At 29.0% G+C, this 57,671-nt stretch carries 55 protein-coding genes and 1 tRNA gene (1 of these 56 running past the window's edge); 31 read left to right on the top strand and 25 right to left on the bottom strand.

All coding sequences use genetic code 11. From position 1 onward, the window contains the following. The coding region (locus tag ACKTTQ_RS11780) for an HlyD family secretion protein (RefSeq protein WP_408049308.1) at nt 1-829 on the top strand (829 nt) is incomplete at its 5' end. 82 nt (nt 830-911) lie between these two features. Then, on the top strand, nt 912-1,091 hold the full coding sequence (locus ACKTTQ_RS11785) for a hypothetical protein (protein ID WP_093869077.1): 180 nt from the start codon (nt 912-914) through the stop codon (nt 1,089-1,091). A 74-nt stretch (nt 1,092-1,165) separates the two neighbouring features. On the opposite strand, the gene ACKTTQ_RS11790 is transcribed toward ACKTTQ_RS11785, so the two are convergent. Next, nucleotides 1,166-2,593 carry an LGFP repeat-containing protein gene (locus tag ACKTTQ_RS11790; RefSeq protein WP_299136189.1) on the bottom strand — a complete coding sequence of 476 codons (1,428 nt, stop codon included), beginning with the start codon at nt 2,591-2,593 and terminating at the stop codon, nt 1,166-1,168. Nucleotides 2,594-2,893: 300 nt separating this feature from the next. On the opposite strand from ACKTTQ_RS11790, the gene ACKTTQ_RS11795 reads away from it, so the two are divergent. The 3 genes from ACKTTQ_RS11795 to ACKTTQ_RS11805 all read left to right on the top strand — a co-directional run bounded on the left by ACKTTQ_RS11795 (nt 2,894) and on the right by ACKTTQ_RS11805 (nt 9,058). Further along, nucleotides 2,894-3,604, top strand: a complete 711-nt coding sequence (locus ACKTTQ_RS11795) for an LOG family protein (RefSeq protein ID WP_093869078.1) — start codon at nt 2,894-2,896, stop codon at nt 3,602-3,604. A gap of 59 nt (nt 3,605-3,663) precedes the next feature. Continuing rightward, nucleotides 3,664-6,486 (top strand): gluzincin family metallopeptidase, encoded by a 2,823-nt coding sequence (locus tag ACKTTQ_RS11800; RefSeq protein WP_408049309.1) that lies wholly within the window; start codon nt 3,664-3,666, stop codon nt 6,484-6,486. A gap of 118 nt (nt 6,487-6,604) precedes the next feature. After that, the gene (locus tag ACKTTQ_RS11805; RefSeq protein WP_408049310.1) at nt 6,605-9,058 is read left to right on the top strand and encodes an alpha-ketoacid dehydrogenase subunit alpha/beta; all 2,454 of its coding nucleotides are present in this window, start codon (nt 6,605-6,607) and stop codon (nt 9,056-9,058) included. A 75-nt stretch (nt 9,059-9,133) separates the two neighbouring features. Here ACKTTQ_RS11805 and ACKTTQ_RS11810 read toward each other — a convergent pair whose 3' ends face one another. Together ACKTTQ_RS11810 and ACKTTQ_RS11815 are read right to left on the bottom strand one after the other, a co-directional pair. After that, complete coding sequence (locus ACKTTQ_RS11810; RefSeq protein WP_408049311.1) at nt 9,134-9,871, bottom strand: SH3 domain-containing protein; 738 nt, start codon at nt 9,869-9,871, stop codon at nt 9,134-9,136. Between the two features lie 58 nt (nt 9,872-9,929). Then, nucleotides 9,930-11,213: a DUF2851 family protein gene (locus ACKTTQ_RS11815; protein WP_408049312.1), complete on the bottom strand. Its 1,284-nt coding sequence runs from the start codon at nt 11,211-11,213 to the stop codon at nt 9,930-9,932. Between the two features lie 267 nt (nt 11,214-11,480). Here ACKTTQ_RS11815 and ACKTTQ_RS11820 point away from each other — a divergent pair, with 267 nt between their 5' ends. Continuing rightward, nucleotides 11,481-12,110, top strand: a complete 630-nt coding sequence (locus tag ACKTTQ_RS11820; protein WP_408049313.1) for an NAD(P)H-dependent oxidoreductase — start codon at nt 11,481-11,483, stop codon at nt 12,108-12,110. 63 nt (nt 12,111-12,173) lie between these two features. Here ACKTTQ_RS11820 and ACKTTQ_RS11825 read toward each other — a convergent pair whose 3' ends face one another. Together ACKTTQ_RS11825 and ACKTTQ_RS11830 are read right to left on the bottom strand one after the other, a co-directional pair. Next, nucleotides 12,174-13,445: a sensor histidine kinase gene (locus ACKTTQ_RS11825; protein WP_113787765.1), complete on the bottom strand. Its 1,272-nt coding sequence runs from the start codon at nt 13,443-13,445 to the stop codon at nt 12,174-12,176. After that, complete coding sequence (locus tag ACKTTQ_RS11830; protein WP_093869084.1) at nt 13,442-14,119, bottom strand: response regulator transcription factor; 678 nt, start codon at nt 14,117-14,119, stop codon at nt 13,442-13,444. The genes ACKTTQ_RS11825 and ACKTTQ_RS11830 overlap by 4 nt, the downstream gene beginning before the upstream one ends. Nucleotides 14,120-14,286: 167 nt before the next feature. Here ACKTTQ_RS11830 and ACKTTQ_RS11835 point away from each other — a divergent pair, with 167 nt between their 5' ends. The 5 genes from ACKTTQ_RS11835 to ACKTTQ_RS11855 all read left to right on the top strand — a co-directional run bounded on the left by ACKTTQ_RS11835 (nt 14,287) and on the right by ACKTTQ_RS11855 (nt 17,925). Continuing rightward, on the top strand, nt 14,287-14,652 hold the full coding sequence (locus ACKTTQ_RS11835) for a hypothetical protein (RefSeq protein ID WP_093869085.1): 366 nt from the start codon (nt 14,287-14,289) through the stop codon (nt 14,650-14,652). A gap of 187 nt (nt 14,653-14,839) precedes the next feature. Beyond that, nucleotides 14,840-15,529 (top strand): hypothetical protein, encoded by a 690-nt coding sequence (locus ACKTTQ_RS11840; RefSeq protein WP_408049314.1) that lies wholly within the window; start codon nt 14,840-14,842, stop codon nt 15,527-15,529. A gap of 20 nt (nt 15,530-15,549) precedes the next feature. Continuing rightward, a complete protein-coding gene (locus ACKTTQ_RS11845; RefSeq protein WP_093869087.1) occupies nt 15,550-16,176 on the top strand; it encodes an outer membrane beta-barrel protein in 627 nt (208 codons plus the stop codon). Between the two features lie 158 nt (nt 16,177-16,334). Next, nucleotides 16,335-17,777, top strand: a complete 1,443-nt coding sequence (locus tag ACKTTQ_RS11850) for a sodium:solute symporter (protein ID WP_299136203.1) — start codon at nt 16,335-16,337, stop codon at nt 17,775-17,777. Then, nucleotides 17,770-17,925, top strand: a complete 156-nt coding sequence (locus tag ACKTTQ_RS11855; protein ID WP_176974339.1) for a hypothetical protein — start codon at nt 17,770-17,772, stop codon at nt 17,923-17,925. Before ACKTTQ_RS11850 ends, ACKTTQ_RS11855 begins: the two co-directional genes overlap by 8 nt. A gap of 31 nt (nt 17,926-17,956) precedes the next feature. On the opposite strand, the gene ACKTTQ_RS11860 is transcribed toward ACKTTQ_RS11855, so the two are convergent. Beyond that, entirely contained in the window at nt 17,957-18,589 is a 633-nt protein-coding gene (locus ACKTTQ_RS11860; RefSeq protein ID WP_233487190.1) for a hypothetical protein, read from the bottom strand. 130 nt (nt 18,590-18,719) lie between these two features. On the opposite strand from ACKTTQ_RS11860, the gene ACKTTQ_RS11865 reads away from it, so the two are divergent. Together ACKTTQ_RS11865 and ACKTTQ_RS11870 are read left to right on the top strand one after the other, a co-directional pair. Further along, nucleotides 18,720-20,030: a hypothetical protein gene (locus ACKTTQ_RS11865; RefSeq protein WP_299136205.1), complete on the top strand. Its 1,311-nt coding sequence runs from the start codon at nt 18,720-18,722 to the stop codon at nt 20,028-20,030. A gap of 109 nt (nt 20,031-20,139) precedes the next feature. Then, complete coding sequence (locus ACKTTQ_RS11870) at nt 20,140-21,477, top strand: hypothetical protein (protein ID WP_408049315.1); 1,338 nt, start codon at nt 20,140-20,142, stop codon at nt 21,475-21,477. A gap of 52 nt (nt 21,478-21,529) precedes the next feature. On the opposite strand, the gene ACKTTQ_RS11875 is transcribed toward ACKTTQ_RS11870, so the two are convergent. From ACKTTQ_RS11875 to ACKTTQ_RS11915, 9 genes are all read right to left on the bottom strand, one after another. Next, complete coding sequence (locus ACKTTQ_RS11875) at nt 21,530-21,787, bottom strand: DUF6952 family protein (protein ID WP_093869091.1); 258 nt, start codon at nt 21,785-21,787, stop codon at nt 21,530-21,532. Nucleotides 21,788-21,810: 23 nt separating this feature from the next. Then, complete coding sequence (locus tag ACKTTQ_RS11880; protein WP_093869092.1) at nt 21,811-22,119, bottom strand: thioredoxin family protein; 309 nt, start codon at nt 22,117-22,119, stop codon at nt 21,811-21,813. A gap of 119 nt (nt 22,120-22,238) precedes the next feature. Then, nucleotides 22,239-22,880, bottom strand: a complete 642-nt coding sequence (locus tag ACKTTQ_RS11885) for a peroxiredoxin (RefSeq protein ID WP_093869093.1) — start codon at nt 22,878-22,880, stop codon at nt 22,239-22,241. Between the two features lie 145 nt (nt 22,881-23,025). After that, nucleotides 23,026-24,189, bottom strand: coding sequence for a sigma-54-dependent transcriptional regulator (locus ACKTTQ_RS11890; RefSeq protein ID WP_093869094.1), 1,164 nt, complete (start codon nt 24,187-24,189; stop codon nt 23,026-23,028). Beyond that, on the bottom strand, nt 24,167-24,796 hold the full coding sequence (locus ACKTTQ_RS11895; RefSeq protein ID WP_143032750.1) for a hypothetical protein: 630 nt from the start codon (nt 24,794-24,796) through the stop codon (nt 24,167-24,169). Before ACKTTQ_RS11895 ends, ACKTTQ_RS11890 begins: the two co-directional genes overlap by 23 nt. 6 nt (nt 24,797-24,802) lie before the next feature. Further along, entirely contained in the window at nt 24,803-25,627 is an 825-nt protein-coding gene (locus tag ACKTTQ_RS11900) for a mechanosensitive ion channel family protein (protein WP_233487189.1), read from the bottom strand. A gap of 93 nt (nt 25,628-25,720) precedes the next feature. Next, on the bottom strand, nt 25,721-27,046 hold the full coding sequence (locus ACKTTQ_RS11905; protein WP_113787758.1) for an ABC transporter permease: 1,326 nt from the start codon (nt 27,044-27,046) through the stop codon (nt 25,721-25,723). Nucleotides 27,047-27,049: 3 nt separating this feature from the next. Then, nucleotides 27,050-27,979 (bottom strand): ABC transporter ATP-binding protein, encoded by a 930-nt coding sequence (locus ACKTTQ_RS11910; RefSeq protein ID WP_113787757.1) that lies wholly within the window; start codon nt 27,977-27,979, stop codon nt 27,050-27,052. 180 nt (nt 27,980-28,159) lie between these two features. Further along, a complete protein-coding gene (locus tag ACKTTQ_RS11915) occupies nt 28,160-30,793 on the bottom strand; it encodes a leucine-rich repeat domain-containing protein (protein ID WP_408049316.1) in 2,634 nt (877 codons plus the stop codon). A 191-nt stretch (nt 30,794-30,984) separates the two neighbouring features. On the opposite strand from ACKTTQ_RS11915, the gene ACKTTQ_RS11920 reads away from it, so the two are divergent. The 5 genes from ACKTTQ_RS11920 to ACKTTQ_RS11940 all read left to right on the top strand — a co-directional run bounded on the left by ACKTTQ_RS11920 (nt 30,985) and on the right by ACKTTQ_RS11940 (nt 37,904). Further along, nucleotides 30,985-31,446 carry a MarR family winged helix-turn-helix transcriptional regulator gene (locus ACKTTQ_RS11920; protein WP_408049317.1) on the top strand — a complete coding sequence of 154 codons (462 nt, stop codon included), beginning with the start codon at nt 30,985-30,987 and terminating at the stop codon, nt 31,444-31,446. Between the two features lie 12 nt (nt 31,447-31,458). After that, nucleotides 31,459-33,864, top strand: a complete 2,406-nt coding sequence (locus ACKTTQ_RS11925; RefSeq protein WP_408049318.1) for a 3-hydroxyacyl-CoA dehydrogenase/enoyl-CoA hydratase family protein — start codon at nt 31,459-31,461, stop codon at nt 33,862-33,864. A gap of 5 nt (nt 33,865-33,869) precedes the next feature. After that, the gene (locus ACKTTQ_RS11930; RefSeq protein WP_093869102.1) at nt 33,870-35,060 is read left to right on the top strand and encodes an acetyl-CoA C-acyltransferase; all 1,191 of its coding nucleotides are present in this window, start codon (nt 33,870-33,872) and stop codon (nt 35,058-35,060) included. A gap of 14 nt (nt 35,061-35,074) precedes the next feature. Then, nucleotides 35,075-36,871, top strand: a complete 1,797-nt coding sequence (locus ACKTTQ_RS11935) for an acyl-CoA dehydrogenase family protein (RefSeq protein ID WP_113787754.1) — start codon at nt 35,075-35,077, stop codon at nt 36,869-36,871. A gap of 187 nt (nt 36,872-37,058) precedes the next feature. Next, entirely contained in the window at nt 37,059-37,904 is an 846-nt protein-coding gene (locus ACKTTQ_RS11940) for a rhomboid family intramembrane serine protease (RefSeq protein WP_408049319.1), read from the top strand. Between the two features lie 5 nt (nt 37,905-37,909). Here ACKTTQ_RS11940 and ACKTTQ_RS11945 read toward each other — a convergent pair whose 3' ends face one another. Next, nucleotides 37,910-38,362, bottom strand: coding sequence for an Lrp/AsnC family transcriptional regulator (locus ACKTTQ_RS11945; RefSeq protein WP_408049320.1), 453 nt, complete (start codon nt 38,360-38,362; stop codon nt 37,910-37,912). A 167-nt stretch (nt 38,363-38,529) separates the two neighbouring features. Between ACKTTQ_RS11945 and ACKTTQ_RS11950 the strand changes: the two genes are divergently transcribed. Both ACKTTQ_RS11950 and ACKTTQ_RS11955 read left to right on the top strand, forming a co-directional pair. Next, nucleotides 38,530-39,672 carry a histidine decarboxylase gene (locus ACKTTQ_RS11950; protein WP_408049321.1) on the top strand — a complete coding sequence of 381 codons (1,143 nt, stop codon included), beginning with the start codon at nt 38,530-38,532 and terminating at the stop codon, nt 39,670-39,672. Between the two features lie 93 nt (nt 39,673-39,765). Beyond that, entirely contained in the window at nt 39,766-40,212 is a 447-nt protein-coding gene (locus ACKTTQ_RS11955; RefSeq protein WP_093869107.1) for a KTSC domain-containing protein, read from the top strand. A gap of 82 nt (nt 40,213-40,294) precedes the next feature. Here ACKTTQ_RS11955 and ACKTTQ_RS11960 read toward each other — a convergent pair whose 3' ends face one another. The 5 genes from ACKTTQ_RS11960 to trxB form a co-directional block, all read right to left on the bottom strand. Beyond that, complete coding sequence (locus ACKTTQ_RS11960) at nt 40,295-41,119, bottom strand: DUF4097 family beta strand repeat-containing protein (RefSeq protein ID WP_408049322.1); 825 nt, start codon at nt 41,117-41,119, stop codon at nt 40,295-40,297. 4 nt (nt 41,120-41,123) lie between these two features. Next, nucleotides 41,124-42,038: a DUF4097 family beta strand repeat-containing protein gene (locus ACKTTQ_RS11965; RefSeq protein WP_408049323.1), complete on the bottom strand. Its 915-nt coding sequence runs from the start codon at nt 42,036-42,038 to the stop codon at nt 41,124-41,126. Between the two features lie 93 nt (nt 42,039-42,131). Then, the gene (locus ACKTTQ_RS11970; protein ID WP_093869110.1) at nt 42,132-42,923 is read right to left on the bottom strand and encodes a HEAT repeat domain-containing protein; all 792 of its coding nucleotides are present in this window, start codon (nt 42,921-42,923) and stop codon (nt 42,132-42,134) included. A gap of 1 nt (nt 42,924) precedes the next feature. After that, entirely contained in the window at nt 42,925-43,476 is a 552-nt protein-coding gene (locus tag ACKTTQ_RS11975) for an RNA polymerase sigma factor (protein WP_093869111.1), read from the bottom strand. 189 nt (nt 43,477-43,665) lie between these two features. Then, nucleotides 43,666-44,604: a thioredoxin-disulfide reductase gene (gene trxB, locus ACKTTQ_RS11980; RefSeq protein ID WP_093869112.1), complete on the bottom strand. Its 939-nt coding sequence runs from the start codon at nt 44,602-44,604 to the stop codon at nt 43,666-43,668. 166 nt (nt 44,605-44,770) lie between these two features. Between trxB and ACKTTQ_RS11985 the strand changes: the two genes are divergently transcribed. From ACKTTQ_RS11985 to ACKTTQ_RS12000, 4 genes are all read left to right on the top strand, one after another. After that, nucleotides 44,771-44,845: transfer RNA gene (locus ACKTTQ_RS11985), tRNA-Pro, on the top strand. Nucleotides 44,846-44,950: 105 nt separating this feature from the next. After that, complete coding sequence (locus ACKTTQ_RS11990) at nt 44,951-45,562, top strand: DUF4230 domain-containing protein (protein ID WP_093869113.1); 612 nt, start codon at nt 44,951-44,953, stop codon at nt 45,560-45,562. A gap of 239 nt (nt 45,563-45,801) precedes the next feature. Further along, nucleotides 45,802-46,167 (top strand): MmcQ/YjbR family DNA-binding protein, encoded by a 366-nt coding sequence (locus ACKTTQ_RS11995; RefSeq protein WP_093869115.1) that lies wholly within the window; start codon nt 45,802-45,804, stop codon nt 46,165-46,167. A gap of 4 nt (nt 46,168-46,171) precedes the next feature. Beyond that, nucleotides 46,172-46,720 carry a 5-formyltetrahydrofolate cyclo-ligase gene (locus ACKTTQ_RS12000; RefSeq protein WP_408049324.1) on the top strand — a complete coding sequence of 183 codons (549 nt, stop codon included), beginning with the start codon at nt 46,172-46,174 and terminating at the stop codon, nt 46,718-46,720. A gap of 53 nt (nt 46,721-46,773) precedes the next feature. On the opposite strand, the gene rho is transcribed toward ACKTTQ_RS12000, so the two are convergent. After that, nucleotides 46,774-48,516: a transcription termination factor Rho gene (gene rho, locus ACKTTQ_RS12005; RefSeq protein ID WP_408049325.1), complete on the bottom strand. Its 1,743-nt coding sequence runs from the start codon at nt 48,514-48,516 to the stop codon at nt 46,774-46,776. Between the two features lie 209 nt (nt 48,517-48,725). Here rho and ACKTTQ_RS12010 point away from each other — a divergent pair, with 209 nt between their 5' ends. The 4 genes from ACKTTQ_RS12010 (at nt 48,726) to ACKTTQ_RS12025 (ending at nt 52,936) form a co-directional block, all read left to right on the top strand. Continuing rightward, nucleotides 48,726-49,163 (top strand): DUF4293 domain-containing protein, encoded by a 438-nt coding sequence (locus ACKTTQ_RS12010; protein WP_408049326.1) that lies wholly within the window; start codon nt 48,726-48,728, stop codon nt 49,161-49,163. Nucleotides 49,164-49,530: 367 nt separating this feature from the next. Further along, entirely contained in the window at nt 49,531-50,184 is a 654-nt protein-coding gene (locus tag ACKTTQ_RS12015) for a response regulator (protein ID WP_093869119.1), read from the top strand. Between the two features lie 285 nt (nt 50,185-50,469). After that, complete coding sequence (locus tag ACKTTQ_RS12020; protein ID WP_408049327.1) at nt 50,470-51,147, top strand: hypothetical protein; 678 nt, start codon at nt 50,470-50,472, stop codon at nt 51,145-51,147. After that, nucleotides 51,140-52,936 carry an ATP-binding protein gene (locus ACKTTQ_RS12025; RefSeq protein WP_408049328.1) on the top strand — a complete coding sequence of 599 codons (1,797 nt, stop codon included), beginning with the start codon at nt 51,140-51,142 and terminating at the stop codon, nt 52,934-52,936. Before ACKTTQ_RS12020 ends, ACKTTQ_RS12025 begins: the two co-directional genes overlap by 8 nt. On the opposite strand, the gene ACKTTQ_RS12030 is transcribed toward ACKTTQ_RS12025, so the two are convergent. Beyond that, complete coding sequence (locus ACKTTQ_RS12030) at nt 52,926-53,420, bottom strand: metallophosphoesterase family protein (RefSeq protein ID WP_408049329.1); 495 nt, start codon at nt 53,418-53,420, stop codon at nt 52,926-52,928. The genes ACKTTQ_RS12025 and ACKTTQ_RS12030 overlap by 11 nt on opposite strands. Nucleotides 53,421-53,692: 272 nt before the next feature. Here ACKTTQ_RS12030 and truA point away from each other — a divergent pair, with 272 nt between their 5' ends. From truA to ACKTTQ_RS12045, 3 genes are all read left to right on the top strand, one after another. Then, nucleotides 53,693-54,433 carry a tRNA pseudouridine(38-40) synthase TruA gene (truA, locus tag ACKTTQ_RS12035; protein WP_408049330.1) on the top strand — a complete coding sequence of 247 codons (741 nt, stop codon included), beginning with the start codon at nt 53,693-53,695 and terminating at the stop codon, nt 54,431-54,433. Nucleotides 54,434-54,483: 50 nt separating this feature from the next. Beyond that, nucleotides 54,484-56,199: an ABC transporter ATP-binding protein gene (locus tag ACKTTQ_RS12040; protein WP_408049379.1), complete on the top strand. Its 1,716-nt coding sequence runs from the start codon at nt 54,484-54,486 to the stop codon at nt 56,197-56,199. Nucleotides 56,200-56,265: 66 nt separating this feature from the next. Then, nucleotides 56,266-56,712, top strand: coding sequence for a hypothetical protein (locus ACKTTQ_RS12045; protein ID WP_093869125.1), 447 nt, complete (start codon nt 56,266-56,268; stop codon nt 56,710-56,712). A 56-nt stretch (nt 56,713-56,768) separates the two neighbouring features. Here ACKTTQ_RS12045 and cdaA read toward each other — a convergent pair whose 3' ends face one another. Together cdaA and ACKTTQ_RS12055 are read right to left on the bottom strand one after the other, a co-directional pair. Then, nucleotides 56,769-57,551 (bottom strand): diadenylate cyclase CdaA, encoded by a 783-nt coding sequence (gene cdaA, locus ACKTTQ_RS12050; protein WP_199488233.1) that lies wholly within the window; start codon nt 57,549-57,551, stop codon nt 56,769-56,771. A 49-nt stretch (nt 57,552-57,600) separates the two neighbouring features. Continuing rightward, nucleotides 57,601-57,671 carry the final stretch of a metallophosphoesterase gene (locus tag ACKTTQ_RS12055; protein WP_408049331.1) on the bottom strand. The gene runs 772 nt beyond the window's last position, so 71 of the gene's 843 nt are visible here — the last part of the coding sequence; the start codon falls outside the window, past its right edge; it ends in the stop codon at nt 57,601-57,603.

Genomic DNA, 57,671 nt, shown 5'->3' on the forward strand with positions numbered 1-57,671 from the left:
AAATAAAGAATTAACACCATACAAATCAGAATCTTTTGCTAACAGGATGACTGTTATTGAAGCTAAACAACGATTACAAATTTTACGTTCCCAAAGAGAGTTTAGCAGAAAAGAACTAGAAATAAAACAAAAAGATTTAGAACGAAGTATAAAAATGTTTAGCGAAGGTGTTATTTCAGCTAAAGAAAAAGAGCAAAAAGAAATAGAAATATTACAATCGAAAAGGTCTTATGAAAATTCAGAAAGTTCAATTTCTCAATTAAGAGAGTTTATTAATAATTCAAAGAAAAACTTAGTAGGAACTACTATTAAAAAAACACAAAACGACACTCGTTTAAAGAAAAAGGCTATTCAGTCGTTTTTATATTTACAAAAAGCAATAAAAGATTGGCTTAAGCAATACGCTTTAACTAGCTCAATAAATGGAAAAGTTTCATTTTTAACATTCTGGAGTGAAAATCAAACTGTAAAAACAGGCGATTTAATATTTACAATAATTCCCGAAAAAAGTGATTCTTTTATAGGTAAAATAAAAGCACCTGCAGCAAATTCAGGGAAAATAAAAAAAGGCCAAAAAGTACAAATACAACTATTGAATTATCCTTCAGATGAATTTGGAGAACTTAATGGAAAGGTGAAATCAATATCTCCAATAGCAGATGCGGAAGGAAATTATTTAATAGATGTAATGTTGCCTCAAGATTTAAAAACTACTTATGATAAAAACATAGAGTTTAGGCAAGAGATGAAAGGTACAGCTAACATAATAACTGAAGATTTACGTTTGATAGAACGATTTTTCTATCAACTTAAAAATATTATTAAATAAAAGAAATTCTCTCGCGAAGAATAGACAAAACCTTGGGTGTCTTAAAATGATCAAGGATTACTAAATTCTAAATTTTTTAATCATGAAAAAACAAATTTTAAACTTAGGTAAAACGTTAAATCGAATTGAACAAAAACAAATTAATGGAGGAAGGTTTATTTGTTGTTATAACAATCCAATTTGTCCTCCAACAAATGAAACTTCATGTATAGTAATAGCAGGAAGATGTCATTATATAGCTGGAGAAGGTGTTTCTTGTTAAGAAAAGCTTTAATTAAAAAAGAGTTGGTTTGAAGCCAACTCTTTTATATATTAATTATTTAATAAACAAATCTATTACATTTTATCAAGCTTTTTTTGCGCAACTAAGGCTGCAAAACTTCCTAATACATCACCTTTAAAATATAATTTTATCCCACCATTTTTCATCACTTTAAAACTTAAAAAACCTGTGTTTTTAGGTACATCTCCTAATTCAAAAGGTTTATTAAACCCCTCTAAAACTGCTTTTTTTAATCCTTTTAATAATTTATCATGCCCTACTCCCGATGTATGGATATGCCAATGATCTAATCTTGCTTTTAAAGTACATGCTACTTTTCCATCTGGATTTTTATCACTCTCAAAAGCAATTCTTAACGTTATTGTATATGAAGGATTAGGAATAAAAAAAATACCACTCTCATAATTACCGCTAATTTTGAAAGTAACCTTTCTATTTTTACTACGTGTAAAATCATACCCAGTATCACTAACGGTTGAAATACGTACAGATTCAACATTTAAATCTTTCTGATCCTTTGCTTTTTCTTTAAATATTTTCTCAAACATTTTTCTAACTTTTGCACCGCTTAAAGATGCTGTATGAGGCTTTATTGATTTATTTTTTGCCCAATAAATAACTCCATTTTGAAAATCGCTAAACCATTCTGCTTTACTTGGATCAATTCTAATTTCATCAGAAGTAGGATAACCAAAAGTACCTCTCTCCCAGCCTGTCTTAGCCCAAGTATGACGAATTCCTCCTCTAACTAATTTTGGACCAGTTGTAGGATGCCAATATATACTTCCATTACCAGTAAAATGATTAAACTTCCCCCTTCCATCTGGAGTTGTAGTTTCATCGGTTGCTGGTATAACTAAATCATTATTTGGACCTCCAACAGAATTATACTTTTGCCTAATTGCTCCATGTATTTCATGAGGTCCTGTTTGTGGAGAGCAATAAATGTCACACTTTTGAAAAGTTACTCTCTTTCCTCCTCTTACTGATGTAGGGCTATTAATATTTGACGTAGCACTTCCTGTAAAACCACTCCCCAATGTTTGTGCTTTTGCCTTAATACTATTTTTACAATCAGTTTCATCTATCACTACATTTGACACCTGTAATGTAATATCAGCATAATCTCCTCCTTCATCAGTATTTCTAACTCTAAATGATATTGTTTTATTTTCATTTATACCTACAAGTGTATTTTTTGAAGCCTTACCATCTAAATCTCTACTATTAGTTGAAGCTCCCTCGTAAAGTTTTGCTGATTCTTTAATTGATAATGTACCATTTGTATTTTGTTGGAAGTTAATAGTTAGTTCTATCCGAACTTCTCCTCCACATTTCCCCATGAAAAACAATTGATTCGTTTTTTTTGAACTATCTAAAAGAAATATCCCTGAATTTCTAACAGTTCTTCGTTCATTAGATCCGAAAGTTTCATGATCTACTATATTCATTACTGATGAATAACTTATTTTGTTTTGCATTTTTAAATTATTTTAAGTTAATTTTTTGTTTTACAAAGCAAGCATCAAAATCGCCTTAAAAAAAACATAAAACACTGTTTTAAAACATGTTAAATACTATTTTTTATACATTCAATAACCTCAAAAAGCAATAGGTAAAACTCTAAATTAAGTCACCATAAATAACGATTACTATTGTTCTTTGATTTTAGAAGTAAATTTTTACTATAAATTATTTTATCATTATCAATGTATAACAACAAAAAACACTAAATTAGCAGGCTTTCTTCGAAAGAAATTAAATTTAAAAATTACATGAGTATGAGTCCAAATGACGATAGAAAAATTAGAGAAAAATTACAACAGAAAACTTGGAATGAAGTAAAAACAAATGACTCTTGGGCCATTTTTAAGATAATGGCAGAATTTGTTGAAGGATATGAAAAGCTTAGTAAAATAGGACCATGTGTATCTATTTTTGGTTCTGCACGTACAAAGCCTGATCATCCATATTATAAATTAGCTGAAGAAGTTGCTTTTAAATTAACACAAAGCGGATTTGGTGTTATTACTGGTGGTGGACCTGGTATTATGGAAGCTGGTAATAAAGGTGCAAATAGAGGAAAAGGTACCTCTGTTGGACTTAATATAGAGTTACCTTTTGAACAACATGATAATCCTTGGATTGATCAAGGAAAAAGTTTAGATTTCGACTACTTTTTTGTTAGAAAAGTTATGTTTGTAAAGTATTCTCAAGGTTTTGTTGTTATGCCTGGTGGTTTTGGTACTTTAGATGAACTTTTTGAAGCTATCACTCTTATTCAAACTAAAAAAATAGGTCGTTTCCCTATTGTTTTAGTTGGTAAAAAATTCTGGAGCGGATTAATTGACTGGGTTAAAAACACTCTTATTGAGGAGGGAAATATTAGTCCTGAAGATTTAAATTTATTTAGAATTGTAGATACAGCAGATGAGGCCGTTGAGCATTTTAATAAATTCTATGCTAAATATGAATTAAAGCCTAACTTCTAAAAAAATAAACTATATTTAAAACTCGTTACCTATGTAACGAGTTTTTATTTTTTGGTATTTTGAAAAACACTTCTTTTTATTATTTTCTTTTATTCATTTTAAACTGCGCTATAGGTATAGCGCAAACAAATTCAATAAAATCAGTAATACGTTTAAATGATAGTGTTAATACATTAGATATTCAGCAAAAAATAATTTTTTACAATAAATCGGACACTCCTCTAAAAAAAATATTTCTACACAATTGGGCTAATAGCTTTAAAAACAATAACACTCCTCTAGGAAAACGCTTCATTGAAGATTATCAAAAAGATTTTTATTTCTCCAAAAAAAAAGAAAAGGGCTATTCTAAAATTAAAAATCTAACTCTTAATTACCTAAAAGTTCCATTTAAAGAGCTTGAAAACCATTCAGATATCATTGAAGTATCTTTAAAAAAACCTTTAAAACCAAAAGATAGCGTCAGAATTTCTATTATGTACACTATCAAAGTTCCGAGTGCTAAATTTACTGGTTATGGAAAAACTAAAATGGGTTATCATTTACGCTTTTGGCAAATAGTTCCAGCCATATACAATGAAAAGTGGCACATTATGAGTAATTTGAATATTGATGATTTATACCAAGATGTTGCTAATTATGTTATTAAAATAGAAATACCCAAGAAATACACTTTAGAAAGTAACCTATATCAATCTGAAATTAAAAAAGAAAATACTACTAGTTACCACCTAGTTGGTAATAAAAAGAAAGATATTATTCTGCATATCAATCAGGGAAAAAAATTCAAATCTTTTAAAACAAAAACTCAAGAAATTAAAACAGATGCTTATACTAAGAATATATCATTAAAAACTACTACTAGTATTATTACAAAACAAATTCAATTTATAGAAAGTTATATAGGTAAGCACCCACATACAGAAATTTTTGTTGATGCTAATACTATTAATAAAAACTCTTTACATGAAATATATGGACTACCTAGTTGGCTTAAACCATTTCCTAAAAACTTTAGGTGGGAAATTAACTTTTTTAAAGCCTTAAGTTCTAAATATATTAATGATATTTTACTTCATAATCAACGTAATGACTATTGGTTTTCTGATGGGTTACAAACATTTTTAATGATGGAGTATTTAAAAAAGCATCATCCTAAAACAACGATTCTAGGTAAATATTCAAATTACTGGCCTTTAAAATTTTATAATATAAGTAAACTTAAACAAGGTGATAAATTTGCTTTTGTATATCAATTTAGCGCTAGAAGGTTTTATGATCAATCATTATCAACACCAGCTGACTCTTTATCGAACTTTAACAGAAAAATAGTTAGTAAATACAAAATAGGCTTAGGCTTTAAATATTTACAAGATTTTATTGGCGATAGTATTTTTCAAAAATCTATTAAACAATATTTATTCAAAAATCACTTAAAAACATCTCCAAGTACTTCTTTCAAATCTATTTTAAAAAATAACACCAAGAAAGACTTAAATTGGTTTTATACTGATTATTTAAAAACAACAAAAAAAATAGATTATAAAATTACTTCTGTAAAAGAAAACCAACAAAAAGACTCTTTACTTGTAACAATAAAAAATAAGCGTAATTTCTCGGCTCCAGTAGCTTTATATGGTATTAATAACAAGAAAATTAAATTTAAAAAATGGGTTACTAATATCGATTCGATAAAGACTATTAAAATAAAAAAAGGAAATTTTAATAAACTAGCCTTAAACTATGAGAATATTTATCCTGAATATAATTCTCTTAACAACTTTAGAACAACAGATAATAAATTGTTGAGTAAACCTTTTCAATTAAGATTTTTAAAAGATGTTGAAGACCCCTACTACAATCAAATTTTTTATAAACCTGATTTTAAATATAATTTATATGACGGAGTCATTTTAGGAATTAAAATAAACAACCAACCAATTATTCCTCATAATTTTAACTTTTCAATAACTCCAAACTATAGTACGAAAAGCAAAAACTTTACGGGAGCTTTTTCTATAGGATATGATCATTTTATGCAAAATTCATCTATCTATAAAATCAGATACGGTATTAGTGGTAGTAATTTTCATTATGCTCCTGAATTAGGTTATAACTCACTAGCCCCTTTTGTAAGTATTTCTTTTAGAAGAAAAACACTAAGAGATGTGGGGTCAAAATTTTTGACTACTCGATTATTTTATATTAATAAAGAAGTAGAACCTGGAGCTGAAATCACCGAAAGGGATAGGTACAAAGTTCTTAACTTTAGATATATCTACAACAAACCTAATATTATTAAAAGACTTCAATATGCAGTTAATTTTGAATTGGGTAATAACTTTACAAAGTTATCTACTGATGTGAGGTATCGTAAGTTTTTTGCTTCAGACAAAAGTTATGATTTTCGTTTTTTTGGCGGAATGTTTATTACCAATAATTCTATTGGTGATTATTTTAGTTTTGGATTAAACAGAAGCTCTGATTACTTATTTGAACATAATTTATTTGGAAGATCAGAAAGTTCTGGCCTTTTTAGTCAGCAATTTGTTATTTCTGATGCTGGCTTTAAATCAAAATACAATACTCCAAAAACAGCTAATCAGTTTATACTAGCTGCGAATTCTAGCGTTAGTATTTGGAAATGGACTCAGATTTATAATGATATTGCCATGTTAAAAAACAGAAACCAATCACCTGAGTTTTTCTATGAAAATGGAATTAAAATTAATTTTATCCCTAATATCTTTGAATTTTACTTCCCTATATATACAAATCAAGGTTGGGAAATAAATAAATCTGCATATCCTTCAAAAATAAGATTTGTAATTACAACTAATATTGATAGGATTTATAATTTTATACGAAGAGGTTTATTATAGAATATTCAAAAATACTTCAAATTTCATCTTTTTATTGAGAAATATTCAATAAAAAGATTGATTTTTAAAATTCAATTAAAAAAACTATCTTTGTAACCGTTCCTAAATTTGATGACTTATGATGCAAAGTACCGAAATAGCTAATACTCAAAAACTTTCTTTTAATGATTTTAAAAAAGAAGTACTAAACGATTACAAAATTGCTCGTATTAGTAGAGAGTGTAGTTTACTTGGTCGTAGAGAAGTATTGACAGGAAAAGCAAAATTCGGAATTTTTGGTGATGGTAAAGAAGTTCCACAATTAGCAATGGCTAAAGCCTTTAAAAATGGAGATTTCCGTTCTGGGTATTACCGTGATCAAACTTTTATGATGGCTATTGGAGAATTAACTGCTCAACAATTTTTTGCAGGTTTGTATGCTCATGCTGATATTAATCAAGATCCTATGTCTGCTGGACGTCAAATGGGAGGTCATTTTGCAACACATTCATTAAACGAAAATGGTGAATGGAAAAACTTAACTGCTCAAAAAAACTCGTCTTCAGATATTTCTCCTACTGCTGGTCAAATGCCACGTTTATTAGGATTAGCTCAAGCTTCTAAAATTTACAGAAATGTTAAAGGCTTAGAAAATCACACCTCATTTTCAAATGAAGGGAATGAAGTAGCTTGGGGTACTATTGGTAACGCTAGTACTAGTGAAGGTTTGTTTTTTGAAACTATTAATGCTGCTGGAGTATTACAAGTTCCTATGGTTATGAATGTTTGGGATGATGAATATGGAATTTCTGTTCATGCAAAGCATCAAACGACTAAAGAAAGTATTTCAGAAATATTAAAAGGTTTTCAACGAGATACTAAAAATAAAGGATATGAAATTTTTGTTGTTAACGGTTGGGATTATGTACAATTAATCGATGTTTACAACAAAGCCTCTAAAATAGCTAGAGAAGAGCATGTACCTGTATTAATTCATGTAAAAGAATTAACACAACCTCAAGGTCATTCAACTTCTGGTTCACATGAAAGATATAAATCTAAAGAACGTTTACAATGGGAACAAGATTTTGATTGTGTTACTCAAATGCGTAAATGGATTTTAGAGTTTGAATTACAAGATGAGGATGGCAAAATCTTAAAGTTTGTTGATTCAGAAGAAGATTTAATAAACATAGAAAAAGAATCAAAAAAATCAGTTAGTAAAGCTAAAAGAGATGCTTGGGCTGCTTTTACTGGTGAAATAAAAGCTGAAACAAAAACTGCTATCAGCTTACTTACTAGAATTTCTGAGAAAAGTAGTAATGGTACATTTATTTCTAAATTAAAAAATGATTTAGAAACAATTAATGAACCTATTCGAAAAGATATTTTAGTAGCTACTCGTAAAACATTACGATATTTAAAAGATGAAAACTTTTCTGAAAAAATAGAACTTCAAAATTTTATTAAAAAATATTTACAAGAAGCTTATTCAAAATATTCTTCTCATTTAATGAGTGAAACTGAAATGGCTACCGGTAATATTCTTGAAATAGCTCCTGAATATACTAGCGAAGAAAAACTAGTAGATGCTAGAGTTATTATGCGTGATAACTTTGATGCAATCTTAAAAAAGCACCCTGAAGTATTAATTTTTGGTGAAGATGCTGGTTACATTGGAGATGTAAATCAAGGATTAGAAGGCTTACAAGAAAAATTTGGTGAATTCCGTGTTTCTGATACTGGAATTAGAGAAGCTACTATTTTAGGGCAAGGTATTGGAATGGCTATGCGTGGTTTAAGACCAATTGCTGAAATTCAATATTTAGATTACCTATTATATGCTTTACAAATAATGAGTGACGATTTAGCTACGCTACGTTACCGTACTTTTGGTAAACAAAAAGCTCCTTTAATTATCCGTACTAGAGGACATCGTTTAGAAGGTATTTGGCATGCTGGTTCTCCAATGGGAGGAATAATAAATAATGTAAGAGGTATTCATGTTTTAGTTCCAAGAAACATGACTAAAGCTGCAGGTTTTTATAATACCTTATTAGAAGGTGATGATCCTGCTTTAGTAATAGAGTGCTTAAACGGTTATCGTTTAAAAGAAGAATTACCTACCAATTTAGGAGATTTTAAAACCCCAATTGGTGTTGTTGAAACAATTAAACAAGGAACAGATATTACTATTATATCTTACGGATCTACTATTCGTATTGTGGAAGAAGCTGTTAAGGATTTAGCTCAAGTAGGAATAAGTGTTGAAATTATTGATGCTCAAAGTTTATTACCTTTTGATTTAAATCATGACACTGTTAAATCAATAGCAAAAACAAACAGGTTATTAGTAGTTGATGAAGATGTTCCTGGAGGAGCTTCAGCTTATTTATTACAAGAAATTGTAGAAACTCAAAATGGATATAAACATTTAGATAGTAAACCTGCAACATTAACTTCTAAAGCTCACAGACCTGCGTATGGTACTGATGGAGATTATTTCTCTAAACCATCTGCAGAAGATGTATTTGAAAAGGTGTATGAAATTATGCATGAATCTAACCCTGAAAAATTCAAAAGTCTTTACTAAACAAAGATTTACACATAATAAAAAAGCGTTTTTAGAAATTTCTAAAAACGCTTTTTTATTAGTTAAGTTTATATATTATTTAGCTACTTCTTCTACCTTAACATCTTTTACATCGATAGCTACATTTTTTGTTTTGTAATCAGCAATTTTACTTTTCAAAACATTAATAAATTTTGAAGAAGATAAATCTTGATTATTAATAACCTCTTCTAATGCTTTGATTCTTTCCGTCATTGTTGATTTAGACATTGCTGACCTGGCAAATTTAGCAGTAGCTATATCTATTTCATCATTTGATATATTAGATGATTTTATCCAACCTTCTTCAATATACTCTCCCTCCGCTCTACGGCCTTTAACCTTCATCCAATCACCTTTATTCTCTGTTATAGCTATAATGTCCATTACACTGTATTTTTTATCAGTTTTAGTAAGTAAATCTGGCCTTTTATACATACTTGCTTCTTCTAACATAGCTCCAACTTTTCCATTAACTGCTAAAAAAGTAGCTCTAGTCCATCCTTCCTTTCCATCAGTTAATTTTACTTTGTAATACAACTTCTTTGTTGTTGCATCAGTTTCTTCTTCTTCAGTAAAAGTAACCGATTCTCCTAAACTCATAGAAGTTATCCATTTTCCTTTTGCTGAAGGAGTTTCTCTTATAGACAACTTATCAAGTAAACAAATAGCTGTACTTGTTTTCACATCTGATTTTTCCGTTGTTGTTTCTGCTGTTTTTTCCGACTTATCGCCTCCTTTACAGCTCATAAATAAAATAGACAATGAAACAATTGTAATAAATAGTTTTTTCATTTTTAGTAAATTTTATAACAAATATATGAGTTTTACAAAAAGAACAGATTAAATGATTTTATAATATATCATTATTTCTTAACAAGTCATTCCCTATAGCACACTCCAAACAACGATATTTCTCACAATAATTATTTTTAAGTTCTAACAAGGACTGCGTTTCAAAAGCATTTTCTGAAGTTATTTTTAATTCAGAAAATTTACTGATAACACTATTTTTTTCTGGCTTCAATTCTTTTATTAAATTCAATATGTCATCTTCATTTACTCCTCCTCTGCCCTTAAAAAAAACAAACTTTAACGGAATCACTGTATTAATAATTAACAAATCAATAAATGACTTAGTTAACCTTTTAGATGATTTTTTACTCGTTGTTTCAAAAGTGTAATGTTCTTTCCAAAAATTATTGATTTCAACTAAAAACAAATCATAGAACTCATTTAGTTTTTTACACTTCATTAATTTAGAAAATAGGTTTTGATGGGTATGCATTAATGCTACTAACTGTGCAAATCGAATCGTTGGGAAATTTGCAGGCCGCATTCTAAAAAACTGAAATTGATTTTTCTTTAACGATTTTAATTGATATTTATGTTTCAAGTATTCATATTCATTTTTCAACCCTAAAAAGTATTTATTTTGGATATCCTCTTCTAAAAAACCAGCTTGTCCAAATAATAATGATGTTAAAATATATTCATCAAAACAAGTTTTTCTCAAAATTGAATAATCAAAAGATCTTGCTAATTTGAAAAACACTTCTCCATTTACTTTTAAACCAAAATTCTTAGCTAGTAATTTAAATAACACAGCTTCATAATCATTATTAGATTCTTCTAACAGTTGATTAACCAAAATTGATTTAGCCTCTAGCCTTTCAAAATATAACCTTTCCATCCAATTTTTCAACAAGAAACTATCTACAGTAGAAATTTGCTTTTGACAAGGTATCCATTTCAAACTTTTTGATACTAAATTCAAAAAATTATCACTTAAATTTTTATCTACATAATTACATAACTCTAACGTTGGTAAGGGCTTATTATTTTTCATAAAAACCTCTGAATCATGTTCCCAAACGACATGTAATATTACTGCATCGTAATTTTCATCTGACTCATGTTGATGTAAATACCAATCAGATGATTTTACATGTATTTCTACATTACCAACCCAAGTTTGTGCATTTATTTGAAGTTGTGCATTTAAAAAATCAGGCCCTGAATTTGTATTTGGCATTCCTACTTTTATAACATTTAAAGACTCGCTATTAGTAGTAGTTATTTTATGAGTACTAAATAACATGTGCAACCACACATAGTGTAAAAAATCTTCTTTCATAAAAACAATTAATTAGCAATTTAATTTGATTAAAGGTATAAAAAAATCAAACACCTAGTACTATTTTTCAATTTTAACTCTATAAAAAACAACAAAGTAAGAACCAAACACCAACATCTATAATTTTTAAAACTCCTTCCTTAAATAATCAATGTAAGCCATCTTCATTATAAATGATTAAAACAATAGCTTTATAAAATTAAACAATCGTTTTTGTGTTATAATTCTTATTTCTATAGTAATTTTGTAATATAAAAAGATATATAAATGAATAGTATAGAAAGTTTACAATGGCGTTATGCTGTTAAAAAATTTGACGAAAATAAATCACTTACAGAAACTCAAATAAACACATTGAAAGAAGCTTTTAATTTAACAGCTACTTCATATGGGCTACAGCCTATTAAAATGGTTGTGATTCAAAATAAAGAAATTCAACAACAGTTAGTTGAATTTTCTTGGAATCAACCTCAAGTAGCTCAAGCATCTCATGTTTTAGTTCTATGCGTTCCTAAAGAATACACTGTAAAAGATGTTGAAATTTATTTTTCTTTAGTAAAAGACATTAGAAATACTCCTGATGAAATTTTGAACCCTTTTAAAGAAATGCTTACCAATTCAATAGCTTCAAAAACTCAAGAAGAATTAAGCATCTGGAATAGAAACCAAGCATATATAGCTTTAGGTAATTTAATGACAGTAGCAGCTAATGAAAGAATAGATAGTTGTCCTATGGAAGGTTTCGTTCCTGAAAAATATGATGAAGTGTTAGAATTAGATAAATATGGTTTAACATCTGTATTAGTTCTACCTGTAGGTTTTAGAGCTGAAGATGATTACATGAAAGACTTAAAAAAAGTTCGTAAAAAAACAGAAAACATGATAATTGATTTATAAATCAATTATCACCCCAGTATACCCTCTTCAAATAATAAATATTTTATTTAAAGAGGGCTTTTTTCATAAAAAATTAAGTGTTATAATATGACTGTTATTCTTATTGATATACTTTATGGAAAAACCATAATACTCAACGATTCTTTGTACTAATGAAAGCCCTAAACCTGTAGAGTCTTTATTAATACTTGATTTTTTAAATCTCTCAAATAATTCTATTTCATTCACTTTTAACGGTTCTCCAGTATTTTTTATAATTAAACTTGTCTTATTTAAAACTAATTCTAACTCTCCATATTCTATATTATGTTTTATAGCATTAATTATTAAATTATTAAACAAAGTATATGCTAATGCCTCATTTATTTTAACCTTATATCCCTCAACTAAGCTCATTTTTAAATTTATATTCTTCATTTGAATTAACTCCTCAACATTACTAATTATTTCTCGTAAAAAATCAGCTACATTTAATTCTAAAGTTTCAATAAATTGATTATTATCTATTTTAGATAAAAAAGACAAATTCTCTTTAAGTTTAGACAACCTATCTGTTGATTTATAAATATTATTAAGCGCTATTAACTGATGCTCTGTAAGATTAGAATCTTGAATTAATAACTCTACCTTATTTTTTATAATTGCTAACGGTGTTTGAATTTCGTGAGATATGTTTTCGGTATACTCTTTGAGGTTTTTATAGTCTTTAACAGCTTGATTTACCATTAAATCTAATGACGTATTTAGCTCTTCAAATTCGATTACTTTCGTTTTCTTAAAAAATAACGGGTTAGGTTTTTTAACATTAAACTTCCTTATTTGTTCTAATGTACTATAAAATGGTTTCCATATTTTTTTAAACACAACATTACTTATAAAGAACATCGTTAAGAAAAACAAAGCTCCGACGAAAATTATAATATCAGTAATCCCTTTTAATAAATACTCTGTAGAAAGTAGTGATTTTGCTATTGTTAAAACATAAAACTGGCCTTTTACCTCACTAGAAAAAATAATTTTTCTATAGTTCAATTCTTTTTTATAAAACTTATTATATAAAATAGTGTCTTTTACAATTGTTTCTATTTTAGGATTTTCCTTTACCTTTTTTATATAAATATTATCTCCTATATTTAAACTATAGGTACTTAGTATATTTTCATGACTATAAAGCTCCTCTATTAGCTCTTCTTTTTCTGCATATAACTTCTTATTAAATTCATTATATATTGTTTTTTTAAAAACAATATAAGAAGACGAAGCTCCAATGATTGACATTATAAACAACCCTATAAAATAATATAGATTGGAAAAATTGAGTAATTTTAACTTCATTGATCAGAAAATTTATAACCTAAGCCATATACAGTTTGAATATAATTATTACCATTTTTAGCTTCTATTTTTTTTCGAATATTTTTTAACTGAGAGTAAATAAAATCATATGAGTTGGTTCTTCCCATAATGTCTTTCCATAAATACTCCGCTATAGCATCTTTAGGTATCACTCTATTAATATTTGACATAAAATATAACATCAATTCATATTCCTTTTTAGTAAGCTTAAGACTACTACCATTAACTTTTACCCATTTTTCATCTGGGCATAGTATAATTTCTTTAAATACTATATAATTTTGTCCTTCAAATTTTTTTCTTCTAAGGATTGATTTTATTCTTGCGTTTAACTCTGCAAGATTAAATGGTTTTGTAAGGTAATCATCAGCCCCAATATCCAATCCTTTAATTTTATCATCGATAGAATTACGAGCGGATACAATAATAACTCCAGCTTTAGACCTCATCTCTTTAATTTGAGTAATTACATCTAACCCACTCCCATCTGGAAGGTTGATATCTACAATAATACAATCGTACTCATCATCCCAACTTTTCTGCTTAGCAACTAGTAAATTATTAGCCAATTCACACTCATATTTCTCTTTACTTAAATATTCTAGAATAGCCTCCGCTAATAAAATTTCATCTTCAATAATTAAAATCTTCATCTTTCAAAAAAAACACAAATCTATATCTTTTCTTTCAAAAAAAGCTCTGATTATAAAGCTTTTAAAAAAAAACAAACATTTATAAAATCTACAGATTCTCTACAGAATGTAAATTTACTTTTGCCAAGATTTTAACATAACTCACTATTATTTTATTAAATATAGATATGGCAATTATAAAGAAAACAACATTACTACTATTTTTTTTCCTTTCACAAATATCATATTCTCAGACTGAAAATGATTATACAGAAGTAATAACCAATTTACGAAAAAGCTATAATTTAAAAGATAGCAAAAAAATATTTGAATCTTTTTCTTCTGATTTAAAAACTACATTCACCTTAGACAAGGTGAAACATTTTATTGAAGATTATCATAAATCGGCTGGTATTATGGGCTCTTCTTCCTTTTTGATAGATGATAATGATGCTAAAAGGTTTTTAACCGAATTTGATCATAACTCTTTACTACTAATAATTGGAATATCTCCAAATAAAAAAATTACAAAACTAATTCTTGACGATTATTAATACGATAAATTAAAATAAAATGAAAAAACCTTTTTTTTACCATAGTTACTTTGCGTTGTTTCTTATAACAATCCTTAGCCTTTTTAACAGCAATAAATCTTACGCGCAAGCTAACCCCAAATATGGTATGCTCTCTTTTAATAAAGCTATTAACATTTCAGAGAAACAAAGTATGTTAATTCAAAGAATGGCAAAAGATTATCTCTATGCTTTAGATAATCCACAAAATAAAACAGTCTTAAAAGATCTTTTAACTAGTAAAATTATTTTTGAAAAGCAAAATCAAATATTAAAAAATAATTCAAGCAGTACGCTAGTTAAAAATAGAATTGAAGCTGTTGAAAACATATGGGACAATTTTAAAAAACTTATTGAAAAAAAACCTAGTTATGAAAATGCTAAAAAGATAATTAATACTAATACACTATTACTTAACGCTTCTGAAAAAATAGCACTGTTTATCTCTGGTGAAGCAAATCAAGCTAACAAAGAAATAAGCCATAACGCAAATTTCCTTGAAAGAGATGCGAATTTAAAAAAGGTTATTATTATTTCTGGAAGACAAAGAATGCTTGCCCAAAGATTGGCTCTTTATTATTTAGCTAAAAATAAAAACTTAATAAATAAAAACTCGAAAAAAACCTTAGAAAAGACTTACGATGAAATGGAAACATTAAACACTCCATTGTTAATTTCAGATTTTGATAGTGATATGGTAGATGGAAAAATAGCAGAAACGTTAACTATCTGGGATTCTTTAAAAAAAGAGAACCTTAAAAGTAAGAAGTATAGTAATAACGAAATTTATAAAACAACAAATAAACTAACTAAAGCCTACAACAAAATAACATCGTTGTATGAGCATACTAAGTTTTAATATATAGAAATAATCAAATCATGTTTAAAAAATTACTCTTAATTATTTGTATAGTGTCCCCCTTTACAGTTATACACTCACAAGACCATCATCTTAATAAAACTCACAAGAATGATTCTTATGATGAAAAAGGTGAATTTGAAGAAGGAGACATTTTTGTATCAGCCTTATTTGGTTTTGATTCAGAAACAAAAGGCAATGAAAAAGACATTGCCGTTGAATTCTCTGGTAGACTAGGTTATTTATTTTCTAATACACTTACTGGAGGTATAAAATTAAGTTTAGATAATGAAATTATAGAAGGTACATTACATAAAAATATTGATGTTTCACATACACTAATCGGTTTGTTTGGACGATACGATTTTACCCCAGGGCATAAGTTTTCTATTTTTGGAGAACTTGGGTTTGACTATTTATCTTCAAAAAGCAAAGATGGAAATTTAGAGATAAAAGAGAATGGTTACAAAATTGGGTTAAGTCCAGGAATAACATACTTTCTCAACAAACATTTTGCTATTGAAGCTTTTTGGGGGGCTTTACAGTACCAAACAAAAAAAGTTAATGGTGAACATGAATCAACACATGAGTTTAATATCGGAATTGACTTTGAACATATAAATTTTGGTTTAGCATATAAATTTTAGGTGTCAATTTATTACAGTGCCCCGTTATTTATTTCCCTTTAACATCAGATTTATCCCCTTGGGTCTGGTGTTTTTTTTTAAATAATTATTTGTTTGTAAGTTAAGTTATGAATTACGAATGTGAAATTTAGTACATTCGTAGTTCGTAATTTAAGCATATGCAACCTTTACACATTATATTACTTATTCTAGGATACTTTGGTGTTTTAATTTTCATCTCATATATTACAAGTAAATCAGCAAATAATACTACTTTTTTCAAAGCAAATAATTCATCTCCTTGGTATTTGGTTGCTTTTGGTATGATTGGAGCCTCACTTTCTGGAGTTACATTTATTTCAGTTCCAGGTTGGATTGAAGGCCAACAAATGAGCTATATGCAAATGGTATTAGGTTATGTAGTTGGATATGCTGTAATAGGTTTAGTATTACTTCCTTTATATTATCGCTTAAATTTAACTTCTATTTACACCTATTTAGAAGATAGGTTTGGTCGTTACTCCTATAAAACTGGAGCTTCTTTTTTCTTATTATCAAGAACTATAGGTGCTGCATTTCGTCTATTTTTAGTTGCCAATGTTTTACAATTAATTTTGTTTAATTCTTATGGTATTCCTTTTTGGGTAACCGTAACGATTACAATTTTACTTATTTGGCTTTATACTTTTAAAGGCGGTATAAAAACAATTGTATGGACAGATACTTTACAAACATTATTTATGCTAATTGCTGTAGGAGTATGTATTGTTATGATTAAAGATGAAATGCAAATAGATAATTTATTTTCTTACATCGCTGAAAACAAACTATCCAAAACATTTTTTTTCGAAGATATAAAAGCTGGAAATTACTTTTGGAAACGCTTTTTTGCAGGCGCCTTTATAGCTATTGTTATGACTGGATTAGATCAAGATATGATGCAAAAAAACTTAACCTGTAGAAATTTAAAGGACGCACAAAAAAACATGTTTTGGTTTACTATTGTTTTAGTTGTTGTAAACTTTTTCTTTTTAGCATTAGGGATATTATTAACTGATTATGCGACAGCAAATGAAATAAACGCCCATAAAGACCAGCTATTCCCAACGATTGCAATGAGTGGTAAATTAGGTTTAGCTACTTCATTATTCTTTTTATTAGGATTAATAGCTGCTGCTTATTCTAGTGCTGATAGTGCTTTAACTTCATTGACTACATCTTTTAGCATTGATATTTTAGAAATTGATAAGAAAGAGAATGAACATGAAAAAGAAAAAACACGTAAAAAAATCCATGTATTATTTTCTCTTATACTAATTGTTACTATTCTGTTTTTTAAATATGTTATCGCAGATGATAGTGTAATTTCTAACATATTTAAAGCTGCGGGTTATACATATGGACCATTACTTGGCTTGTACGCTTTTGGGTTATTTACTAAATTTAATGTAAAAGACAAACTAGTTCCTCTAATTTGTATCATTTCTCCATTTTTAGCATTTGAAATAAACTATCTAACCAATTATTTATGGAAATTTGATTTTGAATTTTTTATTCTAATTTTAAATGGACTTCTTACTTTCCTAGGATTACTAGCTATTAAAACTTCAAAAAATGGCTAAAAAAGGAAAAGCAAAAAACACTGTTAATAAAGCGAAACATACTCGTTTAATGAAACAGAAAGAAAATAAACTTCGTTTAGAAAAACAACGTACTAAAGAACGTTTAAAGTCTATCATTAAAAAAGTAAATGAACAAAAAGAGAATTAAGTTTTAATTTATTTAAGAAGAGTTAACATCGCTATTTAACTACAAAAACAACATTTATTAACGAATTCAAATCAGTTGGTTGCCCTATTATATTACCTGTAAGAACACCCGCATCTGTAATTGATAATCCACTAAAAACTGCTGGGTCAGCATAAGTAACATAATAATATAAATCTCCTGCTGCGTATGTAGGTATTGCATTTGGAGCTGAAGTACTCTTTGCTGTTGGTGTTGCAAACTGCAAGGTATATTGACTGTATAAATTAACTGTAAATGTAGGATTAGCAGTAGAAATAGCTATTGAAGGTGGGTAAAACACTCGAGCTGCTTTTGATGTTATTGGAGCTATCGCTTGAACCACTTCTTCAACAGTACTTTCATTACCTGCGCCTGGCTCTCCTGTTATATTATTTACATCCACTGGTGTTACAATACTTACTTGAGATGCATTTTGACTACCGTCTTGTTTTTGCCAACCTGTACTTGTAAACCTATATACTTCTTGGTCTGTAGTATTAAACAATAAAGAACCAATACTAACTCCGGTAAGTGAAACCATTTCTGCATTTGTTGCAGTTGGAAGCCCCATTAAAGAATTAGCATCTATTTGACCAAAAACTGAAAAAGACACAAAAATGAAAAAAAATAGTATTTTTATTTTCATAAAATAAATATTTTGTTTCTAGAGTTTAATCTCTAAAAATAGCCAGGCTATAAAAATACAGTAATTTTTTAGGAACTAAAAAAAATGATAGTATATTTATGCTAAATATCAACGGTTAAGCTCTTTTTTAATGAAAAAAAAATTATTTTATATTTTTATTTCTTTCACCATAACCTCTTTTTCTCAAACAGGCCCAGGAGGTGTAGGAGCTAGAGATGGTTCTTCCTCTCTTATTGTATGGCTAAGAGCCAATGACTTAAATGCCGATGGAGATATTAGTAACAATCCTGCTAATGGCACTTTAATATCAACTTGGTCTGATTTTAGTGGGAATTCAAATAACTTCACACAATCTGGAACAAGAAGACCTACCTATAATACAGCTGGAACATTTAATACTGCTAGATTTGATGCTAGCACTGGTGCTGCTAAGTTTATGAACGGATCTATTTCAGGAATTTATGCTAATGCAAGTACTTTTTTTGTAACAAACCCTGTTAATAATGGGAATTCACACTCTCTTTTTGACCACTCTTCAGCTTCATTAAGAGTTGAACAATGGAGAAACACAAACAGAGTTGGTTTTACTAGATATGGTATTGCTGATTATTCAACTGCTATTGTTTCACCTTTTGGTATAAACTCTATAATTTCCTATCATAAAACTACTGGATCATCATTACTAGAAGTAAGGGTAAATGGGGCTAATCAAAACCTTAATATTGGTTCTACAACCGCTGGTATACCTTTAGATAGAATTGGTAGAAACTCTAGTGGCGCTGATGAAGCCAGTGGGGATTTTTTTGAAATAATATTTTATAACAGTCGTGTAAATGATGCTCAAAAAATAATTATTGATAATTATTTAAGTGCAAAATTTGGAAGTATAGCAGTTATTAATGATGTATATAACGAAGATGATGTAGCTGCAGGTAACTTTGATCATGATGTTGCCGGTATTGGTAGAGTTAATTCAAGTAATTTACATAATGATTCTCAAGGTACAGGTTTAGTTCGAGTTTTAAATCCTTCAAACCTAAACGATAATGAGTTTTTTATGTGGGGACATGACAATAATGCTTTTTTAATGAATACTGGATTAAACGCTCCTAATATTATTAAAAGTAGATTAAACAGAGTATGGAGAGTAAGTGAAGTAAACACTTCAGGAGCGTCTGTTGATGTTGGTAGTATTGATATCAGATTTGATTTAACAGGGATCACAGATGTTAGTACTGCTAATTTAAGATTACTTATTGATACTGACAATGATGGCTTATTTGATGATGAAACTCCTATTTCTGGTGCTACAGATTTAGGAAGTAATATTTATAGTTTTAATAGTGTAAACTCACTTACAAACAACAATCGTTTTACAATTGGAATTGGAATAACAACTGTTATAACCAATAGAAAAATAACCTATAGAGTAAACAACTAGCTTTTAACAAAAAACACTATCTTAAATAAGAGAGTAAGGCAAAAGTTAAATACTAAAAAAATAATAGTACTTTTATTCTAAATTTAAATATTGTATTTATTAAAGTAGTATGAGCTTACAATCAAAATTTTTTGTTTTATTCAACCTGATATTTTCTTCTTTATTATTTTCTCAAACAGGACCAGGAGGAGTTGGAATAACAGATGGAAGTTCAAATTTAGTTCTATGGCTTGACGCAAATAATGTAAGTGTAGCTAATGGTACGCTAACAAACAATTGGCCAGATAATTCAGGGTATGGTCACAATTTTACTGATGGTAATGGAGCGGTATTTACTACAAATTCAGTAAATAGCTATCCTTCTTTTAGCTTTAATGATACAAGTAATTACTTTCAACACCCATTTCAAAGTAGATTAACTCCTACTTCATTTACTATATTCTCAGCATCTAGTGTTGCAAGTTCTGGATCATATAAAGCAGTATTATCTAACCGTGATGATCCTTCAGGATCGCCTACAAGGGGATTTATTTTATACTCTCGTCCAGGTTCAAATAATTGGTCATTCTGGACAGGTAGAGATAGTGGCCCTTGGCAAACTGTAGAAGGCAATATTAATACAACTGCAAATTGGTCTTCACAAATGATGAGATATAATGGTACAACAAGAGAGAAAAATCTTTCTATTAACAATAATACCTTTTCTACTGCAACTCATACAATGACTTCAAATACTTCAAGACCATTCAGAGTTGGAGCTGGTAGAAATGAATCAAACACCCCAAATTACTACTTTAATGGTAACATTTCAGAAATAATTATGTTTGATAATTTAATCAATGAAGCACAAATAATAATTGTCCAAAATTATTTAGCTGCAAAATACAACTATTCATTATCCTTATCTGATGTATATAACGAAGACACTCCTGCATCTGGAAATTATGATCATGATGTTGCTGGTATTGGAAGAGTAAATTCAACTAATTTACATAATGATTCTCAAGGAACTGGGATTGTAAGAGTTTTAAACCCGTCAAACCTTAATGATAGTGAATTTTTTATGTGGGGTCATGACAATGGAACCTTTCAAATGAATACGGGATTAAATGCCCCTGAGATTATTAAAAGTAGATTAAATAGAATATGGAGAGTAAGCGAAGTAAACATTTCTGGAACAACAGTAGATGTTGGCTCAATTGATATGAGATTTGATTTAACAGGAATTACTGGAGTAAACACTGCTAATTTAAGGTTACTTGTTGATACAGATAACGATGGTATATTTGATGATGAAACTCCTATTTCTGGAGCAACTGACTTAGGCAGTAACACTTATAGCTTTACTAATGTAAACTCAATACAAAATAATAATCGTTTTACCTTAGGTGTTGCAATAACAACTGTTATCACAAATAAAAAAATAACCTATAGAGTAAATAATTAATATGATAATTATTTCTATATAAAGTAAAAAACCGAGTTTAAAACTCGATTTTTTATTTGTCTATAGATCCTAAAACACGTTTCATAAAAGTATTTAACGCTTCTTTTTTAGGTGCTCCTTCTTTTATCATTTTGTGTACCTCAACTGCTCCATACATATTAGAAATCAATTCTCCAATAACATCTAACTCTTCATCTTTTAATGATGAAACTTCGGTTAAAGCTTCTAATGTTTCTATAGTTTCTATTACAAAATCTTCATCATTTTCTTCTATAAAAGAAGTTAAATGTTTTATTACAGGTAATTTCATGTTTTTCTTTTTTAACAGGTTATTTACACAACTTCGTTAACCAATTCTTTTAATACATCAAACTTGTTAGTTTGAGTTTGATTTACAAATTTACCATCAACAAACGTTGCAAATGTTGGTAAATTATCAACTGTAGCTAATTTTCTACTTTCTGGGAATTTTTCTGCATCAGCTATAATGAATACCATATTTTCATTTTCAGAAGCTAATTTCTTGAATTTAGGCTTCATAATTCTACAGTTACCACACCAAGTAGCAGCATACTGAACAACAACAGTTTTATTATCTGAAACAATTTGTCCTAAATTGTCTTGATTTAATTCTTGTACCATGATTTTATTTTTTTAATTATTAAGAAAGAACTCTTAAAAAGACACACTTTTACTAAAGTGTTGAGAAGAAAAGTTCGTGCTACTTAATTTATTATTTTCACACGAACTTTTAATGTATTCTAGTGAGAAGCTAAATACTCAGCAGTTCCTTTTGCATTAGGCTGCATTGCATCTTTACCTTCTTCCCAGTTTGCAGGACAAACTTCACCTTTTTCTTGTACGTGCGTGTAAGCATCAACTAAACGTAAAAATTCACTTACATTACGACCAACAGGCATGTGGTTAATTCCTTCATGGAAAACAGTTCCTTCTTCGTCAATTAAATAAGTAGCTCTATAAGTTACGTTATCTCCTTCTACCTGTACAGTACCAGTAGCTTCATCATAAGTTTCGTTAGAAATATCTAAAATACCTAAGATAGATGATAAGTTACGGTTACTATCAGCTAATAATGGGTAAGTTACACCTTCAATTCCTCCATTATCTTTAGATTGGTTTAACCATGCAAAGTGTACTTCTGGCGTATCACATGAAGCTCCAATTACAACAGTATTTCTTTTTTCGAATTCTCCTAAGGCAGCTTGAAAAGCATGTAACTCAGTAGGACAAACAAAAGTAAAATCTTTAGGGTACCAAAATAACAATACTTTTTTCTTGTTATTTACTGCCTCTTCTAAAACATTTACTTTAAATGTATCCCCCATTTCGTTCATTGCATCAACGTTTAAATTTGGGAATTTCTTACCAACTAATGTAGCCATTTTTATAATTTTAAATGATTAATATTTATTTTTTACAAGTACAAATATACCACCGAAAAAAAGTTTGTAATAAAAAAGTTGATGCTAATTTTTTATTTTAACATCAACTTTATTTATAGTTTAACTTTTAAAGTATAAGGTTTGATTATTTACTAGCGAACATATTTACATCATTTCCTGAAACTTCTTTTTCACCAAGTATAATTAAACGCTCAACTACATTTCGTAATTCACGTATATTTCCTGTCCAATCATATTCTTGTAATAACTTTATTGCTGCTGCAGAAAAACCTTTTTTAGGAGTTCCTTGTTCTTTTGAAATTTTATCAGTGAAAAAGTTAATCAATAATGGAATATCTTCTCTTCTATCATTTAAAGCAGGTACTTTAATTAAAATTACTGCTAAACGATGGTATAAATCTTCTCTAAATCGCCCTTCAGCAATTTCTTTCTTTAAATCTTTATTTGTTGCTGCTACAACGCGAACATTTACTTTTATATCTTTATCAGATCCTACTCGTTGAATACGATTTTCTTGCAAAGCTCTTAATACCTTTGCTTGCGCTGATAAACTCATATCTCCTATTTCATCTAAGAAAATAGTACCTCCATTTGCAGCTTCAAACTTACCAGCTCTATCTTTATTAGCTCCTGTAAAACTCCCTTTAACATGCCCAAATAATTCACTTTCTATTAACTCAGAAGGTATCGCAGCACAGTTAACTTCAATCATTGGAGCTTTTAATCTATCTGATTTCTCATGTAACCAGTGAGCTACTAACTCTTTTCCAGTTCCATTAGGTCCAGTTATTAAAACACGGGCGTCAGTTGCAGCTACTTTTTCTATGATATCTTTTATATGAGTAATTGCATCACTTTCACCAACCATCTCATAGCTTTTACTAACTTTCTTTTTTAATCGTTTGTTTTCTACAACCAATTCTTTTCTGTCAAGTGCATTACGAACCGTATTTAACAAACGATTTAAATCTGGTGGCTTTGAAATATAATCAAAAGCACCTAATCGCATTGTATTTACCGCTGTATCTAAATCTCCATGCCCAGAAATCATAACCATTGGTATTTCTGGCTTTATTTTTTTAGCTTTTTCTAACACCTCAACACCATCCATCTTAGGCATTTTAATATCACATAATACTAAATCATAATCTTTATCTTTAATCATTTCTATTCCTGCCAATCCATCTTCAGCTTCTTCAACCTTATAAGCATCATTTTCTTCAGAAATAATTTTTTTCAATACTCTACGAATTGCTGCTTCGTCCTCAATTATTAATATTTTTGACATCTTCCGTTAGATTTTTATTCAACTTACTTATTATTAGATCTTCTCTATTTTTAAATGTATCTTCTTCGTACTTTATAAAAATAAATTTATCATTTTTCTTTTTAAAACGAATCAAAGACTGTTCCTTTATTATTTCAAAACTTAAAAAATCTTCCCATAGATAATCTTCAAAATAACTTCTTCCCTTTACAATTCCTTTATCCGTTAAATAAACCTCATAATTACTTTCAAATAAACCTCTTATTACCAAAGACATAAGCAACCCATAAAAAAAACCTGAATTTCCATTTTCACCTAGAAAAAAGTAGGCGAATTCTGTATTTAAATCAAAGTTAAATTTTGAAACATATACAACATAAACTATAAAACTTATTAAAATTAAAAAAGAAGCAATGTATTGATTTAAAAAGAATTCTCTCTCCCCTAATTTAACCAACCTTCTTTTATTTTTATAAAATTTTATTACTTCAAGTACTTTCAAAACTATCAGAAATACTAGTAAAGGAATAAAGAAAATTATAGCATTTTCTATTTCCCAAATACAAAACATAATGAATAGAGCTGAGGTTATATAGAATAAAAACCTTAATACATTTCTTTTTTTCATTAAACCCTACTCTTTAACAACATGTACATCTCTTTGTGGAAATGGTATAGATATATTATGTTCTCTAAATAATTGATCTATTTTAAAACGAATATCACTTTGCGGTATAGAAGCCATAAAGCTATCATTTAAAGTAAACACTAACTTGAAATCTAACGAATTATCTCCAAAATTCATAAACAAAACTAGAGGTTCAGGGTTGTTTAATATATTTGGATGTTCATTAGCGGCTCTTAGTAATAGTTTTTTAACCAACTCTAAATCGCTACCATAAGCAACTCCTACCTCAACACTTTCTCTTGTGGTTGTTCCATTCTGTGTCCAATTATATAAACTACTCGTTAAATACTTATGATTTGGTATAATTAACACCTTATTATCAATAGTTACCGCTCTTGTTGTTCGTAATTTTATTTCTTCGACTCTACCTATTTTATCATCTAATTCAATAATATCACCAACATGTACACTTTGGTCTACAATTATAAAAATACCAGAAATTATATCCTGAAAAAAAGTTTGTAAAGCCAAACCTACACCAATTAACAAGGCTGCAGAAGCTGCAAATATTGCTGTTACATTTACACCGGATGTACTAAGAGTTGTAAGAAAAATAGTTATGTATAATAGCCAACTAACAAAAGAAAAAACAGTGTCAAATTTATTTTTATCATCTTGCTCAAGCCTTTTTACTACTAGCTTTTTAAAAAGTTTTAAAAGTATAGAGGCAATTACCAGTACAAGTATTAAGACTAAAATAGCTTTAACACTTATGCTTATTTCTTTACTAAATTTAAACGAATAGTTAAGTATATTATTAAGTTCTTTCACATGAATAAAATTATGGTAAATATTTTATTTTACACAAAAAAAAAGCAGTTATCTTTTACAATAACTACTTTTAATTTTAACTATTAGAATATATTATCCGTTATAACGAATCCATTTCCATAAATCTTTATAACTAGGTTTTTTACCATACATTAAAATACCTACTCTATAAATTTTAGCTGCTAACCATACCATTACCATAAAAGTTACTACTAATAATATCATAGAAATTGCTATTTCCCACCAAGCTACACCAAAGGGTATACGCATTAACATTACAATAGGTGATGTAAAAGGTATGTATGAAAACAGAACAGATATTGGCCCATGTGGATCATTAATTACAGTAAAAAAACCAACATAAATCCCCAACATTAAAGGCAGCATAATTGGCATCATAAACTGTTGTGTATCTGTTTCATTATCAACTGCTGCACCTACAGCTGCGAACAATGAACTATACAACATATATCCTCCCAAGAAATAGAAAATAAATAAGCAGAAAATTTTAAACAAAGGAAGATTCAATACTTCCTTTATAATTTGTTCAAGTTTACCTCCACTTGCAGCCTCTTTCATTGCATCCATTTGTTCAGTAGAAACTTTTGAGGTTTGCATTTCCATCATATCAACTCCTAATAAAGATGACGCAACAACACTTATTATAAGCATAATAACTCCCCAAATAAAGAATTGCAGCAATCCTGCTGACGCATTACCTATAATTTTACCTAACATTAACTGAAAAGGCTTTACTGAAGAAACTATTATTTCAATAATTCTACTTGTTTTTTCTTCAATTACACTTCTCATTACTGAGGTTCCATATATCATTACAAACATAAAGAGTAAATACCCAGCAGCTCCTCCAGCAATAATACTTGCTAAATTTTTCGCCTTTGAAGATTCCTCTCCAGAGAAATTAAACATCTTAATATTAGAAGAAATTTTAGACGCTTTTATTTTAGCTAAATCAATACCAAAATTATTAAGTTTTAAATTTCGAAAACGTGTTTCTATCTTTCTTTCTATATTACCTAGAACAGACATCCCTGGAGAATCTTTAGAATAAAATTCTATCGATTTAGCTAACACTTCTATACTATCTAATTTAGGTATATATAAAGCTCCGTAATAATCTCCCCCTTCCACTTTCTTTTTCGTTTCCTCAAGTCCTAATTTTGTAAAATCTTGATACTTAATAGTTTTTGAATCTTTAAATATATCTTTAGAAAACAATCCAGATTCATCAACATATACTATGTTTTTAACCTTTTCATCGTTTTTTTTCATCAAGAAAAAAACCAATGCTCCCATACCTACCATTAACAACGGACTTAAAAAAGTCATCATTAAAAATGATTTATTCCTAACTTTAGCAATAAACTCGCGTTCAATAATTAATCTTAACCTGCTCATCGTTTAACTGTTTTTATTTATTGCTTCAATGAAAATATCATTGGCACTTGGAATTAGTTCTACAAAATGTTGTACTTGCCCTTGAGTTGTTAAAAATGACAATAAATCATTTGCCGTATTACCTTCAGTTAATTTTACATTTAACTTTAATCCGTCATTTAGTGACCTAAAATCAGCTGGTAAAACTTTAAATTTCTCTTTTAATATAGCTTCTACTTCCTTAGTATTTGTAGTATTTAAACCAACTTGAAAAGTATTTGTTCTAAACTCCCTTTTAACATCATCTAACTTTCCATCTAAAATTTTATTAGACTTATCAATTAAAGCGATATAGTCACACATCTCTTCAACACTTTCCATACGATGTGTAGAAAAAATAATAGTAGCTCCTTCATCTCGAAGTTGTAAAATTTCTTTAGCTATTAACTGAGCATTAATTGGATCAAAACCTGAAAAAGGCTCATCAAAAATCAATAATTTTGGTTGATGCAATACAGTAACAATAAATTGTACTTTTTGAGCCATTCCTTTTGACAACTCTTCTATTTTCTTTCCCCACCAAGCCCCAATATCAAACTTATCAAACCAATATTTAAGACGTTTTTTTGCTTCTGTTTTAGACAATCCTTTCAATTGAGCTAAATATAATGCTTGTTCGCCTACCTTCATGCTTTTATACAACCCTCTTTCCTCTGGTAAGTAACCAATATATTCAACATGATGAGGAGCTAAAGCTTCTCCATCTAAAAGTATTTTACCACTATCTGGCATTGTTATCTGGTTAACAATTCTGATTAACGAAGTTTTTCCTGCTCCGTTAGGACCAAGCAACCCAAATACACTTCCTTTAGGAACATGTATTGACACATCATTTAATGCAGTATAATCCCCATAGCGTTTTACCACATTATTAATTTCTAGTAAATTATTCATTGATTTTTTGGTTAATTAATAGCTGTCTTAATAGCAAGCTTTAACAAACTTACATATTTTTTATATTTAATTAGTATGCTCTAATCTTCAATTGTTACATCAAAGCATAAAAAAATAGCTACAGTTTTTAAATTAACTTTAAAAACTGTAGCTATTTTAAGAATATCCAAAGAGGTAACTTTACTCTTTAATTAAACGTTTAATTATAAAATCATTTTCTAAAAATATCTTCACTGAATATATACCAGACTTTAAATTAGAAATATCTATTCCTTTCTTTATATTTATTTCCCCTCTTAAAACTCTACCTGAAAAATCTAAAATTTCTATTTTTGAAACAGTATTTTCTTCACTATTTATATGCAACATGCTTTTTGCTGGATTAGGATACATACTAATTTCTTTAAAAGCTTTTGATAGCATTGGAGCAACAATTGGCACAGTAGAACAAAGTGTACTATAATTTGTTTGAGAATCTTTATTGGTCCAAGAACTTGTACTGTGTGCTACATCATCTACTTGAACACAGGTTAAATCTGGGTTATTTCTAATATCAAAAGAAGCTATAGATAAATTTTGCCCGTTAGCAACATTTAAATTTTTTAAAGCACCATTTTTACTATTAAAATATCTTAAATTTGGATTATTAGACACATCTAAATCACCTATTAAATTATTACCACAATAAAAAATATCTAACGCTAAATTGTTAGAAACATCTAAGCTTGTTAGTTGATTTAATTTACAATTTAAATATTTTAAACTTGCGTTTGTAGTGACATTTAAACTTGTCAATTGATTCTGATTACAGTATAAGTTTACTAAACCAGTATTGTTGGTAACATCAATAGTTGTTAATTGATTTTGACTACAATTAAATATTCTAAGCCCTAAATTATTTGAAACATCTATAGTCGTTAATGCATTAGATCTGCAGTTTAAATATCTTAAATTTGTGTTCACTGAAACATCTAAACTTGTTAATTGATTTTGACTACAATCTAACCTTGTTAATGCTGTAAAAGCTTCAATACCTGTTAAATTAGCAATACTTTTGTTTGAACAATTTATTATACCTGTAAAGGCAACTGCTTCACTACATTCTATTTCAGTATTTCCATTAGTATTAATCAAATTATTATTTACTAAATATGATTTAAAATTAACATCAGGAATATTTACAGTACAAACACTATTACAATTAGCACTATAACTTGTCTGTGAATCTTTAAATGTCCAGTTTGTTGTGCTATAAGCTGGGTTATCAACTTGTACACATAGTAAGTTTGGATTATTCGTTATTCTAAAGTCTAACATGTTTTGATTAAACCCATTTGTTACATTTAAAGCTGTTAGCTGATTATTTGTAGCTCTAACAGCAATTAAATCTATATTCTGAGTCAAATCAAGGCTTGCTACCTGATTATAACTACACTCTAAAGATTTTAATTTACTATTGTTAGAAATGTCAAGAGTAGTTATTTGATTATTTTGACATGATACATATTTTAAATCTACATTACTATTAATATTCAAACCTGTCAATTGATTAAAGCCGCATTCCAAATAACTTAAAGCTAGGTTCTGAGTTAAATCAATAGTTGCCAATGAATTTCTCTTACAATTTAATTCTACTAAGTTAACATTATTAGTAAAATCTATAGTAGTTAATTGATTACTCTCACAATTTATAACTGTCAAATTTGTGTTTTGAGTAACATTCAAATTTGTTAATTGATTACTTTCACAAAACAACTCTGTTAAATGAATATTTTGAGAAAGATCCAAACTAGTTAATTGATTCGCATTACAATATAGTTTTGTTACATTAACAAAAGCTTCTATCCCAGTTAAATCTGCAATCTGTTTCCCTTGACAGTATATTACTCCAGTAAAAGCTGTTGCCTCACTACATTGGATCTCTGTATCTCCATTAGTATTAATTAAACTGTTATTTACTAAATATGATTTAAAGTTAGCGTCTGGAATTGTTACATCACACACAGAAGTATTACAATTTATGCCATAGTTTGTATGCGCATCTTTTACTCTCCAATTAGCAATACTGTAGGCAGGATCATCAACAGTAACACACAACAAATCTGGATTATTACGCATTCCTAAATACCTAATTACTCTATTATTACCATTAGCAATATTAAAATTGGTTAAATGATTATCATTAACAGCAACGTTAGATAATTTGCTATTATTTACAAAATTCAAACTAGTTAAGTTATTCTCATAACAGTGTAAATCTCGAAGTTCTAAATTATTAGAAACATCTAAACTTGTTAATTGATTATTAAAACACGACAATTTTTTTAACCCTATGTTTCTAGAAATATCTAAACTTATTAACTGATTATCTTCACAAAAAATGGTTCTAAGAGACAAGTTATTACCTAAAGTCAAACTTGTTAATTGATTTCTACCACAAATTAAAGTTAACAAACTTGTATTATAGGTCACATTTATATCTGTTAACTGATTATTAAAACACCATAAATGCTTTAATCTTAAGTTACGAGACACATCTATACTAGTTATCTGATTATCGTTACAATGCAAACCTTTTAAATTTACAAAAGCTTCAATCCCAGTTAAATCAGTTATCCCTAAGTTAGTTGCATAAATAGACCCCCAATAGTTACTTGCCTCACTTACTTGTATTTCATTATCTCCATTCCTATTGATACTTGTATTATTTACTAAATAGTTTTTAAAATTAGCATCTGGAATGTTTACATTTTGTGCGCTAACACTAAAAAACGTAGTTATTAGAATAAATAGCGTAAAAGTATTTTTCATCATTTTCTTTTTTGTTTAAAATATCACACAAAAATGAACTACTTCCATAGTATTCTTCCTAATATGTTTCCCAAATCACTATTTTACTTTCCCTATGATTTTATGATTTTCTATCAAAAAAAATACTATGCACGCATAATTTTTTTACAATTTACTATGCATGCATAATATTTTTTTTATATATTTGACCCAGTATGGAAAAAAACAAATCAATAGATCATCAATTAAGAGCTACATGGCAAGCAGTTGCTAAAATGTATAATGAGCAAGCTGCAAAACATAATAGCACTATGGCTACAGCTTTTGTTCTACTTAATATTGATTTTGAAGATGGAACTCCCTCTACCGCGCTGGGACCACTAATGGGTATGGAACCTACAAGTCTTTCTCGTTTATTAAAAACAATGGAAGATAAAAAAATGATTTTCAGGAAAAAAAACCCAAACGACGGAAGAAGTGTTATTATTAAACTAACTGATTACGGTAAAGAAATGCGTGAAGTATCTAAAGGGCACGTATATCAATTTAATAATGAAGTAAGAAAACATATTACTGATGAAGAACTAGAAAACTTCTTTAAAGTAACAAGAACTATAAATCAACTTATTACAGACAAATTGATTTATGGTGATGATATAAATAAAAAAGCTGTATAAAACATTAAACTAATGACAAGAAGAATTAAAAAAGTAGCGATTATAGGTTCTGGAATTATGGGATCTGGTATTGCATGTCATTTTGCTAATATTGGCGTTGAAGTATTATTATTAGATATAGTTCCTCGTGAACTTAATGACAAAGAAAAAGCAAAAGGATTGACTTTAGAAGACAAAGCTGTACGTAACCGTTTGGTTAACGATGCACTAACCGCTTCTTTAAAATCAAAACCATCTCCTATTTACAGTAAAAAATTTGCAGATAGAATTACCACTGGTAATATTGATGACGATTTACATAAAATTAAAGATGTAGATTGGATAATGGAGGTTGTTGTTGAACGCTTAGACATAAAACAAAGTGTTTTTGAACAAGTTGAAAAACACCGTACTCCTGGTACTATTATCTCTTCAAATACTTCAGGAATTCCTATCAAGTTTATGAATGAAGGAAGAAGTGAAGATTTTCAAAAACATTTTGCAGTAACTCACTTTTTTAATCCTCCTCGTTATTTAAAATTATTTGAAGTTGTTCCTGGCCCTCAATGTAAACAAGAAGTTACTGACTTCTTAATGGATTATGGTTCTAAGTTTTTAGGAAAAACTTCTGTTTTAGCTAAAGATACCCCAGCTTTTATAGGAAATAGAATTGGAATTTTCGGAATTCAATCTTTATTTCATCAAGTAAAAGAATTAGGATTAACTATTGAAGAAGTTGATAAATTAACTGGTCCTGTAATTGGCCGCCCAAAATCGGCTACTTTTAGAACTGTTGATGTTGTAGGCCTTGATACCTTAGTACATGTTGCTAATGGTATTTATGAAAACTGCCCAAATGATGAAGCTCATGATTTATTTAAGCTTCCTGATTTCATCAACACCATGATGGAAAACAAATGGTTAGGTAGTAAAACTAAACAAGGTTTCTATAAAAAATCAGTGAATGCTGAAGGTAAAAAGGAAATTTTATCATTAGACTTAGACACGATGGAATATCGTTCTAAAAAACGTGCAAAGTTTGCTACTTTAGAATTAACAAAAACCATTGACAAACCAATTGATCGTTTTAAAGTATTAGTTGGAGGAAAAGATAAAGCGGGTGAATTTTACCGTAAGAATTTCGCAGCTATGTTTGCGTATGTTCAAAATAGAATTCCAGAGATATCTGATGAATTATACAAAATTGACGATGCCATGAAAGCTGGTTTCGGATGGGAAAATGGACCTTTCGAAATTTGGGATGCTGTAGGAGTAGAAAAAGGTATCGAATTAATGAAAGCTGAAGGTAAAGAGCCTGCTGCTTGGGTTGTTGAAATGTTAGCAAAAGGTTCATCTTCTTTCTATTCAGTTAAAGAAGGAGCAACTTATTACTATGATGTAACTGCAAAAGTTCAAACTAAAAAGCCTGGTCAAGATTCATTTATCATCTTAGATAATATTCGTAAAACAAATGAGGTATTTAAAAACTCAGGAGTAGTTATTGAAGATATAGGAAATGGTATTTTAAATTGTGAATTCCAATCTAAAATGAACACTATAGGTGGAGATGTTTTAGCTGGATTAAACAAAGCAATTGATTTAGCAGAAAAAGACTTTCAAGGATTAGTAGTTGGTAATCAAGCGGCAAACTTCTCAGTAGGTGCTAACATAGGAATGATTTTTATGATGGCAGTTGAGCAAGAGTATGATGAATTAAATATGGCTATTAAGTATTTCCAAGATACTATGATGCGTATGCGTTATTCATCAATCCCAACAATTTCTGCACCTCATGGTATGGCTTTAGGTGGTGGATGTGAATTATCATTACATGCTGATAAAGTAGTTGCTGCTGCTGAAACATACATGGGATTAGTTGAGTTTGGAGTTGGAGTTATCCCTGGTGGAGGTGGTTCTAAAGAGATGGCTTTAAGAGCATCAGACACTTTCCGTACAGGAGATGTACAATTAAATGTACTTCAAGAATATTTCTTAACTATAGGTATGGCAAAAGTATCAACTTCAGCTTATGAAGCTTTTGACTTAGGCTTATTACAAAAAGGAAAAGATGTTGTTGTTGTAAATAAAGAACGTCAAATTGCACAAGCTAAAAAGCATGCTGTTTTATTAGCAGAAGCTGGTTATACACAACCCGTAAAACGTGAAGATGTTTTAGTATTAGGTAAACAAGCTTTAGGTGCATTTATGGTTGCTACCGATTCAATGCAAGCTAGTAAGTTTATCTCTGAGCATGACCAAAAAATTGCCAATAAGTTAGCTTATGTAATGGCAGGTGGAGATTTATCAGAACCAACAAAAGTTTCTGAACAATATTTATTAAACATAGAGCGTGAAGCGTTCTTAAGTTTATGTACAGAGCGCAAAACATTAGAGCGTATTCAGCACATGTTAAAAACTGGTAAACCATTAAGAAACTAAGAAAAATGAAAACAGCATATATAGTAAAAGGATATAGAACCGCCGTAGGAAAATCTAAAAGAGGTGCGTTCAGATTTAAAAGAGCTGATGAATTAGCTGCTGAAACTATCGAATATATGATGGAGCAGTTACCTGAGTTCGATAAAAAACGTATTGATGATGTAATTGTTGGTAATGCAATGCCAGAAGGTTCTCAAGGTTTAAATATGGCTCGTTTAATTTCTTTAATGGGTTTAAAAATTGAAGACGTTCCAGGTGTTACCGTTAATCGTTTTTGTTCTTCAGGATTAGAAACTATTGGTATGGCAGTTGCAAAAATTCAATCAGGAATGGCTGATTGTGTGATTGCTGGTGGAGCAGAAAGTATGAGTTCTGTACCAATGACAGGGTTTAAACCAGAATTAAATTATGATACAGTAGCTGCTGGTCATGCTGATTATTATTGGGGAATGGGTAATACTGCTGAAGAAGTTGCACAGAAATACAATATCTCACGTAAAGATCAAGATGAATTTGCTTTAAACTCACATTTAAAAGCATTAAAAGCTCAAGAAGAAAATCGTTTTCAAGACCAAATTGTTCCTATAGAAGTTGAAGAAACTTATATAGATGCTAAAGGTAAAAGAGCAACAAGAAAATATACAGTAACTAAAGACGAAGGACCTCGTAAAGGTTCAAACATTGCTGGTTTAGAGCGTTTACGTCCAGTATTTGCTACTAATGGTAGTGTTACTGCTGGTAACTCTTCTCAAACTAGTGATGGTGCTGCTTTTGTAATGGTAATGAGCGAAGAAATGGTTAAGGAATTAAACCTAAAACCAATTGCTCGTATGGTTAGTTATGCTGCCGCTGGGGTACCTCCTAGAATTATGGGAATTGGACCAGTTGCTGCTATTCCAAAAGCATTAAAACAAGCAGGATTAAAACAAGAAGATATTAGCTTAATTGAATTAAATGAAGCATTTGCTTCTCAATCATTAGCTGTAATTCGTGAATTAGGATTAAATGCAGACATCATTAATGTAAATGGTGGTGCAATTGCATTAGGACATCCTTTAGGTTGTACTGGAGCTAAATTATCAGTTCAATTATTTGATGAAATGCGTAAGCGTAACATGCAAGGAAAATACGGAATGGTAACTATGTGCGTAGGAACTGGACAAGGTGCAGCAGGTATTTTTGAATTCTTAAACTAAAAAAACAAAACAAAATGTCAGATTTATTAAGAGGTGGGCAATTCCTAGTAAAAGAAACTAATTGCGAAGATATATTTACTCCTGAAGATTTTTCTGAGGAGCAGAGAATGATGAAAGAGGCCGTTATGGAATTTAACGATCGTGAAATCATTCCACATAAAACTCGTTTCGAGGCTAAAGATTATGCTTTAACAGAAGAAACTATGCGTAAAGCTGGTGAATTAGGTTTCTTAGGAGTATCTGTTCCTGAAGCCTACGGAGGGTTAGGAATGGGCTTTGTTTCTACAATGCTTACTTGTGACTATATTTCTAGTGGAACTGGATCTTTTAGTACTGCTTTTGGTGCGCATACTGGTATTGGTACTATGCCTATTACCTTATACGGTACTGAAGAACAAAAACAAAAATTTGTTCCTGCTTTAGCAATGGGTGAGCGTTTTGGTGCTTACTGTTTAACGGAGCCTGGTGCTGGATCAGATGCAAACTCTGGAAAAACCACTGCTGAATTAACAGAAGATGGTAAAAACTATAAAATTAACGGTCAAAAAATGTGGATTTCAAATGCAGGTTTTGCTGAAATTTTTATCGTTTTTGCTCGTATTGGTGATGATAAAAACATTACTGGTTTTATATTAGAATATGATAAAAACAATCCTAATGGTGTTACATTAGGTGAAGAAGAGCATAAATTAGGTATTCGTGCTTCTTCAACACGTCAAGTATTTTTTAATGATACTTTAGTACCAGTTGAAAACATGTTATCTGTTCGTGGTGGTGGATTTAAAATTGCCATGAATGCATTAAATGTAGGACGTATTAAATTAGCTGCTGCTTGTTTAGATTCTCAACGTAGAATCATTACTGAAGGTGTAAAATACGCTAACGAACGTAAGCAATTTAAAACTCCTATTTCTGAATTTGGAGCTATCAAATCTAAGTTAGCTGAAATGGCTACTAATGCATATGTTGGTGAATCTGCATCATACAGAGCTGCTAAAAACATTGAAGATAGAATTACTATTCGTGAATCAGAAGGAAATACTCATCAAGAAGCTGAATTAAAAGGTGTTGAAGAGTATGCTATAGAATGTTCTATTTTAAAAGTTGCTGTTTCTGAAGACGTACAAAATTGTGCTGATGAAGGAATTCAAATTTTTGGAGGTATGGGATTCTCAGAAGAAACTCCTATGGAGTCTGCTTGGAGAGATGCTCGTATTGCTCGTATTTATGAAGGAACTAATGAAATTAACAGATTACTTTCTGTTGGAATGTTAGTTAAAAAAGCAATGAAAGGTCATGTAGATTTATTAAATCCTGCTATGGCTGTTGGTGAAGAACTATTAGGTATTCCTTCTTTTGATACCCCTGATTATTCTGAATTATTTGCTGAAGAGAAAGAGATCATTGGTAAATTAAAGAAAGTATTCTTAATGGTTGCTGGTGCTGCTATCCAAAAATTTGGACCAGAATTAGAGCAACATCAACAATTATTAACAGCTGCTTCAAATATTTTAATTGAAACATACATGGCAGAATCAGCTATTTTGAGAACTGAGAAAAACGTGAAACGTTCTGGTGAAGCTTCTCAAAAAGAACAAATTGCTATGACTCAATTATATTTATACAATGCTGTTGACATTATTACTAAAAATGCTAAAGAAGGAATCATTTCTTTTGCTGAAGGTGATGAGCAGCGCATGATGTTAATGGGATTAAAGCGTTTTACAAAATATGCTAACTACCCTAATATCGTTGAATTACGTAATACAATCGCAGAGAAATTAAAAGCAGAAAATAAATACTGCTTCTAAAAATATTTACTCGAAAGAGTATAAAAACCTTCTTTAACTTTCATAGGTTTTAGAATTTAGTTGTTTGTTTAAAAGATCGTTAAATTAGTTTTTGACGGTCTTTTTTCTTATAAATATTTATCTTTGAATATGGGTTTTACATAGCCCATAAAATCATTGGAAATAACTAAAAAAACAAATACAAATAATGCCAGATATTGGAACTGTCGGATTACTTATATTAATTGCTAATGGCTTTGTTTCTTATCAAGGTTTTGAAAATTGGCAATTTTTAAATACCTATAAATTTCAGGTTGACAAAATATTAATCAACAAAGATTATAAAAGGCTAATAAGTTCTGGTTTTTTACATGTAAACTGGACTCACCTTATCTTTAATATGTTTAGTTTATATTCTTTTGGAGCGAGTTTAGAACTTCGATTAGGATCTATTTACTTTGCTTTAATATACTTTACTAGCTTACTTGCAGGGAATTTATTCGCTTTATTGATTCATAAAAACCATGGAAAGTATAGTGCTGTAGGTGCTTCTGGAGCTGTTTGTGGAGTTATATTTGCTTCAATAGCTTTAATTCCTAACATTGGAGTAGGTATTTTATTTTTACCGGTATCAATTCCTGGTTGGTTATTTGGTCTTTTATACATTAGCTATACAATTTATGGTATTAAATCTAATAATGATAATATAGGGCATGAAGCTCATTTAGGAGGAGCAGTAATAGGAATTATTACAGCAATTATAATTAGCCCTAGTTCATTAACCCAAAACTACATCCCTATTCTACTTTCTCTTGTACCAACATTAATCTTTATCTTTTTTATTTTGGTAAAACCTCATTTATTACTCCTTGATAATCCTTTTAAAACTCAAAAAAAGCCTCAAACTATTGATGAGAAATACAACGAAGAAAGAGCACTAAATAAAAAAGAATTTAATCTTTTACTTGAAAAAATCCATAAAAAAGGTATTGACAAACTAACTGCAAAAGAAAAAGAAAAATTAGACGAATACTCAAAAGCAAATAGAAAATAATAATTTTATAAATCAAACACTGTAGTGTCTTTAAAAGAATTCATAACAAATGAGCTTTGTATAGTTGAGATTCCTTCAAATACCGAAAGTTTCTCGTTAATTAATCCTTGAAATTGGTTCATATCATTTACTGCTACTTTTAATAAGAAATCAAAATTACCAGATACATGGTGACACTCCATTACTTCTGAAAGACTTAAAATATTTTCCTTAAAAGAATCAATCAACTCTTTTTGATGTTTGAATAATGTAATTTGACAATAAGCTATTATTTGTTTACCAATAAGATTTCTATCTAATAAAGCAACATATTTTTTTACAAAACCACTTTGCTCTAACTTTTTAATTCTTTCATAGGTTGGCGTTACTGTTAAACCAATTTTTGTAGCTATTTCTTTAGTATTCTGCTTAGCATTTTCTTGTAAATGCATTAGTATTTCTCTGTCTATTTTATCCATAAAAGAACTCTTTTCTAAATCTAATAATTTTCGACCTCTCCAAAAGTAACAATAATCTTTAAAAACAAATAAAAAAGATTTATTTTCTTAATTAATACTATAACTAGATTAAAATTCTAATAAACTATAGATTTGCATGAAAACAAAAACACATAAAATTAATAATCATGAAAGCTACTACACAACAAGAACGTCTTAACCAGCTTTTAGAGAAGATTACTAAAGCTAGAGATACTTTTTTAGGCTATCCAGTATCTAAAGATTTTGATTATTCAGAACTTTACGAGTTTTTAAAATACCCTATTAATAATCTTGGAGATCCATTTGAAGACAGTACCTACAAAGTACAGACTCATGAAATTGAACGAGAAGTTGTAAATTTTTTCGCAAAATTATTTAGAGCAAATCCAAAAGATTACTGGGGATATGTTACCAATGGAGGATCGGAAAGTAATTTGTATGGTTTATATATTGCTAGAGAAATGTACCCAAAAGCGATGGTTTATTACTCAGAATCTACGCATTATAGTGTTAAAAAGAATATCCATTTATTAAACATCCCAAGTATTGTTATTCGCTCACAAGAAAATGGAGAAATAGATTATAACGATTTAGAAGAAACTTTAAAATTTAACAGACATAAGCCTGCAATTGTTTTAACCACTTACGGTACTACAATGAAAGAAGCAAAGGATGATGTATCTAAAGTAAAGGGTATCTTAAAAAAATTAGCTATTCAAGATCATTATATTCATTGTGATGGAGCACTTGCAGGATCATTTGGTGCATTTGTAGAACCAAAAATTCCTTTTGATTTTATCGATGGTGCTGATAGTATTTCAATCAGCGGACATAAATTTATAGGTTCTCCAATACCCGCTGGAGTTATTGTTACCAGGCGTTCTTTACGTGATCGTGTATCAAAAGGTATTTCATACATTGGCTCTTTAGACACAACTATAACAGGTTCAAGAAACGGACATAGTCCATTATTTTTATGGTATGCAATAAATAAACTTGGCATAGATGGTTTGAAAGCTAGATATAATCACAGTTTAGAAGTTGCCAAATATTGTAATCAAGAATTACTTAAAATTGGTGTTAATGCATGGAGAAATCCAGGAGCTATAACTGTTGTATTACCTAAAATGTCTAATACTATCAAAGAAAAATGGCAATTAGCTACTGAAGATGATATTACACATATAATTTGTATGCCTAATGTTACTAAAGATCAAATAGATCATTTTATTAAAGATGTAGCTTCTTCATTACATGAAAAAGAAGAAGAAGAACTTGCTTATTTTTAATAACTAAACTTTTTTAGCATAAACAATAAAAAAACATACTATAATTTATTTAATACCAGTACTTTTGCACGCAATTCTGAAAACAGAACAATCATGAAGCGAATTAAAGAATATAAGAAGTTATTTAAAGTAGAAGGAGCCATTAATTTAAAAGAATTAAAAACTACCTACAGAGGGTTAGTAAAAGAATGGCACCCTGATAAATTTCAAGACGAAGATAAAAAAGAAGAGGCTGGAGAAATGAGTACTAAAATAATTGATGCTTATCATTTTTTAGTGAGTATTGCTCCTGAGACTAAAGAAGCTAATTTAGAGGCTTATAAAACCACTATTACAGAATTCCAAGTTGCAGACTACCAACACAAAAGTATGCGTTTGGAAGTTACTTTTACTGACGGAAACACATACGAATACTTTGGTGTTAATCGTATACTTTTTGGGAAATTTATAAATGCCAAATCAATAAACAACTTTGGTAAAAGAAATATTTTTAATTCTTTTTTATATAGAAAATCAATGAAAGCTTCAGTTACAGCTTAATTCTGATTTTACTTTTTACATAACAAAAAAGAGATTGCTATAAAAGCAATCTCTTTTTTTGCATATAACCTTAATTATTAACTTAGTTAGCTCTAATAATAACATCTCCATTAAAGTTCTTAAATAAAAACTCTGGTCCTCCTCCATTGATAGATCCTTTAATCCATTTTTCAACTTTCACACGATATGCATTTCCTCGTTTAGAGTTTCCTTTTGTAACTTTTGCTTTAGATGGTTTTGCTTTTAAATCAAAATCGGTATAAATTTCACCTCTATCTGATTTTACTTTTATATTTGCTTTAATATTTTTAGGAAAAGTAACATCTATATCTCCATTTAAACTACTAAACGCCATTGCTGTATTTGGAGTTACTTTTAAAAAATTAACTACAATGTCTTTATTTAAAGCATCTGCGCTTACAGATCCACTAACATCTTTTAATGTAATTTTTCCATTTACGTTACTAATATCCATAGAGCCATTTACATTCTCTACTAAAATAAACCCTCTATTTATAGTTGATATTTTTAATGAAAAATTCCTAGGTACCTGTATTTCAAAATCTGTTGTTCCTTGTGGCGAACTATTTACTCGTACTATATTATCAAATTCTTCTGCACTAAACTCTAAAGAAGTATTAGATATTCTTTTTAACCCTTTTTTAGAACTCTTTCTTTTATGTCTCGATCCATGACGGATATCTCCTTCCTTTTTTGTTCCTTTTATAATGACTTCTTTACTAGGTGTTCCTTTTACAGTAATTGATCCATTAATAATTCCCATTTTTAAAACTCCTGGTTTCCCTGGGTTTGTTAAGGGAACTCTAACAGTTTCTTGAGCTATAATATTCGTTGTTAATAAAAACAACATACTAACAAGTACTAATTTTATATTTTTTGTATTCATTTTTTTATTTTTTTACGATTGCGTCTCCGTTTAACTGATTAAAATGTAAATGCACATTTCCTTTTCCAATTTTAAAATGCGAATTCGAATCTATTTTATACTTTACTTTTTTTCTTTTACTTTCTTTGATTTTCTTAATTTTTGGTACTGTTTTTTCAACATCAAAATTCGTATAAAACTTTCCATTCATCGTCTTGTAACTAATTGTTGCATCTAAATCTTTTATAAACTTTATAGTAATATCACCATTTAAAGAACGATACCAACTTTCTTCTTTAGGGTTCTCTGCATAGGTTATATCTATATTTTTATTCAAGGCATTTACATCAGTTTTTCCTGATACATTTTGTAAACTAATTGCTCCATTAATATTATGAGCAATCAATAATTTTCCATGTACATTTTCTACAGTTATATTTCCTTTATTAATAGCTTTTAAATCTACACTTGCCTTTTTCGGTATTTTAATTTTAAAATTTAAAACGTACTTATACATTCTCTTAGTTCTATGCTTGTAGCTTCGCCTATTATTAAAATTAAATTCTCTATGCTCAAAATTACCAGTTTCAATATCAAAGTGAGAATAAGGAGAATCTAAATACACATAAATTGCATTTCCTTTTTTAGACGATTTAATTCCTATTTCTTTTTCACCTTTTTTTAAATCTTCTTCATTATCAGCATAAACTGTTCTAGTAGCTTCAACCTGAATTGTAGAACCATTATATCCTTCTACATCGATAGATCCGTATACATTATCCACAACCAATATATTTTCTAAAGAGGCGTTTGTAAATTGTAATTCTTTTTTTAAAGTATGCGTACTTTTTAGTTTTTTATTGCTTTTTTGTTTTTGTCCCAACATTGCATTTGAGCAACATAAAATGACAGTAATTGTAATTAGTTTTAAAAATTTCATATTTATTCGTTTTTTGATGAATGACTTTTGGGTATTTCTGTAAAAAGCTTGCCTAGGATATGCCATCTACATCAATCTTATAAATATTTTATATTAAATAATTTGTTGAATACTTTCTTTCATTTTTTCTTTTGCACTTTCATTTACATCTTCTTTTTCTATCAGTTTTTTAAATGATTTTACAGCTTTTTTCTCTTGTAAAATTACCATTAAATCTGCTAAAGCTATTTGTACTAAAGGTGCTTTTTGAAGTGAAATTGATGCTATTAATCCTTCTCTTACTATTGGTATATCGGTATAATTACCCAATGCTTCAACAGCTGATAATCTTACATTTACATTTGTATCATTATTCAGTGTAGAAAACAATGCTTTTATTATAGTTTCTGTTACCTCATTGAGCTTATTAGCCTCATTTACTGCTTGTAATCGTTTATTTGCAGACGGTTGCTCTAGTAATGCTAACACCAATTGTGAACGTACATTTTCTGTTTCTTTTTGCGCATATTTTATTGAGTCTTCTGATACTCCTGAAGAACTAGTCATTTCTTTACCAATAAAAAAACCTGCAACCAAAATCACCACTGTATATGCGAGTTGTTTTGTTACGCTCCCTAATAAAAAAGTTTCTATTCTTTTTAAAAGTGATACACTTTCTTTCTTCTGCTCTTCAGCATTTAACATTGTATAGAATTTCACATCCATTGCTGTGCTAGGTTCTGGAGTAGATTCTTCAATACTCCAAAATGACTTCATCTGATCAAATTCTTCTCTATGCTGCGGATTCACCTTAAGAAAGCTCTCAAACTCATGTTTTTTAACTTCAGATAAATTTTCTGATAAATAATCTATAATTGTATTTTTATATTCTTTATAATCCATCATCTTATCTTTTATCTAAGGTCAAATAAACTTCTTTTAATTCTTGTAAAGCTCTATGAACTTTTGTTCTAGCCGCTCCTTCAGTACACCCCATTATTTGTCCAACCTCTTTATATTTCAATTCTTTAAACTTACTTAAAGTTAAAAACTCTCTTTTTTCATTAGATAATAATTGCATTGCTTTTTTTAAAATAAATGTGTTTTCTGATGTTTCTATATCTTTTTGTATGTCATCATAACCATTTAATGTATAATCTACTTCTTCTATATTTTTATGTTGGTGTTTTTTGATTTTTTTAAAATTATCGTAGTTTACATTTCTTGCTATTTGAAATATCCAGGTAATAAACTTACTTTCTTCTGTATAGGTATGCTTATATTTTAAAACCCTAATAAATACATTTTGCACTAAATCTTCACTTAAACTAGCATCCTTGTTCATTTGATAAAAAAAACCAAATAATCGTCTTTTATACCTTTCATACAACAATCCTAGTTTATGGTTTTCACCATGTTTCACCTTCAGCATTAATGAATTATCTGATAATGTTTCCAAGTTATAATTGTGTTAGTTGATTTTACAAACTGATAAACTCTGTTTTTTTAAAAACGTTACAAATTAATTGTTTTTTTTAAACATTCATTTAATTTTACGATGAGGAAGACCTTTTAATTAAAAAATCTAACAAAAAAAAAGATTGCTTTCCAGCAATCTCTTTCTTCTTAATATCTTATATACTTTTTATTATTCTAAAGCACCTAAATAACGTTCAGCATCTAAGGCTGCCATACAACCAGTACCTGCAGCAGTTACAGCTTGCCTGTATTCTTTATCTTGAACATCACCTGCAGCAAATACTCCAGGCATATTTGTTTTTGTTGATTTTCCGTTAGTAATTAAATATCCTGTATCATCCATATCTAATACTCCTTTAAAAATACCCGTATTAGGTTTATGGCCAATTGCAATAAACACTCCAGTAACAGAAATATCAGTTTTATCACCAGTTTGATTATTTACAGCTCTTACACCTTCAACAACATTATCACCTAAAACCTCGTCAATTTCAGTATTATATAAAACAGTAATATTTTCTGTTTTATTAACACGGTGTTGCATCGCTTTAGAAGCTCTCATATAGTCTTTACGAACCAAAATAGTTACTTTACTACAAATATTAGCTAAATATGTTGCTTCTTCTGCTGCAGTATCTCCTGCACCAACTACAACAACATCTTGCCCTTTATAAAAGAAACCATCACAAGTTGCACAAGCAGAAACTCCACCGCCTATTAAACGTTGTTCACTTTCTAATCCTAAATATTTAGCCGTAGCTCCAGTAGAAATAATTACAGTTTCTGCTTCAATTTCTGTAGTTTCATCTACAATAACTTTATGAATACCTCCTTCTTTATCAGAAAACTCTACACTTGTTACCATACCAAAACGAACCTCAGTTCCAAATCTTTCAGCTTGACTTTTTAAATCTTCCATCATAGCAGTTCCATCAGTACCATTAGGGTAACCAGGAAAATTATCAACTTCAGTAGTAGTAGTTAATTGACCTCCCATTTGCATACCTGTATACATTACTGGTTTCATATCTGCTCTAGCTGCGTAAATTGCTGCTGTATATCCTGCTGGTCCAGAACCAATGATTAAACATTTTATTTTTTCTGCCATATCTATGTATTATTTAGTAACTACAAATGTAGTAGTTTTTTGTTTTTTATCCTCTTAGTATTATATATTTTGATTATAAGTCGATAACGAATAAAAATATTACATTTTTATATATTTTTTATTTGTTGTTTACTTTTTTTTTATACATTTGCAGTCCGAAATAATTCGGGGTGTAGCGTAGCCCGGTCATCGCGCCTCGTTTGGGACGAGGAGGTCGCAGGTTCGAATCCTGCCACCCCGACTATATCAAATCAAAAACCTTGTAAACTCTATACGTTTACAAGGTTTTATTTTTTACATTATTTTTTAATAATTAAAAATAATAACTTTTTGTAACTTCGTATTTATGGAATTACTTTTTTTAGGTTTGGCTGGAGGAGCTATTGCTTCTTATTTTATATTTCAAAAATTTGCACTAAGTAGTAAAAAGAATCTAACACAAAAACAATCTGTTGTTTTGTTAGATAAAATTAAAAAAGTTTCAAAACTAATAACTGTTGAAGGAGAATTCGCAGAAATATACCATCATGAAAACTCCCAAGAAAAGTTCCTTGGACTTTTTACCAGTAAAAAGAAAGCTATTATATTAATTAACGCTAAAGTTCTTATTGGTTTTGATTTTAGAAAAATTAAAATGTTAGCAGATACTAAAAGCAAAACAATTTCATTATCTGAATTTCCTCAACCTGAAATTTTCTCAATAGAGCCTTCTATTCGTTTTTATGATATTCAAAATGGTTTTTTAAATAAATTTAGTTCAGATGATTTAACCAAGGTTAATGCTGAAGCCAAAGATCACATTTCTCAAAAAGTACCAGAAAGTAACCTAATGCAAACTGCCAATAGAGAAGCCTTAGAAGCAATTATGCTAATGAATAGCTTAGTAGAAACCATTGGTTGGAAATTAGACTACTCTTCATTGGAACTTCCTAATGAAAAAATAACGTTAATTGATTAACAATACTCCCAACCTTAATAAAAAAGTATTTTTAATAATAGTAGCAATTTTATCTTTTGCTGCTTATTACTTTATTGAAACTTCAAAACAACTAGTAAATTGGTAGAGAAAAATTGACAATTCAGATATTTCTGACGGTTTTGCTTTGTTTATCACTATTAACATAGTCAAATACTTTTTACTTATTTTTGGTATAACATCTACAATCTTTTTAATCGTTACCATTTTAAAAAATAAATATGAACATAGAACAACTACATAATTACTGTAACTCTAAAAAGGGAGTAACGGAACACTTTCCTTTTGATGATGTTACCTTAGTATTTAAAGTTATGGGAAAAATGTATGCTCTCATAGGTTTAGATAAGTGGGAAAATGGAGACCAGAAAATAAACTTAAAATGTAATCCTGAATGGAGCGAAGAATTACGTACTAATTACGATAGTATAAACCCAGGATTTCATATGAATAAAAAACACTGGAACACTGTTATTTTAAACAATGATGTTTCTGATAATTTTGCCTTTGAATTGATTGACCATTCATATAACCTAGTAGTTAAAGGACTTACAAAAAAACTAAAAACTGAATTAGACACCTTATAGTACTATGAAAAAAAATGATTTAAGAATTCAATATAAACAAAGAAGAAAAGATTTATCGAATGTTCAAAAAGAAGAGCTAGAGCAAAATATTTACCAGCAAGTTTTTAATATAGAGATAACAAATATTAAGAATGTTCATTTATTTTTATCGATGGAAAAGTTTAATGAAATCAACACTACTCCTATCATTAAATTCTTCAGAGACCTTGATAAAAAGATAATTGTAAGTCGATGCAATTTTCATGACGACTCTTTAACGCATTACTTATTAGATGAGAATACAAAACTTGAACTAAATAAATTTGGAGTTCCTGAGCCTGTTAATGCTAAAGAAGTTAATGTAAAAGAAATTGATTTAGTATTTGTTCCTTTATTAATTTCTGATGTAAAAAAATATAGAGTAGGATATGGAAAAGGGTTTTATGATCGTTTTTTAGCTTCCTGTAAAAAAGATGTAAAAACTATAGGTATCAATTTTTTTAAACCCATTGACACTATAGAAGACATTAATGAATTTGACATTCCTTTAGATAAAGTTATTTACCCTCAATAAAAAAATCCTGCAAAATGCAGGATTTTTAAATATATAATATTGTATTTGTATAACTATCCGTTCATAGAAATTAAGAACTCATCATTATTTATAGATGTTTTTATTCGTTGCTGAATAAATTCCATGGCTTCTATTGGGTTCATATCAGCTAAATACTTACGTAATACCCACATACGTTTTACTGTTTTCTCATCTAATAATAAATCATCTCTACGTGTACTTGATTTTATTAAATCAATTGCAGGGTAAATTCTACGATTAGAAATATTACGATCTAACTGAAGCTCCATATTACCAGTACCTTTAAACTCTTCAAAGATAACTTCATCCATTTTAGATCCAGTTTCAGTAAGTGCCGTAGCTATAATGGTTAAAGACCCTCCATTTTCTATATTACGAGCTGCTCCAAAGAAACGCTTTGGCTTATGTAATGCATTAGCATCAATACCTCCAGATAATATTTTACCCGAAGCTGGTGCTACAGTATTATAAGCTCTTGCTAAACGTGTAATAGAATCTAATAAAATTACTACGTCATGACCACATTCAACTAAACGTTTTGCTTTTTCTAAAACTATATTAGCAACTCGTACATGCTTATCAGCTGGCTCATCAAAAGTAGATGCTACAACTTCTCCACGTACATTACGTTTCATATCAGTAACCTCTTCAGGACGCTCATCAATTAATAAAACTATTTGATAAACTTCTGGGTGATTCGCTGCAATAGCATTTGCCACATCTTTCAACAACATTGTTTTACCCGTTTTTGGCTGTGCTACGATCATACCACGTTGCCCTTTACCTATTGGTGAAAACAAATCAATTATTCTTGTTGAAAGTGAACTTCCTCTTTCTGCTAAATTAAATTTCTCATTTGCAAAAAGTGGTGTTAAATGTTCAAAAGACACTCTATCACGTACAATATTCGGACTTAATCCATTTATTTTTGACACTCTGATTAAAGGAAAGTATTTTTCTCCTTCTTTCGGAGGACGCACATTACCTAAAACAGTATCTCCAGTTTTTAAACCGAATAATTTTATTTGTGATTGTGATACATAAATATCATCAGGCGATGATAAATAGTTATAATCAGATGAACGTAAAAAACCGTATCCATCTGGCATCATTTCTAACACACCTTCACTTTCTATAATTCCATCAAACTCAAAATCAGGATCGCGGTATTTATTACCACTCTTGTGATGATGCTTGTTGTTATTATTTTTATTTTGATGATGTTTATTGTTGTTATTATTATTGTTGTTCTTATTCTGAGGATTTCTTTGAGGCCTATTATTTTGAGCATGTTGCGGCTTTCTATCGTCCGTTCTTTTAACCTCTTCAGTTTTACTTCTTTCTCTTGGTTTTGGAGCCTCTTTACCTCTATTATTAGTTCCTTTAGGCTTTACAACTTCCTTGTTCACTGTTTTTTCAACAACTACCTCTTTTTTATCTACAGCTACTTCTTTCTTAGGAGTGTTTTCTACTTTTGGAGCCTTTTCAACTTTTTTAGGAACAACTTGTTCTTCTTGCTTATTTACAACAACTTCCTCTTTCTTTTCTTGAGAAACTGGTGCATTTTTGGCAATTCTTTTTCTTTTTGGCTTTTCTTTTGGAGCTTCTTTTTTTGCCGGCTTTTCTTCTTTACTAGTAGCTTCAGCCTGAGCATCCAAAATTTTGTAAACTAAATCTAACTTTTTTAACTGACTCGTTTTAGTTAACCCAATTTTCTTGGCTACTTCTTGTAAATCAGTAAGTTTCTTAGCTTTTAATTCCGAAATCTCGAACATTCGTTAAAATATTTGGTTAAAATCCTCTCACTTTGTATAAGTAAAGAATTTAAAAAGTTATTGTTTGTTTTATAATCTGATTGTTAGTTATATGAAGTATATAACAATTAATGTGTAGTTACTTACAAGGCAAATATATACAAATAATTTAACTTGGAATATTTCTTTTTAAAAAAAGAAATGTTATTTTTGCCTTCCAATTTGGAAAAATGATACAAAGAATACAATCAATATATCTTTTATTAGCAGGTGCTATTTCTGGAGGATTAACTTTTTTAGTTAATTTATGGATACAAGCTAAAGAAAATACACCTATATATATAATAGACTTATTTACTAGTGATTCTATTTCTCAAAAAATAGTTCCTGTATTATTTTTCATCTCTGCTATAATATCAATTGTTACTATATTTTTATTTAAAAATAGACAGTTACAATTTGTATTAGGTAGATTAAATATGTTGACAAACCTTTTTTTATTAGGATTATTGATTTATTTATCGCTAACATTACCTGGAGAAAATACTGTTTCTGAGAAAGGTATTGGGATGTTCTTACCTGTTATTGTTATTTTGCTAGTAGTTTTAGCTAATAAAGCAATTAAAAAGGACGAAGATCTTGTAAAATCTGTTGATAGATTACGATAAGCCTAACATCTTAGTATATTTTAGTGCGATAAAACCGAGAATTTATTCTCGGTTTTTTATTTACTTTTTTTTGCAAGCATATAACTTTTTCTCTTTTTTAGTTTTAATATAAAAGTTTCTTTAATAAGAATAATAAAATTTATAATTTTAAATGCTTTTTGATACATTATTTTAGTTAAACTTGTACAAAAAACAAAGCTAAAAAACCATGCAAACACCTAAAAAACAACAAATTAACCTTCAAATGTTAAAGTGCATCTAAGGGTTTACCCTGATACCGTTAGTAAAAACCCTGAAACACCGTTTAGGGGTATTGAGTATTGTGAGAACTCTGCTTCTCCCATAAATTTGTAAACGTAAACAACAAATGAGTTACAAGATTAAAGTTCATATAGCCGATGATCATAAGATCCTTATAGAAGGAGTGATAGCGCTAATAAATATCGAAGATGACATTGAAGTCGAAGGCTTTTCTTTAACAGGAAGAGAAGTGATAAACTGGTCTAAAAAAAACACTGCTGATATATTGATATTAGATATTAATATGCCAGAGATGGATGGAATAGATGTTTTAAAAACGTTTCAACAACGTGATACAAAAATTAAAACAATTATTTTATCTAGCTTAAGTGATCCAAAGCTTGTACAAGAAATGATTGTACTAGGTGCAAATGGATTTTTAGAAAAAAGTTCTGCTAGCGAACATATTGTAGACGCTATTAGAGCTGTAAATAAAGGGTTGCAATATTTTAATGAAGATATTAAAAGCAAACTTTTTAATTTATACGTTACCGGTTCAAAAAATAAAATCAAACGAGAGGAATCTCACAAAGATCTAACTGAACGAGAGTTAGAAGTATTAACATTGATTGCCCAAGAAAAAAGTTCATCTGAAATAGCCGATAAGTTAAGAATAAGTGTAAAAACTGTTGAAACATATCGCAGAAGCCTATATAAAAAACTAAAAGTGAAAAATGTAGTAGGTTTAGCGATGTATGCAGTTAGGAACAATATAGTATAATCCTTTCATTCTATTTTTTCTTTGCCCCCAAAGAAAACTCCCCCAAAACCTATAAATTCCTAATTAATTACGTCGCTAAAAACTACAACAACCAAAATATATCTGGCGATGTACGTGTTATTATATAACATAGTTTAGAAAACCCCTTCATTTTGTTTTCTTTATCCCCTAATTTATGAGAACGTCCCCCGTATCTCCATTAATCTATACTAAGTACGTCGCCTTTTTTTAAAATTAAACTCTTAAACAAATTTCCTTAAATCATTAACCTTAAAAAATGCAAGCATGAATAAAATTACCCCACTTTTCCTAGCTCTTACTCTTATTTTTGCATCATGTTCATCTACTGAAAATGACGCTGAATTATTGCAAAAAAACGAAACAAAATTAAAATCATATACTTTAAAAAGAGATGCTAATGGTAGGTACTCTATTGATTTTGATGTAAAAGAAAACACAGAAGTTAACACCTTTAAAAATTCTGATAAATCTAATGAAATAGTATTATCAGAAGCTGTACAAAAACAAGCACAAAAGCACAGCAATAACTTCAACCTTGAAAATGACCTTTTAAAAATTGGTTTTTTAGAAGAAAACAATGGTAAAAAAACACAGATTACTGTTGAAGATGAAAACATTACCTTTGCAAAAAAAGGAGTTACAGAATTTTTAAACAATTACAGTGTTACTAAAAATGCAGATGGTACTTTTATTTTAGATTTTGAAGTGAATAATAATGTGCAAACTGAATTTATTTATAATGAACTAAAAGAAATTTATGAAATACATTTGTCTAATGGAACAGCTAAAACAACTCAATTTTCAAGACTTATAGAGTTACCTTACACAAATATATTAAAAATAGATTTTGTAAATCATAAATATAACAGTAGAACTAATGCTGAACAAATCGGAAATGATAAAAAACCTAGATTAATAATGGACCTAACATCAAATGGATAAAACTAAGAACTTAATTATTATTTTTAGTATTATATTTATTAATTCATTTTCTAACAATAATTTATTCAAAGGAAAAGTAAAAGCTTTTCCTTTTGTCAGTTTAAAATTACACATTCAATCAGCTGATTCTAGTTTAGTAAAAAGCTACAATAAAGCTGAAAAATTATATAAAAAAGAAGAATATTCTAAATCTTTAGAAATTACTTTAAATATACTATCTAAGGTTAATCAAAATAATGAGTTAAAGCATTTATGCAACTTTCTTATTGGAAACATTCTTAGAAAAAGAAATAATCATGAGAAAGCTCTAATTTATTATAAAAGATCATTGAGTAATATCTACGATAGTAATTCAAAAGAGTTATCAAATTTAAATAAAGAAACTAGCTTAGCTAATAGTTTACTAAGAATTGGTACAGAATTTTTTGAACTTAAAAAAAACGACAGTGCTTCATATTACTTTAAAAAAATATTATTAATTCCATCATTAAACAATAAAATAGTTTCTATAAAAGCTTCTACATATAGTAATTTATCAGCTACATATCTGAAAGACTCATCTATAAAAAAAGCTAAATTTTATGCCTCTAAAGCTATAGAAATGCATGACAAGAATAATAACAAAATTTCTCAGTCAGCTGCAACAGGTAATCTAGCAAGTATATTCTTAGAAGAAAAAAAATATGAAAAAGCAAAAAAACTATATTTAGATGCTATAGATTTAATAAAAAAAGATAATAGTATTACTTCTACAAAATATAAAGAAGATTTATATTATAATTTAGCCTGGACATTATACCTCTTAAAAGACTATACTGCATATGAGTTTCAAGAGAAGTCTTATGACATCAAAGATGATTTAAGTGGTAAAGAAGTTCAACGAATTATGAAAGGGGTATTTGAAAAACATAAAATTGATCTTGAAAAACAACAAGCAGTAACACTTAAAAACCAAACTGAATTAATAAAAGCTCAGCAAGACAAATCAACTTTATTAGTAAGTATTTTAAGTATTCTTGGTTTAATTATCTCTGGTGTTGTTATTTATAATTATAAACTACGTCAAAATAACTTACAATTAAAAATATCTCAAAATAAATTAATAGAAGAACAAAATATTGACCGTATTAAGTCAGAATCTCAAATTAAAATATTAAATGCTACCATAGATGGTAAAGAAACTGAGCGTAAACAAATTGCAGAAACTCTACACGACAGTGTAAGTGCTTTACTTTCTTCTGCCAACATGCATTTACGTGCTACAAAAAAACAATTTAACGGTAATACTCCTGTTGAATTAGAAAAAACGCAACAAATTATTCTAGAAGCGTCACAAAAAGTTAGAGATCTTTCTCATAATTTAGTTTCGTCTATTCTTTTAAAATTTGGTTTAGGATATGCCATAAAAGATATTGGTAGCAAATATTCAAATTCTGAGCTTCATTTTCATACAAATATTAGTAACATTAGTAGGTATAATCAAGAATTTGAAATAAAACTATACAATGTTATTCATGAATTGATTAATAATATTTTAAAACATAGTAAAGCCAGTAATGCTCATATTGTTTTAGAAGATAAAAATGGATTTCTTTCTGTTTTAATTGAAGACGATGGAATTGGTTTTAATTATAAAGACAATAAAATAAAAACAGGATTAGGCTTAAATCAAATAGAAGCTAGAATTCAAATGATGAATGGAAATTTTTTAATAGAATCTGCCAAAGAAAAAGGAACAAAAGCTACTATAACTGTTCCTATAAAAAATAAAAGTTTGGTTACCGCTTAGCTAACTCAACAATTTCTAAATTTTTTATATCACCTTTTTCTAATTCAAATCGTAACATAGTTCGTACTTGATGAAATCCGTGCTTACCAGCTGCCCCAGGATTTAAATGTAGTAAGTTTAGTTTTTTATCAAACTGAACTTTTAAAATATGAGAATGGCCACATATAAATAATTTAGGAGGGTCTTTTTTTAAAGCCTCTCTAACTCTTTGATTATATTTATTCGGGTAGCCACCTATATGTGTTATCCAAACAGATACTCCTTCAACCATAAATTTAGCATCTAACGGAAATTCAGCTCTGGCATCTTTATCATCTATATTTCCATAAACAGCTCTTAAAGGCTTGTACTTTTTTAAGGTATCTGTAACCTCTAAATTACCGATGTCTCCAGCATGCCAAACTTCATCGGCCTGTTTTACAAATTTTAGTATTTGCTCATCAATAAAACTATGGGTATCTGATAACAATAAGACTTTTTTCATAATGGCGCAATTTATTATTAAAAAAGCAAACCCGCAATATATAAATATATTGCGGGTTCAATATCTTAAGGGGTCAGACTTACGGGGGGACTTATTGTCTTATACCCTAAAGATACTAAAAAAAAACCATTTAACCATTATAAAAACATAAATTTTTGTATATATTTTTATGTTTAATATAATTTATCAATATTCCAATTTAAATTAACTTTTCCTTTTTCTAAATCATGCGGTTAAAATTCCATAATTTAGCTATTTAAAACATTATTTTTTTGAGGTATTTTATTGAGCTTTCATACAATGGAAAAAACTACCATGGCTGGCAAATTCAACCAGATGCTATAAGCGTACAAGAAGAAATTAATAACGCAATAAATAAAATTTTACAAAGTAATATTGCTATTGTAGGTGCAGGTAGAACAGATGCTGGTGTTCATGCATCACAAATGTATGCTCATTTTGATACATCAAAAATTATTGATGCTAATTTTACCTATAAATTAAATGTTGTTTTACCTAATGATATTGTTATTTACAATACCATACCTGTTGCAGAAGATGCTCATGCAAGATTTGATGCTGTTAGCAGAAGTTATGAATACAAAATTTGGCTTGGAAGGAATCCTTTTTTATTAGATACTACTTGGCAACTGCATCATAAATACAAGAATATTAATGTTGAACTTATGAATGAGGCAGCTACGATATTACTTGAATATGAAGACTTTGAATGCTTTTCAAAAGTAAAAACAGATGTTCATACTTTTATTTGTGAAATAAGTAATGCTAAGTGGGTACTTAATGAAAATGAATTAACCTTTCATATCACTGCCAATCGATTTTTAAGGAATATGGTACGTGCAATTGTAGGTACTTTATTAGATGTTGGAATGGGGAAAATATCAGTTAATGATTTTAAAAAAATTATTGAGAGTAAAAACAGAAGTAATGCAGGACTTTCAGTTCCAGCAAAAGGATTATTTTTAACAAACGTAGCATATAATTATATATAGTGAGTACAGAATCAGGAAAAGCATTTGATCTAAAAATTTTTGTAAGACTAATGAGTTTTGCAAAACAGTACCGATTAAAATTTGGTACAGCTGTAATTTCAACAATATTATTAGCTATTGCATCAGCGGCAAGCCCGTATGTTTTAATGCATGCTGTAAATGATTTTACAACAACAAAAAACCTTAATCAGTTACTGAACTACACAGTAATAATGTTAGTTATTTTATTAATACAAGTTGCCTTGCAATTTTTGTTTATATACTATGCTAACTGGGTTGGACAACACATTATTAGAGACATAAGAGCAACTGTTTTTAAAAAAATAATGAACTTTAAAATGGGTTACTTTGATACAACTTCGGTTGGTAGACTAGTAACCAGAGTAGTTTCTGATATTGAAACTATAGCCAATTTTTTTACACAAGGTGTTTTTATGATTGTAAGTGATATTTTAAAAATGCTTGTTGTTATTGTAGTTATGCTTGTTATTAATTGGAAATTAGCACTTATAGCTCTTGCTGTTTTACCAATTTTAATTTACGCCACTAAGCTTTTTCAAATTGCAATAAAAGCAACTTTTCAAGATGTTAGAAACCAAGTTGCCAACCTAAATGGTTTTGTACAAGAAAGGGTAACAGGTATGAAAATTGTTCAACTTTTTAATCGTGAAAAAATAGAATATAAAAATTTTGTTGGAATTAATGACAAACATAAAAAAGCACATATAAAAACAGTATGGTACTATTCAATATTCTTTCCTATTGCTGAAATTTTATCATCTATAGCTATAGGCTTAATTGTTTGGTATGGAGGTTTTCAAGTGGTAGAAAATAGCACAGTAACTGTTGGTGCTATTATTGGATTTATAAAAATGGCACAAATGTTATTTCGCCCTTTGCGTCAAATTGCCGATAAATTTAACCAATTACAAATGGGAATTGTATCTGGTGAAAGAGTTTTTGCAGTAATAGACACTGAAAGTTCTATTGATAAAAAAGGAACTATTGAAGCTACTAATTTAAAAGGAAATATAACTTTTAATGATGTGCATTTTAGCTATATTAAAGGTGAAGAAGTACTTAAAGGAATTAGTTTTGATGTTAAAAAAGGGGAAACAGTAGCTATTGTAGGTGCTACAGGCGCTGGAAAGTCTACCATTATTAATTTAATTAGTAGGTTTTACGAAATAGATAGTGGTGAAATTGCCGTAGACACCATTCCTGTAGAACAGTATAATATTAGCTCGCTAAGAAAAAAAGTAGCTGTAGTTTTACAAGATGTTTTTTTGTTTTCTGATACTATTCATAACAATATTACTTTAAATGATACTACCATTTCAGCTGAAGAAGTAATAACTGCTGCTAAACAAATTGGTATTCATGATTTTATTATGAGCTTACCTAATGGCTATAGTTATAATGTAAAAGAAAGAGGTGCTATGCTATCATCTGGACAACGCCAATTAATTGCATTTTTAAGAGCTTATGTTAGTAAACCTAGTATTTTAATTTTGGATGAAGCTACCTCATCGGTAGATTCTCATTCAGAACAAATGATACAAGATGCAACTGATTTAATTACAAAAAATAGAACCTCTATTGTTATTGCACATCGATTAGCAACTATCCAAAAAGCAGATACGATAATTGTAATGGATAAAGGCTTAATTGTAGAGCAAGGTAGCCACAAAAATTTATTACAGAAAAAAGATGGTTTTTACAGAAACTTATATGACAAACAATTTAGTGATGAAAGCACTGAATAAGTTTGATTACAAACTTCAAAATGTTACATTTGTTACTCAATCTTAAAAACTAAAAATCATAAAACGATGAAAAAAGTAATTTTATCTGCGTTTGTTGTTGCTTCATTATTAGCAACTTCATGTAAAAAAGCAAAAGAGGAAGCAAAAGAAGCAACTGTAGAGGCTACTGAAAAAGTTACTGAAGCTACAAAAGAAGCTGCTACTAAAGTAGTTGAAAAAGCTGAAGAAACTGTTGATAAAGCTGCTGAAGCTGTACAATCTGCTTTAGAAGGTATTTCTATTCCTAGTTTTGATAACGAAAAAGTAGAACAACACTTAAAAGATTATGCTACTTATGCTAAAGATTATATTGCTGCTAAAGGTGATGTTCTTAAAAGTTCTAAATTAGCTACTAAAGGTGTTGAATTAGCTACTAAAGGTGCTGAGTTAGTAAAAACTTTAGATGCTGATGGTGTTAAGAAATTTAACAGCGTAATGAGTGCTATTCAATCAAAAATGGCACCAGCTAAATAAGCATATTTAACTATATTTAGTTATAAAAAAGGTTCTTCATATTGAAGAATCTTTTTTTATTCCATTACGTCTTTTTGGAGTTTTTTTGATAATTCTTCTAAGCTATTGTATAGCTCAAAACCTCCATCTTTTATATATGAAATTTCCCCTGTTTCTTCAGAGACTAACATACAAATAGCATCCGTTTTCTCTGAAACTCCTATTGCTGCCCTATGACGTAAACCAAAACGAGAAGGTATTTGTGAATTATCAGAAATTGGTAAAATCACACGAGTTGCTACCACATAATTATCTCTAATTATTGTAGCTCCATCATGTAAAGGACTGTTTTTATAAAAAATACTTTCAAGAATTGCTTCGTTTACTAAGGCATTCATTTTGTCACCTGTACTTACTAAAAAATCTAAATTATTAGTTCGTTCAATTACAATTAATGCTCCTGTTTTCGTTTTTGATAAATTAACACAGGCATTTAAAATTACTTCTGTATCAACCTCAAAACTAATTTCAGATTGTAAAAATTTTAACTGAGTTAAAAAACCTCTTTTAGTTGAAAAATTAGTAGTTCCTATCATTAATAAAAACTTTCTTATTTCTTGCTGAAATACAATAATTAAAGCAATAACTCCACCAGATAATAAATACCCTAAAATACCACTCAACATTTCCATATTTAGTGCTTGAGTCATCTTCCATATTATAAAAATAAATGCAATACCTATTACGATATTTATAGCTACTGTACCTTTTAATAACTTGTATATATAATATAAAAGAGCAGCTACTAAAATAATATCTAATACATCTAAAAAAGAAAAATCAATAAAATCCAAATCTATGTTTTTAGTAGAGTTTTTGTAAATGTACTAATTTTTAAAACAACACTTTTTAAGCATTTGTTAGTTCAAAAACAGTTATTTCTGGCCTTACATTAAATCGCACTTGCCATAAATGTCCCA

Origin of the sequence: Tenacibaculum halocynthiae (assembly GCF_964512825.1) — a bacterium.
Taxonomy (GTDB): domain Bacteria; phylum Bacteroidota; class Bacteroidia; order Flavobacteriales; family Flavobacteriaceae; genus Polaribacter; species Polaribacter halocynthiae.

Bases quoted from the DNA above. Each gene is read 5' to 3' on its own strand.
- ACKTTQ_RS11785 (WP_093869077.1), top strand. From the start codon at position 912: ATGAAAAAACAAATTTTAAACTTAGGTAAAACGTTAAATCGAATTGAA.
- ACKTTQ_RS11790 (WP_299136189.1), bottom strand. From the start codon at position 2,593: ATGCAAAACAAAATAAGTTATTCATCAGTAATGAATATAGTAGATCAT.
- ACKTTQ_RS11795 (WP_093869078.1), top strand. From the start codon at position 2,894: ATGAGTCCAAATGACGATAGAAAAATTAGAGAAAAATTACAACAGAAA.
- ACKTTQ_RS11805 (WP_408049310.1), top strand. From the start codon at position 6,605: ATGATGCAAAGTACCGAAATAGCTAATACTCAAAAACTTTCTTTTAAT.
- ACKTTQ_RS11810 (WP_408049311.1), bottom strand. From the start codon at position 9,871: ATGAAAAAACTATTTATTACAATTGTTTCATTGTCTATTTTATTTATG.
- ACKTTQ_RS11815 (WP_408049312.1), bottom strand. From the start codon at position 11,213: ATGAAAGAAGATTTTTTACACTATGTGTGGTTGCACATGTTATTTAGT.
- ACKTTQ_RS11820 (WP_408049313.1), top strand. From the start codon at position 11,481: ATGAATAGTATAGAAAGTTTACAATGGCGTTATGCTGTTAAAAAATTT.
- ACKTTQ_RS11825 (WP_113787765.1), bottom strand. From the start codon at position 13,445: ATGAAGTTAAAATTACTCAATTTTTCCAATCTATATTATTTTATAGGG.
- ACKTTQ_RS11830 (WP_093869084.1), bottom strand. From the start codon at position 14,119: ATGAAGATTTTAATTATTGAAGATGAAATTTTATTAGCGGAGGCTATT.
- ACKTTQ_RS11835 (WP_093869085.1), top strand. From the start codon at position 14,287: ATGGCAATTATAAAGAAAACAACATTACTACTATTTTTTTTCCTTTCA.
- ACKTTQ_RS11840 (WP_408049314.1), top strand. From the start codon at position 14,840: ATGGCAAAAGATTATCTCTATGCTTTAGATAATCCACAAAATAAAACA.
- ACKTTQ_RS11845 (WP_093869087.1), top strand. From the start codon at position 15,550: ATGTTTAAAAAATTACTCTTAATTATTTGTATAGTGTCCCCCTTTACA.
- ACKTTQ_RS11850 (WP_299136203.1), top strand. From the start codon at position 16,335: ATGCAACCTTTACACATTATATTACTTATTCTAGGATACTTTGGTGTT.
- ACKTTQ_RS11855 (WP_176974339.1), top strand. From the start codon at position 17,770: ATGGCTAAAAAAGGAAAAGCAAAAAACACTGTTAATAAAGCGAAACAT.
- ACKTTQ_RS11860 (WP_233487190.1), bottom strand. From the start codon at position 18,589: ATGAAAATAAAAATACTATTTTTTTTCATTTTTGTGTCTTTTTCAGTT.
- ACKTTQ_RS11865 (WP_299136205.1), top strand. From the start codon at position 18,720: ATGAAAAAAAAATTATTTTATATTTTTATTTCTTTCACCATAACCTCT.
- ACKTTQ_RS11870 (WP_408049315.1), top strand. From the start codon at position 20,140: ATGAGCTTACAATCAAAATTTTTTGTTTTATTCAACCTGATATTTTCT.
- ACKTTQ_RS11875 (WP_093869091.1), bottom strand. From the start codon at position 21,787: ATGAAATTACCTGTAATAAAACATTTAACTTCTTTTATAGAAGAAAAT.
- ACKTTQ_RS11880 (WP_093869092.1), bottom strand. From the start codon at position 22,119: ATGGTACAAGAATTAAATCAAGACAATTTAGGACAAATTGTTTCAGAT.
- ACKTTQ_RS11885 (WP_093869093.1), bottom strand. From the start codon at position 22,880: ATGGCTACATTAGTTGGTAAGAAATTCCCAAATTTAAACGTTGATGCA.
- ACKTTQ_RS11890 (WP_093869094.1), bottom strand. From the start codon at position 24,189: ATGTCAAAAATATTAATAATTGAGGACGAAGCAGCAATTCGTAGAGTA.
- ACKTTQ_RS11895 (WP_143032750.1), bottom strand. From the start codon at position 24,796: ATGAAAAAAAGAAATGTATTAAGGTTTTTATTCTATATAACCTCAGCT.
- ACKTTQ_RS11905 (WP_113787758.1), bottom strand. From the start codon at position 27,046: ATGAGCAGGTTAAGATTAATTATTGAACGCGAGTTTATTGCTAAAGTT.
- ACKTTQ_RS11910 (WP_113787757.1), bottom strand. From the start codon at position 27,979: ATGAATAATTTACTAGAAATTAATAATGTGGTAAAACGCTATGGGGAT.
- ACKTTQ_RS11915 (WP_408049316.1), bottom strand. From the start codon at position 30,793: ATGATGAAAAATACTTTTACGCTATTTATTCTAATAACTACGTTTTTT.
- ACKTTQ_RS11920 (WP_408049317.1), top strand. From the start codon at position 30,985: ATGGAAAAAAACAAATCAATAGATCATCAATTAAGAGCTACATGGCAA.
- ACKTTQ_RS11925 (WP_408049318.1), top strand. From the start codon at position 31,459: ATGACAAGAAGAATTAAAAAAGTAGCGATTATAGGTTCTGGAATTATG.
- ACKTTQ_RS11930 (WP_093869102.1), top strand. From the start codon at position 33,870: ATGAAAACAGCATATATAGTAAAAGGATATAGAACCGCCGTAGGAAAA.
- ACKTTQ_RS11935 (WP_113787754.1), top strand. From the start codon at position 35,075: ATGTCAGATTTATTAAGAGGTGGGCAATTCCTAGTAAAAGAAACTAAT.
- ACKTTQ_RS11940 (WP_408049319.1), top strand. From the start codon at position 37,059: ATGCCAGATATTGGAACTGTCGGATTACTTATATTAATTGCTAATGGC.
- ACKTTQ_RS11945 (WP_408049320.1), bottom strand. From the start codon at position 38,362: ATGGATAAAATAGACAGAGAAATACTAATGCATTTACAAGAAAATGCT.
- ACKTTQ_RS11950 (WP_408049321.1), top strand. From the start codon at position 38,530: ATGAAAGCTACTACACAACAAGAACGTCTTAACCAGCTTTTAGAGAAG.
- ACKTTQ_RS11955 (WP_093869107.1), top strand. From the start codon at position 39,766: ATGAAGCGAATTAAAGAATATAAGAAGTTATTTAAAGTAGAAGGAGCC.
- ACKTTQ_RS11960 (WP_408049322.1), bottom strand. From the start codon at position 41,119: ATGAATACAAAAAATATAAAATTAGTACTTGTTAGTATGTTGTTTTTA.
- ACKTTQ_RS11965 (WP_408049323.1), bottom strand. From the start codon at position 42,038: ATGAAATTTTTAAAACTAATTACAATTACTGTCATTTTATGTTGCTCA.
- ACKTTQ_RS11970 (WP_093869110.1), bottom strand. From the start codon at position 42,923: ATGATGGATTATAAAGAATATAAAAATACAATTATAGATTATTTATCA.
- trxB (WP_093869112.1), bottom strand. From the start codon at position 44,604: ATGGCAGAAAAAATAAAATGTTTAATCATTGGTTCTGGACCAGCAGGA.
- ACKTTQ_RS11990 (WP_093869113.1), top strand. From the start codon at position 44,951: ATGGAATTACTTTTTTTAGGTTTGGCTGGAGGAGCTATTGCTTCTTAT.
- ACKTTQ_RS11995 (WP_093869115.1), top strand. From the start codon at position 45,802: ATGAACATAGAACAACTACATAATTACTGTAACTCTAAAAAGGGAGTA.
- ACKTTQ_RS12000 (WP_408049324.1), top strand. From the start codon at position 46,172: ATGAAAAAAAATGATTTAAGAATTCAATATAAACAAAGAAGAAAAGAT.
- rho (WP_408049325.1), bottom strand. From the start codon at position 48,516: ATGTTCGAGATTTCGGAATTAAAAGCTAAGAAACTTACTGATTTACAA.
- ACKTTQ_RS12010 (WP_408049326.1), top strand. From the start codon at position 48,726: ATGATACAAAGAATACAATCAATATATCTTTTATTAGCAGGTGCTATT.
- ACKTTQ_RS12015 (WP_093869119.1), top strand. From the start codon at position 49,531: ATGAGTTACAAGATTAAAGTTCATATAGCCGATGATCATAAGATCCTT.
- ACKTTQ_RS12020 (WP_408049327.1), top strand. From the start codon at position 50,470: ATGAATAAAATTACCCCACTTTTCCTAGCTCTTACTCTTATTTTTGCA.
- ACKTTQ_RS12025 (WP_408049328.1), top strand. From the start codon at position 51,140: ATGGATAAAACTAAGAACTTAATTATTATTTTTAGTATTATATTTATT.
- ACKTTQ_RS12030 (WP_408049329.1), bottom strand. From the start codon at position 53,420: ATGAAAAAAGTCTTATTGTTATCAGATACCCATAGTTTTATTGATGAG.
- ACKTTQ_RS12040 (WP_408049379.1), top strand. From the start codon at position 54,484: ATGAGTTTTGCAAAACAGTACCGATTAAAATTTGGTACAGCTGTAATT.
- ACKTTQ_RS12045 (WP_093869125.1), top strand. From the start codon at position 56,266: ATGAAAAAAGTAATTTTATCTGCGTTTGTTGTTGCTTCATTATTAGCA.